The sequence below is a fragment of the Ensifer sp. LC163 genome, from assembly GCF_001695855.1.
Classification (GTDB): domain Bacteria; phylum Pseudomonadota; class Alphaproteobacteria; order Rhizobiales; family Rhizobiaceae; genus Ensifer.
Genome location: NZ_MBSS01000012.1, coordinates 616978 through 674009 on the forward strand (window position 1 = coordinate 616978; position 57032 = coordinate 674009).

Sequence of the window (57032 nt, forward strand, 5' to 3'; positions counted from 1 at the left end):
CGCAGCGCACACCCTTTCTGCCGCCCATCCCGAATGGTACGTTCTTGCCGGCAGAACCGTAGGCAAGGGGAAATAAAATGGCCGGGATCAACGACAATCGCCCCTTCATTCCCGTCGGCATCGCCATTCTGACGGTCTCCGATACGCGCACGCTGGCTGACGACAAGTCCGGCGACACGCTTCAGGCGCGGGTGCTTGGCGCCGGCCATCGTCTCGAAGCGCGCGCGATCGTGCCCGACGACAAGCAAAGGATCCGCGACCAGGTGGAGGCCTGGACGCTGAACGACACAATCGACGTGGTGATCACCACCGGCGGAACCGGCTTTACCGGCCGCGACGTCACGCCTGAGGCGCTCGAGCCGCTGTTCGAAAAGCGCATGGATGGCTTCTCCGAGGTTTTCCACCGGATCTCCTACGAGAAGATCGGCACGTCGACGATCCAGTCGCGTGCAACGGGTGGCGTCGCCAACGCCACCTTCATCTTCGTCCTGCCGGGTTCACCCGGGGCCTGCAAGGACGCATGGGACGGCATTCTCAAGCCGCAACTCGACTACCGGCACATGCCGTGCAACTTCGTCGAGATCATGCCGCGGCTCGACGAGCATCTGAAACGGGGCTGAGCGGGCCTGTCCCGACATGCATCCTGGAAATTGCCGCTGCCGACACGGCGCGGCGACCGCACAAATGTATGACGCACCCGGCCTGTTCCCTAGGGAACTGCGCAGCTCCTATCCGTCTGCTAGGGGTTCGCTGGTCAGCCCACATGAGGGATCGCAACGAGACCCGAGCAAGTCCCTCAAACGGAGCAAAGACGAGCTCATTGCCGATGTCCCCCGGCGAAGGGAACAAGAACATACGACGCGCGGCTCGCCCGGTCGCTCGGACAGGAATTTGCTAGCAAGGATATTTGGTAGCCGCTTGGAGGTGCCGTCCGCAGGACAGGCACCTTTTTTGTTGGCGCCAGCCGATAATCTACGCGCCCTGCCTGCTGTCGAGTGCAACCCAGGCCGGGACCAGCTCGGTCGCAAGCTTTCGTACAGCGCGGATATTCGTCATCTCGCTCAGCTGCATCTTCCCGCGCGCAACTGCCAAAGCGTCGCGCTTGCGCACGAGGAACCCGGCCTCCAGCGGCTTTACTCGCCGCCCAAGGCGATGCAACAACGGCTTGCGGTGGAGCCGTGACGGTGAGAAACGGGCTGGGCCCTTGTGAAGCGACACATATTCGACAAGCTCATCCACCCAACGTCCGATCGGCCGCGCGCCGGGCTCAAGCAGCATCAGCCATTCGCCACGCGCGGAGCGCACAATTTCGCCCAGATCCCAATCGACGCAGAAGCGGCAGCCAGCGGCATCGGCCACCCGCACCGACCCGTCCTTGGAGCCATGATCGAGGATGATGACATCGCTGACCAATCCCTCCACGGCGCCTGCCACGAGCACGGATAGCGTCTGCGCCAGTTCCGCTTCGTTGTCGCGTGTTTCCATGATGATCGTCAGCATAGCTGTTCCTACCGCATTGCAGCGTAAAATGCTACATCCGCTTGGCGCGGCCGCTCTCGCTCCTCTGTCCCATTTCCAGTTCGAGCCTGTCGCGATCATTTTAGTCCGCATGATTTTTTGTTCTTGAATTGTTCTTGTTTCCACGATAGGAAAATAATCAGAACAAAACGGGATCAAACAAGTGATCCCCCGGAGATTCCGATGAACGAGCTGTCTCAGATCAGGCAGGGTGCGCTTGCACCCGCCAACACGGCAGAGGTTGCCGAAGCATTGATGAGCGGAACCGGTCTCAGGATCGAGGTTGATCGTCGCCGCGGACGGGGTGCCGGACTGAACATGTCGGGCCGCTTCGAGCCGCAGGCGCGTGAGGCTTTCGACGATGGTTGGGAGAGTCTTGAAGACCTGCCGCCCTTCAAGACCGAGGTGCAGGTGGAGAAGCCGCGCTCGGTGATCAGCCGCAACGATTCTCCGGATATTTCCTTCGATCGCTCGATCAACCCTTATCGTGGCTGCGAACACGGATGCATCTATTGTTTCGCCCGTCCGACGCATGCCTATATGGGGCTTTCGGCCGGCCTCGATTTCGAGGCGAAGCTCTTTGCCAAGCCGGACGCTCCGCGCCTGCTGGAGCGCGAGCTTGCCCGCTCGGACTACAAGGTGAGGCCGATCGCCATCGGCACCAACACCGATCCCTATCAGCCGATCGAGAAGGAATGGCGGATCATGCGCCAGATCCTCGAAGTGCTGCAGGCCGCCAACCATCCGGTGATGATCGTGACGAAGTCGGCGATGGTGACGCGCGACATCGATCTGCTTGCGCCGATGGCCGAAAAGGGGCTCGCCCGTGTCGGCATTTCGGTAACGACGCTCGACCGAAAGCTCGCCCGCACGATGGAGCCACGGGCTTCGACCCCTTCCAAGCGACTGGAGGCGATACGCTCCCTCTCCGAGGCCGGCATTCCGGCCGGCGTCCTGGTGTCGCCGATCATCCCGGCATTGAACGATCATGAGATCGAAAGGGTGCTGGAAGCCTCCCGGGCGGCGGGAGCGCTGGAAGCCACCTACGTGCTGTTGCGTCTGCCGCTCGAGGTCAGCCCGCTCTTCCGCGACTGGCTGCTTCGGAACTATCCGGACCGCTATCGGCACGTGATGTCGCTCATCCGATCGATGCGTGGCGGCAAGGACTACGATGCCGAGTTCGGCAAACGAATGAAGGGCGCTGGTCCCTATGCCTGGCAGATCGGCCGTCGGTTCGAACTTGCGGCCAAACGCCTCGGCCTCAATCTCAATCGCCGACAGTTGCGGGATGACATCTTCGTTCCGCCGCTCGGGACCGGCGTGCAGCTTTCGCTGCTCTAGCGGCAACAGGTGCTGCGTATGTCGCAGGAGGTGCGGAGTTTCCGGCCGCTCAGGTGATGGAATGAAACGTTCAGCCGGGAGATCTCATGATCTCAATGGCTGGCCGGAAGATGCCGGCAGGTATCGGCCTTGGAACTTCTGCCTGGTTCCCTAAGTCGACATCGATTTGGGAAGCAGGTCATGCACCAAGCTCAGGTGAACAGCATCCATTGCGCGTCATATTTGCCGCGCAACGACAGAATTGAATTCCGGCGTCTCCTCCGTGCCTCAGGATGACGCTGGCATACCCCCCGGCTGCCGCCGCACTCAGATCGGGGGACTTGAAGAGAATCGGTCGATCATGCGAGTTTCGCCGCATGTCACATCGCAGATCGATCGATTCTCCCCTTTTCCCGGATATTCTCCTTAAGCCTGATTTCAGCTTTGAGCTGGCTGCCAGAAAGGACGGCGCATGGCCGGTCGCCGGCGCCGACGAAGCGGGACGCGGACCGCTTGCCGGACCCGTCGTTGCGGCCGCCGTCATTCTCGATCCGGACGCCATCCCTGAAGGCCTGAACGACAGCAAAAAATTGACCGCCGCGGCGCGTGAACGGCTGTTCGACGAAATCCTGGCAACCGCGACCGTTTCCATCGCCTCTTCCTCGGCTGCGACCATCGATATGATCGACATCCGCAAGGCGAGCCTCGAGGCAATGCGCCGGGCCGTCGACGGCCTGTCCCTGGCCGCCCGCTTCGTGCTGGTCGATGGCCGTGATGTGCCGCCCGGCCTTGGCTGCCACGCCAAGGCGGTGGTCAAGGGTGACGCCCGCTCGCTTTCGATCGCCGCCGCATCGATCGTCGCCAAGGTGACCCGAGACCGCATGATGGAACGTGCCGATATCGCTCACCCCGGCTACGGCTTTGCGGTCCATGCCGGCTACGCCACAGCGGTGCATCGCAAGGCGATCGACACCAAAGGCCCCTGCCCGCTGCACCGCATGAGCTTCCGTCCGCTGCGCAAGGACTGACGCCCCGCAAGCCTTGACGCTCGGCATTGTCGAAACCTGGCCGTCTGGACGGGCACGACCCGACGCCGATGGCGCGCTGCGCCGTGAGGTGCCTGCGACGGCTCAGCGTGTCACCGAGGCGCGGATCAATGAGCGCTGCCACGGCAGCCCTTGCGCCTGTGCGCGCGGTGTCGAGCGCCTACGGGCACGCATCAGGGTGCAATTTGGCAGCGGCCCCGGCCGATCCGTATGCACCCCGCGAGTGCTTTCCCCTCGATCGACCCCGAAACGGGATTGACTGAACTTACCGGAAGGCATCCCAGACAGGCGCTCGCACGCCTCACCCAAGGTTATCCCAAAACGCAAAAAGCCCCGCGCAAGGCGGGGCTTTCAAATCGTATCTTGCAGCGCGTGCTTAGTTCAGGCGCGACTTGACTTCGCCAAGTGCCCTCTTGAACAGCTCGCTCTGGGCGCCGGCGTCGGCCTTGGCAGCAACCACCTTTTCGGCAGCGCTGATCGCCAGATCGACGGCGGCTGAACGAACGGCGTTGATCGCGTCGCTCTCGGCCTGCTTGATCTTCTGTTCCGACAGCGCGGTCCGGCGGGCGACGAATTCTTCCGTCTTCTGCTTGGCTTCGGCGGTCAGCATTTCGGCTTCGCGCTGAGCGGCGGCAACGATACCGGCAGCTTCCGCTTCGGCATCCTTGCGCTTGCGCTGGTACTCGGCAACGAGGCTCTGGGCTTCTTCGCGCAGGCGCTTGGCTTCCGCCAGCTCGTTGCTGATCTTGTCGGCGCGTCCGTCGAGCGCCTTGCCGATCATGCCCGGAACCTTGAGATAGGCGATCAGGACGAAGAACAGGATCAAGCCGACGAGGGCATAGAAGGTCGCATCAAGATGCATGGTTCAGTGCTCCTCAGTTACCGGCCGATGCCTTGACGGCAGCGACGATCTCAGCCTTGGTGACGGTGCCACCAATCAGCTGCTTGACGACAGCGGTCGCAGTTTCCTCGGCGATCACGCCGACGTCAGCGAGTGCCTTGGTCTTGATGTCGGCGATGCGGTCTTCCGCAGCGGCGATCTTCTTGGAAAGATCGGCTTCGACAGCGTTGCGGTCGGCGACAGCCTTGGACTTGGCAGCTTCGCGCGCGCCGTCGGCGATCTGATGACCCTTGGCCTTGGCAGTTGCCAATTCCTGCTCATAGGATGCGATGGCGGCGTCAGCTTCGCCCTTCAGGCGCGACGCTTCGTCGAGATCCTGAGCGATCCGGTCGTGACGGGTTTCAAGAATTCCGCCGATGCGCGGAATGATGACCTTCGACATCAAGAGATAGAAGAGGCCGAACGTGATCGCGAGCCACAGCAGCTGCGATGCGAAATGGGTCGAATCAAAGGGCGGGAACACGCCGGAGCCAGCCTCGCCTTCGTGGGCCACACCCGTTTCGGTGTGCACCTCACCGGCCGCAGCGGCATCGTGTGCTTCGGCGCCTTCAGTGGTGGTTGACTGCTGGGCATAGGCCGCGGTCACAAACATGCTCACCTCCAGGTGCACTCAAGAATATGCGCGGCCGCGACCCTTTGACGGGTCGCGGCCGAAACTCCAGCCGTTATTAGACAGCGAAGAGGAGGAGCAGGGCTACGAGCAGCGAGAAGATGCCCAGAGCTTCCGTAACGGCGAAGCCGAATACGAGGCGGCCGAACTGGCCGTCAGCAGCCGACGGGTTGCGCAGCGCGCCAGAGAGGTAGCTGCCGAAGATGTTGCCGAGGCCGAGAGCCGTGCCGGCCATACCGAGGCAAGCCAGACCTGCGCCGATGTACTTTGCTGCTTCCGCTTCCATGATTGAACTCCTTCGAATGGTGTTGCGGCTTAGGATTGCGCTTCCGGCGGAGGACCGGCCGGAAGCAAGCGACTGTATTCCTTAGTGGCTTCCGGGATGGACAGCGTCGTTGAGGTACATGCAGGTCAGTACCGCGAAGACATAGGCCTGGAGGAAGCAGACGAGGAATTCAAGACCGGTGATAGCGACGGTCATGATGAGCGGCAGGATCGCGCCACCGATGCCGAGCGCACCGAGGGCGCTCAAGGAGGTGACGAAGCCCGCGAAAACCTTCAGCGTGATGTGGCCGGCCAGCATGTTGGCGAAGAGACGGACCGAAAGGCTGATGGGACGGGAAAGGAACGAGATGATTTCGATCGACACGACCAGCGGCAGCAATACGCCCGGCACGCCTTGTGGCACAAAAAGCTTCAGGAAGCCGAAGCCATGCTTGTAGAAACCATAGAACAGCACCGTACCGATGACGAACAGCGCCAAGGCGAAGGTGACGATGATCTGGCTGGTGATGGTGAAGAAGTAAGGGAACATGCCGAGCAGGTTCGCCGTCAGGATAAACATGAACAGCGAGAACACCATCGGGAAGAACTTCATGCCGCCGTTGCCGGCGCCTTCGCGCAGCATCGAAGCGATGAACTCATAGGACATTTCCGAAACCGACTGCAGGCGCGTCGGGATCAGCCCGCGCTGCGATGTGGTCAGGTAAAGGAAACCGGCAGCGGCACCCACGGTCGCAACCATGAACAGCGATGCATTGGTGAAGGAAAAGTCAATTCCGCCAATTTCGATCGGGACAATCTTGTTGACCAGGAACTGGTGGGTCGGATCGTTTGACACCGCGCTTCTCTTTCGTTCTGCCCGCCTTTAGAGCGGATACCGTGTTTTCCGGGCGACGCCTCAGGCGCCATCTCCGTCCGTCTTGTCATTCCCAGAACTACGCTTTTCCGGATCGAGTGTTGCCACCATCCCCGCCGAACGCAGTACATTCAACACACCGGCGCAAAAGCCAAGGAGCAAGAAAATGATCATGCCCCACGGCCCTGTACCCGCAAAGTGGTCCAAAAGATAGCCCAGAAACGCCCCAACAACGATGCCAGCGATGAACTCGCTGGAGAGCTTCATTGCCGCCGCATAGCCTTTGCGGCTTTCGGCGGCCCGGGCCTCGGCTGCGTCAGGCGAACTGGGCCTTTTGGCCTCAATCTTGTCGCCGAGCTGCTTGAGCCTCGTTTCCAGACTTTCCTCGGGTTTCTCCGTCACGTGGCTCTCCCTTGTTGTCCCACACGGTCACGACCGTGATTCGGTCACACAAAGGGCTGCTGTTCAAGCCACGTTTCAGCCCCATTTGAAGTCGCGCGCAACATAGTTTTAGGCATCCGCATAGTCAAGGCGTGCACAGCGCTTCGGCGTGGACAATATTTTTCAATGATTTCATTGGCTTGACCACATCCCGCGCCGACGATCGACGGACAAAGGCGGGAATCGGCAGATCGCAAGCCGGAATCTCCGACCCGCGATCGATGCTTGTGAGCCAGGGGGTCGGCAGCAGAAATGCGTCAGCTCCAGCCACCGCCATAGGTTCGATAGAAGATGTGCAGGCCGATCTTGCCGACACGCTTCATCGTCTTTGCCCAGGCCGGGTTTACATAGGTAGCGTGATAGTGCGTGGCTGAGCCGACTTCGGGCAACCAGATCTTGCCGGCGGTTACCGCCATGGCAACGTCCCTTGCTTCCTTCCAGTGCGAACGGGAATAGATCAAATCGCGGATCATGTCGCAGGCGAAGGAGAACTGGCAACGGTTGCGCCACGCCTTGTTCTGATAAACGACGCCGCAGATCGTCTTCGGATAGGTCGGATTGCGCACCCGATTGAGAATCACTTGCGCGACGGCCGCCTGCCCCTTCAAGGGTTCGCTGCGTGCCTCGAAATAGATGCCTTCGGCAAGGCAGGTCTGTTCTTCCTTGCTGAAGACGCCAGCCGGCAGCGGGGTCGCGGCCCAGGCGTGATCCTCCGGCGAAATGTCGGGGATGAAACGTCCAGCGTTCGTGTCCTCACGCAGGATCGAATCGAAGGGCGATTCACGCGCATAGTCCGGCTCGGGCCGGACATAGGCAGTCGCAAGGATGTCGGGCTTGTCGTTGGTGACGAGCTTGGCCAGCATCGGCGAGACGCCGGGATCCGTCTTCGGCGGCTTCTTCTTGTAGAAGGCCGTGGCGATCTCGATCTCCTTGCCTTTGATCTTCGGCTTGGCGAAGACCATCTTTTCGCCCCCCTCGAAACCCGGCTCCATCAGCGAGCTCGTGCGCTGCAGGATCGAGCCGGCGGTAAAATCCTTAGGCGGGGTGACGGGGGTCACGGCGACGATACGGCCCTTCTTGCCCCGGCGGTTGACACGATCCTCATCCGGCGTGCCGGCGTGTTTGCTTTCGGCGGTCAGGGCGACACGGCTGCCATCGGGAAGATTGACACCGGCACCGCCATCAAGCGCGCTCGTCGTGATCGGGTCGGCAAAGACCATCTCGACCTCGTGGATCGAACCGGCCGGCGACGGCGTCATGTACATCCGCCAGCGTTCGCCGCCGCGATTGATGCCGGACAGGAAGGTCGCCAGGTCCGAATAGGCCGCGACCGTGGGAAAACCGATATAGACCGCAAGGCCGATGATTGCCGGTGCCAGCCAGGCGGAGAAGTTAACACGAGATTCGCGACGCAGTTTCCGACTCTTACGCACCAACCCACTCCACGCAACGCTTGTCGAAGGCACGGCTCCGCCCTCGCCGGCGATGAGCCAGCGGACAGGTTCCGCGCGGGACGCTAGAAAAATGAAGCCGCCGGACGCCTGCCGACGATGCTTCGTTCGAGCCTTGAAAATGAAGCATTAACCTTGATGTTTGGTTAATGCGCCTTCACTGAAAGACAGGAAGGGCAGGCCTTTCGGCCCGCCAGCCGCCTTGGCAGCCTGCGTCGTCAGATGATGACGTGCGAGCCGAGTTCGACGACACGGTTCGTGGGCAGGCGGAAGTAATCGGAAGGATCGATCGCGGCATTGGCGAGCGCGATGAACAGGCGGTCCTGCCAATGCGGCATGCCGGATTGGGCGTCCGGCACCAGTTTACGCCGGCCGAGATAGAACGACGTCGACATGATATCGAACTTCAAGCCCGACTTGCGGAAGAGCCCCAGCGCCTGTGAGACGTTCTGCGTCTCCATGAAGCCGAAGCGCATTTCGAGCAGGGTGAAGCGTTCGGAGAGCGGCTGCACGCTGACACGTTCCGCCTTCGGCACCTTCGGCGTATTGGCGGTGCGGATCGTCAGGATGAAATTCTGCTGATGCAGCACGTGATTGTGCTTGATGTTGTGCAGCAGGGCGGCGGGCGTCGATTCTGGGTCGCTCGTCAGGAACACCGCCGTGCCTGGCACGGCAACCGGTGCATGTTCGCTCTTGCGCTCGATCGACTTGACGAAGCTCGCCAACGGAATGTCGATATGGCGCGTCTTGGCATGGAGGATCTCCGTGCCGCGCTTCCAGGTCCACATGATGACGATGAAGGTGACGGCGATCAGCACCGGCACATAGCCGCCGTCATGCATCTTCAGCATGTTGGCGCCGAGGAAGACGAATTCCAGCGCAAACAGCGGCAGCAGCGCGGCGCCGGCCCAAAGCGCCGACCAGTTCCAGCGCACGCGCAGAAACTCGAAGGAGAGAACGGTGGTAACGACCATCGCGCCGGTGACCGAGATGCCATAGGCGGTGGCGAGCGATTCCGACGAGCCGAAAACCAACACCAGTGCCATGACGCCGAACATCAGCAGCGTGTTGACGTTGGGCAGATAGATCTGGCCCGTGTGGGTTTCCGAGGTGTGGAAGATAGCCATGCGCGGCAGGAAGCCGAGATGGATCGCCTGCCGCGTCAAGGAGAATGCGCCGGTTATGACAGCCTGGCTGGCGATGATCGTGGCAAACGTCGCCAGGATGACGACCGGCAGCAGTGCCCATTTCGGGAACATCAGGAAGAACGGGTCCGACATCGCCTCGGGGTTCTTCAGGATGAACGCGCCCTGGCCGAGATAGTTGAGCGTCAGCGCGGGAAAGACGACGAGAAACCAGGCCCATTGGATCGGGCGACGGCCGAAATGGCCGAGGTCGGCGTAGAGTGCCTCCGCGCCGGTCACCGTCAGGAACACGGCGCCGAGCACGATGATGCCGACATAGCCCTCGTTGAACATGAAGCTGGCGGCATAATAGGGATTGAAGGCCTTGAAGATCGCCATGTCGTCGGAAATGTGGACGAGGCCGATGCCGCCCATCACCAGGAACCAGACCAGGGTGATCGGTCCGAAGAAGTTGGAGACCGCTGCCGTGCCCTTGGACTGCACCGCAAACATCAGGAGCAGAATGACCACGGCAATGGGAACGACATACTCCGACAGCGCCGGGGTCACGAGCTTCAGACCCTCGACGGCCGAAAGCACGGATAGCGCCGGCGTGATCATCGCATCGCCGATGAACAGCGCGGCACCGGCGATGCCCATGAAGAACAGGATCGCCGTGTGGCCATTTCCCGTCTTCATCAACAGCGCCAGCAGCGAGAGCGTACCACCCTCCCCCTGGTTGTCGGCGCGCAGCAGAAACAGCACGTACTTGAGCGTGACGATGATCGTCAGCGTCCAGAGCATCAGCGAGATCAGGCCGATGATCTCCACATCGGTCACGCCGTCGTGGGAGACCGGGCGCAGCGCTTCGCGAAACGCGTAGAGCGGGCTGGTGCCGATGTCGCCGTAGACGACGCCAATGGAGCCGAGGCCGAGGACGAGCAGCCGGCGCAGGTCTTTCGACTCGTGTGTGGAAGGGGCATGCGATTGGGTCATGCGTGTCCTACTGGCTGTTACAGCCAGCCTTTCCAGCGAAAGAAGAAAAAGGGTATCACGGCGGATATCACCATGGCGGCAAGCGCCCAGGGATAGCCGAACTGCCATTCGAGTTCCGGCATCACGCGAAAGTTCATGCCGTAGACGGAAGCGACCAGCGTCGGCGGCAATAACACCACCGCAGCGATCGAGAAAATCTTGATGATGGCATTCTGCTCGACATTGATGAGGCCGAGGGAGGCGTCGAGCAGGAAGGTGATGTTGCCCGAGATGAACGAGGCATGCTCCGATAACGTCTGGATGTCGCGCGAGATCGAGCGGCAAAGCTCGCGGCTGTCCTTGTCCGCCTGGACGTCTGGAACCGTGTAGACGAAGGTCAACAGGCGCGAAAGTGACGCGAGACTGTCGCGGGTCTTGGCAACCAGCCGGTGATGGCCGGCGACATCGCGCAGGCGCGCTTCCAAAAAATGCGGCGGCCGACGTTTGACGACAGCCCTGTCGCCAAAAACCTGCAGCGACAGATCGTCGATCTTGCCCACGGCCTGCTCGAGAATTTCGGCGGTGCGGTCGGCGATCGTTTCGAGCAGCCGGGTCAGCATCACGACGCCGTTCGGGCAGCCGCCCGGAATCCGGTGCATCGCCGCCTTGAAAAGCGCGAAGGCCCGCGGCTCGGCGTAACGAATGGTCACCACCCGCCCGCCATGCAGGATGAAGGCAACGTCGGTAAGATCGGGAATATCGGTTTCCGAGCGGTAGACCAGCGACGCCGTCATGAACACGGCATCGGCCTCGGTATAAAGCCGGCTTGATGGCTCGATGTCCTTCAGGTCTTCCCGTGTCGGGATGGAAATGCCCAGAAGCTTCTCCATCATCAGATCCTCGGCCTTGCTCGGCTCGACGAGGTCGACCCAGACGATGTCGGGACGCAGGGTAACGGGCTCATCCGCCACCGACAGGGTGACGGTCTCTCCGTTGGAGCAATAGCCCGTAATCATTCAGAGGCCCCTCCCACTGGTGCGGCCCCGGGCGGAGGTGCGAGCCGGAGCGAAAGTGAGCAACCGCATCGGCGCCACATTATTCCCACAATCGAAATCCATCGGATGAAGCGTTCCGCCAGTCAGGACAAAATCCTCAACTCGGTCATCGCGGGAGGACAAGATCTCCGGCGAGAGCGCGCTAAGTTGGGCACCTTCGCAAGTGCGGCACGGCATATGGCGCAACACAGACGCAAAATCAATGCCCCCTCGATACATGACACAGACGCCGTCCATCGTTCCGGCGCCACCCTACTGCATGTTTCTCCGAATCGAAATCGGGTCGCGGACAAAATTGTGCCGTCATTTACAGCGCCGCGCGTCTATTTAGACGCGCAAAGGTCGCTGTAACACTTTGAGTTGCTGCATAATTTCGTCCTTAAACCGATTCCGATTTAAGGAATTATGCTGTAGGGGCTGCGGCAGACGACCTCCGCGTCGGCTTGCCACCGCAGCGATGGCATCCGACGAAGCTGTGGATGAAGGTCTACTCGAAGACAATGCTCGGCATTGCACGGCTCTTGTCTTCGCGGGCTGCCGAAACCTCGGCCCAGACCCTGGTGGCGATGTCGCGATAGATGCGCGCGATCTCGCCGTCCGCATCGGAAACGACCAAAGGTGTGCCCGCGTCCGAGGTTTCCCGGATACCCATGGTCAACGGCACCTCGCCGAGGAAAGGTACGCCGATGCGTTCGGCCTCCTTGCGTGCCCCGCCGTGGCCGAAAATATCGTAGCGATTGCCGGTGTCCGGCGCAACGAAGTAGCTCATGTTCTCGATGATGCCGAGCACCGGCACCTCGACCTTGCGGAACATCGTCAGCCCCTTGCGGGCATCGACCAGAGCCAGATCCTGCGGCGTCGAGACGATGACCGCGCCGGCAAGCGGAACTTGCTGTGCCATCGTCAACTGCGCATCGCCGGTGCCCGGCGGCATGTCGACCACCAGCACGTCGAGATCGCCCCAGGCCACTTCGCGCAGCATCTGCAGCAATGCCGACTGGATCATCGGGCCGCGCCAGATCATCGCCACTTCCTCGTCGACGAGGAAGCCCATGGACATGACCTTGATGCCGTAGTTTTCCATCGGGCGGATCATCCGGCCTTCGATCTGCTGCGGCCGGCCGGAAATCTTCAGGAGGCGCGGCATCGACGGGCCATAGATGTCGGCGTCGAGCAGGCCGACCTTCAGGCCGTTGGCCTTCAGCGCCAACGCCAGGTTGACCGACGTGGTCGATTTGCCGACACCACCCTTGCCGGAGGCGACGGCGATGATTGCGCCGACGCCGGGAATGCCCGCCTTGGCGGGCGCGCCCCCGGCCGGACGCTGGCCGTGGGCATGGCCGGCATGGGCTCCGGCTGGTTGCGGGCGCTGCACCGGGGCAGCCGCAGGGGCGGCTTTGCGATCGGCCGTCAGGGCGACCATGGCTGCGCTGATACCGGGGATTTCCCGCACCACGCGCTCTGCCGCGGCGCGCATCGGCTCCAGTTCCTTGGCCCGGTCGGCCGGCACGGTGATCGAGAAATAGGCCTTGCCATCCGAGATGAACACATCCGACACGAGCCCGAGCTCGACGATGTTGCCTTCCATATCAGGACCGCGCACGGTTCGCAGCTTATCAAGAACCACGTCTCTGGTGACTTCCGGCATCGCGCCCTCTCATTCTTTGTTATCTCTTAGATAATCGAGGCCGGGCGCTTCGCCAATGCGACATAACGGAAAAAACAGAGCCGCCACTCACCCTGGTGTCCGTACATCCGGGATCACACGGGGTTGGGTGGCGGCCCTATTTGTCGCGACCTTCTTGGGCGCTGTCTTGTTTTTAGTCCCCTCTGGACATGTCTCTACCAATGCAGGATGCGTGCCAGATTCCAGGCAAGACGAAAAAGCGAACATTTTCAGCGAAATAGATCGAAAGTCTCTCACCCGGGGCACCGAGAGCATCTGCCCAGTTTATGGGCAATGGTCTCAAATCCGCACAGGATCGGTGCATTTTACGCCTGCGCCACCTAGCTGCATAATTCCTTAAATCGGATCCGATTTAAGGAGAAAATCATGCAGCAAGTTTAAAGCACGACAACGTCCTTTGCGCGTCATGTTTGACGCGCGGCACTTAGGGGGGAGACGGGTTCGAGCAGCTCCAACCTGGCGCTGCAGAGCGACGGCTAGCTGATGTAGCCCTTCTTCATCGCCTTGACGACGGCCTGCGTCCGGTTCACCGCGTCGAGCTTCTTGGTGACGTGGTTGAGGTAGTGGTTCACCGTGTGCTCGGAGAGGCCAAGAATGCCGGCAATCTCGGCGCTGGTCTTTCCCGCCGCCGTCCAGCTCAGGCACTGAATCTCGCGCTCTGAGAGCGACGCACTGCTGTTCTTCCATACCGAGCCGATCTCGGCCAACCGGTTGTAGACATGGATTGCGATCATCTGCAGTTCCATGGTCACGGTCATCGGCAGTTCTGCTTCCGGCCCCATCAGGATGACAGCGCCGCGGCCGCCTTCGGCGTCATGCACCGGGAAGTAGCTGGCCTGGAAGATGCCGTTCTCGCGCAGCATCGCGATGTATTCGCGGGCTGAATCGGGCTTGCCGCCTTCGCTTTCCCAGGCATCGAGCGTCACCTGGAACGGCGTCGTCGTTTCCCGCAGCCGCTTGACGCCGGTGCTGAAGCGCAGCATCGACAGGCTGTCATATTTGTTGAGCAGTTCGGCAGGCATATTGGAGATGACCGTGGTTGCGGCCAGGCGTTCGACATCGATGGAAGGGATCGAGCAGATGAGAAAGGTTTTGAAGCCAAACATCTGCGTGATCCGCCGCATATAGCGGATGATATCGAACTGAGTCTCCAGCTTGGCGATCTCGGACGCGAAATCACCGCCCCGGGGCAGATCTGCGTCAGTCGTCCCGGTGGTCATCGTATCCTGCATTCGCGCGTTCCATGGCATTCATCAATTATCAAATAGACTGACCTGCAGGCCATGCCAACAGATGATCGAGATTCCCTGCCCTACGCGCCCAAAAGCCTGTGTATTTCCCTACAAGCGAACCGCGCCATGCCGCAGCATCCAGCTTTGATGTGCAGAAAGTGCCAATTCTCAGTTGATCAAACCGGCGCGCATGGCCTTGGCGACCGTCTGCACGCGGTTGACCGAATCCAGCTTTCGCGTCGCTCGGTTGAGATAGTGGTTCACCGTATACTCCGATAGCGCCAGGATCCGCGCCATCTCGCTCGTGGTCTTGCCGGCAGCGGCCCAGCGCAGGCATTCGACCTCGCGGCGCGACAGGCTTCCCGAGCCGCGTCGCTCGCGCCCACGCACCTCGGCCAGCTTGCTGTACAGAATGCCGGCCCACAGATTGAGTTCCTGCATCTCGTCGTTCGACGCCACGGGGCGGTCGCCGCCAAAGGCAATGGCGGCCCGGTGGCCGCCGGCGTCGTGCACCGGCAGATAAATGCCGCGTGGCATGCCCGCCTGTTCGAAGACGCAGATCGCCGCGTCGCCCTTGCCGTCGGCGCGGCGGCGAGCCAACTGATGAGCGTCATAGGTGAAGGGTATGGTGCTGCGGCGCAGACGCTGGATGACAGGGCTGCCATTGATCAGGCCAGCGCTGTCGTAGCCCTTCAAGAATTCAACCGGATAGGTCGTCATGATGGCATTGGCCTCAAGGCTGCTGCAGCCGGTATCCGGAACGGCGAGCACCAGGAAACCGCGGAAGCCGTAAGCGTCCGCAACCTGCCCGATCACCCGTCTAATGTCGTCTTCGCAGCAGATCGGCCCCCTCACGGACCGTCCGTCAGGAAGCATCAACGACGCCATATTCGCGCTGAAATCGATCATCTTCCGCCCTTCTCCACATCCGGCTCCGGGGAGGAGCACGGCCGCTGACGCCGCATGAAGATCACGTCAAAATTACTATCAATGTCAAAATCAAACCGACTCGCGTACAACCGCAAAGCGATCCTGATATATTAACGTTATCGAGCTTGGAACGCCACGTCCAGTCGAAGTTCCTAATTTATCGTAAAGTGAACTCAAGGTCCACCGCGGCCCGGGCCGAGGCGAATCGCGGCCTCCTCCCCGATCGCCGCCGCCGCCGTCCGCACCGCCCCCGACCAGGCGATCAACTGCTCCATGCTCACCCGATAGGCCGGTCCGGTAACCGAGATTCCAGCCGTCAGATCGCTGCCCGAAACACGGATCGGCGCAGCCACGCACCGGATCTCTATCTCATGTTCTTCCCGATCGAAAGCGTGTCCGTCGCGGCGAATCTCTGCAATCTCCGCCAGCAGTGATTCGGCCGAGCGATGGGTATGCGGCGTGAACGCATGGAACGCCATCCCTGCCACGAGACGCTCCAGTTCCGGTTGCGGCAGCAACGACAGCGCCGCCTTGCCGATGCCGGTGCAATAGGCGGGCGAGGCCTTGCCGATCTGCGAACTCATGCGCACCGTCTGCCGGCTTTCGACCTTGTCGACATAGACGATCTCGGTTTCGCGCAGGATGCCGAGATGCACCGTTTCTCCGGTCAACTCGTGCAGGCTGCGAAGATGTGGTTCGGCAACGTCGCGGAAGCGATTGCCGGACCATGAGCGATAGGCAAGCGTCAGCAGGCGGAGACCCGGCTCGTAGCAGAGATCGCGCCGCTGCACGAGCAGCCCCTCCTCGACGAGGTGGCTGAGCAGCCGATGCAAAGTGCCGCGTGGCTGCCCCGACCTTGCAAGGATGTCGGTGAAACGTTGCGGCCCGTCCGCCATGACCACCGCCTCAAGGACGGCCATGGCCTTGCCCAGCGTGCCTGTGCCCGCCGCCTCGCCATCCGCTATCACTGTCGGTTCTTCGCTCATGTCGCCCGCTTCATTTCGGCCCCATACAGGTCCAAGGTTCGCCATCCGATCTTGACAAAATAACCGTCTTCGCCCGATAATTCCATATAATAAAATCAAGTTCCACATACCGGAACAAAGAAATTTGCAAGCGTGCCGAAGCGGCGCGAATGGGGAGTGCCGGACCGATGCCCTTGCCTGCGGCCCAGTTTCATGACCTGAGGGATCGCCGTGTGCTTGTAACCGGCGGCGGCGCCGGCATCGGTGCAGCACTCGTCGAAGGCTTCGTTCGTCAGGGGGCGCAGGTCGCCTTCGTCGACATCGACGAGGCCACGAGCTTGGAGCTTGCCGACAGGCTCGTAGCCGGGACCGGGCAAAGGCCGCTGTTCATTCATGCCGATCTGCGCGATATCGACGCAGTGAGGACAGCCGCCGAAACGGCCGCGGCAACACTCGGCGCGATCCACGTGCTCGTCAACAATGCCGCCCGCGACGACCGGCAGCAGCTCGAAAGCGTCACCGAAGAGAGCTGGGACGAAAGCCAGGCGGTCAATCTCAGGCACCTGTTCTTCATGAGCCAGGCGGTGGCGCCGCACATGAGGCGGGCCGGCGGCGGATCGATCGTCAATTTCTCGTCGATCGCCTTCCTGCTCAACATGGCGGAAATCCCGGCCTATGCGACGGCCAAGGCGGGTATCATCGGATTGACCAAGTCGCTCGCCGGCAAGCTCGGCCCCGACAATATCCGCGTCAACGCAATCCTGCCCGGCATGATCGTTACAGAGCGCCAAAAGAAACTCTGGCTCGACGAAACGGCGATCGCGGCGATGCTGGAGAAGCAGTGCCTGAAGCGGAGCCTGACCGCTGAGGACCTGGTGGGACCATGCCTCTACCTGGCTTCGAACTGTTCCATGGGCATGACAGCCCAAACGATGATCATTGACGGAGGCGCACTTTGATGACCGCAGCCTATTATGCCGCAGTCGACTGGGGAACCACGAGCTTTCGGCTCTGGATCATTGCCGAGGACGGCACGGTGCTTGCCGAGCGGCGCAGCGGCGAAGGCATGACGACGGCCGCCAAAACAGGCTTTTCAACCGTCCTGGAGGCGCATCTGGCGGCAACGGCCGCGCCGACGCACCTGCCGGTGATCATCTGCGGCATGGCGGGCGCCAAACAGGGCTGGCTGGAGGCCGGGTATCTCGATACGCCCGCCGCCCTCTCGACCATTGCCATGGGCGCCGTCGCGGTGCCCGACGTCGGGCGCGACATCCGTATTCTTCCGGGTCTCGCCCAGCGCGATCCGCAGCACCCCGACGTGATGCGCGGCGAGGAAACCCAATTGCTCGGCGCCGCCGGAAGCCTCGGCGACGGCCGGCACCTCGTCTGCATGCCTGGAACCCACAGCAAATGGGTGCGCCTTGATGGCGGCAAGGTCACCGGCTTCTCCACCTTCATGACCGGTGAATTGTTCGACGTGATCTCCCGGCACTCCATCCTCAGCCACTCGGTCGCGGATGCGCAGGTCTTTTCCGGCGACCATCCGTCGTTCCTCGCCGCGGTCACCGCTGCGTGCGCCAACCCCGCGCTCGCCACCAACCTGCCGTTCGGCGTGCGCGCCGGCCAACTCCTCCACGGTGCCAGCGCCACCGACGCCAAGGCGACGCTTTCGGGCACGCTGATCGGGCTTGAGATCGCCGGGGCATTGGCGGCCGCCGGCACAGTCGACAGCGTCTGCCTCGTAGCCTCCGGCTCCCTCGGCGCGCTCTACCGCGCCGCGCTCGCAAGCCTCAACCTTAGCCCGCGGGTCGTCGACGCCGACGAGGCCGTGCGCGCCGGCCTTTCGACTGCCGCTCAGGCAATCTGGCCCCTCTGACCGAAAGACTATTGCTATGACCCGTATCCCCTTCCCGCCGATGAAATACCCGCTGGTCGCCATCCTGCGCGGCCTCAAGCCCGAGGAAACCGAAGGCGTCGTCGGCACGCTGATCGAAGCGGGCTTTACCGCGATCGAGATCCCGCTCAATTCGCCCGACCCGTTCCGATCGATCGAAACCGCCGTGAAGATGGCACCGAAAGGCTGCCTGATCGGCGCCGGCACCGTCCTGACGACGGCACAGGTCGAACAGCTTGCCGATGTCGGCGGCCGACTGATGGTCAGCCCGAATGTCGAGCCGGCGGTGATCCGGCTGGCGGCGGAAAAGGGCATGGTGACCATGCCCGGCGTCTTCACCCCGACGGAAGCACTTGCAGCCGCCGCGGCAGGCGCAACCGGCCTCAAGTTCTTCCCGGCAAGCGTGCTCGGCCCGTCTGGCATCGCTGCGATCCGCACCGTGCTGCCGACCGATGTCGAAGTGGCGGCTGTCGGCGGCGTGTCGGAGGAGAACTTCGCCGACTATGCCAAGATCGGTATCAGAAGCTTCGGGCTCGGCTCAAGCCTCTACAAGCCGGGCATGAGTGCCTCCGACGTCGGCAAGCGCGCCGTCGCGACAGTCAAGGCCTACGACGCCGTCTACGGAGCGCGATGATGAGCGATACCATTCCCTTTTCCGGCAGCATCCTTTGCGAATCGACCTCGATCCTCGGGGAAGGCCCGACTTACGACCCCGGCAGCGGCACCGCCTGGTGGTTCAACATCAAGGGCCAGCAGCTGCACGAGCTGCATCTCGAAACCGGCCGCAAGGCCGTGCACGAGCTTCCGTTCCTGGGCAGCGTGCTTGCCGTCATCGATCCGTTGCGGCAACTGATCGCTTCCGACCAGGGGCTTTTCCTCAGGGATACGCAGACAGGCGCCTTCAGCCTCGTGACGACGCTGGAAGACAAGCCAGGCAATCGCTCGAACGACGGCCGCGTTCATGCTTCCGGTTCGCTGTGGATCGGCACCATGGGCCGCAGCGCCGAGAAGGAAGCGGGCGCGATCTATCACGTCGCCGGCACAAGGGTGACCAAGCTCTATGACCGGATCACCATTCCCAACAGTATCTGCTTTTCGCCGGATGGGACCGTTGCCTATTTCGTCGACACCGACATCAACCACCTGATGCGCGTCGACGTCGATGCCGAAACCGGCCTGCCGAAGGGCGAACCCAGCCTGCTCGTCGACGGCAGCGGCGAGGCCGGCGGCATTGACGGCTCGGTCTGCGATGCCGACGGTCTGATCTGGAATGCCCGCTGGGGCAGCGGCACGGTCGACGTCTATCGGCCCGACGGCGTGCGGATCGCGCGCTATGCGATGCCGACGACGCAGCCGAGCTGCACGGCCTTCATCGGACCGAGGGCCGACCGCATGCTGGTGACGTCGGCTTGGCAGGACCTGGACGAAGCGGCGCGCGCAGCCGATCCGCATGCCGGCAAGACCTTCGATCTCGGCGTCAGCGTCAAGGGCCGGTTCGAACCGTCGTTCCATCTCTGATCGGAAGCTCTTGGCGAAACGCCAATAAAAAGTCATACAATTCTTCCACGCGATCAATCGCATGGTGAGGAGGAAGTTCGCATGAGCGACAAGAAGAAAGAACTGCGCAGCCGTCACTGGTACGGCGGCACCCATAAGGATGGTTTCATCCATCGCTCCTGGATGAAGAACCAGGGATTTCCGGACCATGTTTTCGACGGGCGTCCGATCATCGGCATCTGCAACACCTGGTCGGAACTGACCCCGTGCAACAGCCACCTGCGCATTCTGGCAGAGGGCGTGAAGCGCGGTGTCTGGGAGGCCGGCGGCTTTCCGCTCGAGTTTCCGGTTTCCTCGCTCGGCGAAACGCAGATGCGACCGACGGCCATGCTGTTTCGCAACCTGCTCGCGATGGACGTGGAGGAGGCGATCCGCGCCTATGGCATCGACGGCGTCGTGCTGCTCGGCGGTTGCGACAAGACGACACCCGGCCAGTTGATGGGTGCAGCGTCGGTGGACCTGCCGACGATCGTCGTTTCCTCCGGACCGATGCTGAACGGCAAGTGGAAGGGCAAGGACATCGGCTCGGGCACCGACGTCTGGAAGTTTTCCGAAGCCGTGCGCGCCGGCGAGATGAGCGTTCAGGAGTTCATGGCGGCCGAGAGCGGCATGTCGCGCTCGCCGGGCGTCTGCATGACCATGGGCACGGCCACCACCATGGCTTCGATCGTCGAGGCGATGGGCCTGTCGCTTCCGACCAACGCCGCCCTTCCCGCCGTCGACGCGCGCCGCATGGCGCTGGCGCACATGACGGGCAAGCGCATCGTCGAAATGGTGCATGAGGACCTGCGCCTGTCGAAGATCCTGACCAAGAAGAACTTCGAGAACGGCATCATCGCCAACGCTGCGGTCGGCGGATCGACCAATGCGGTCGTGCATATGCTGGCGATCGCCGGTCGTGCCGGCGTCGATCTCTGTCTCGAGGACTTCGACCGCGTCGGCGGTCAGGTGCCCTGCATCGTCAACTGCATGCCATCCGGCAAATACCTGATCGAGGATCTCGCCTATGCCGGCGGCCTGCCAGCCGTGATGAACCGCATCCAGCATCTGCTGCATGCGGATGCGCCAACAGTCTTCGGCATGCCGATCAGCCGATACTGGGAAGACGCCGAAGTCTACAACGACGACGTCATCCGTCCGCTCGACAACCCGCTGCGGGCGGCAGCCGGCATTCGCGTGCTCAAGGGCAACCTGGCGCCGAACGGCGCGGTCATCAAGCCGTCGGCCGCCAGCGAACATCTGCTGGCGCATGAGGGCCCGGCCTATGTCTTCGAGACGATCGAAGATCTGAAGGCCAAGATCGACGATCCGGATCTGCCGGTGACAGAGGACACGATTCTCGTGCTCAAGGGCTGTGGCCCCAAGGGTTATCCCGGCATGGCGGAGGTCGGCAACATGCCGATCCCGCGCCGGCTGGTCGAAAAGGGCGTGCGCGACATGGTGCGCGTTTCGGACGCCCGCATGTCGGGCACGGCCTTCGGAACCGTCGTGCTGCATGTCAGCCCGGAATCGAACGCCGGCGGACCGCTGGCGATCGTGAGAACCGGCGACCGAATTCGGCTCGACGCAATGAAGGGCGAGCTCAACCTGATGATCAGCGAGGAAGAGTTTGCAGCCCGCATGGCTGCCTGGCAGCCGCCGGAGCAGAAGTGGACGCGCGGCTACTACAAGCTCTACCAGGACACGGTGCTGCAGGCCGACAAGGGCGCCGACTTGGACTTCCTCGTCGGCGGAAGCGGCAGCGAGGTTCTGCGCGAAAGCCACTGAAGACAGCCGTTGCTACGGCTGAGCTGTCCGACGTTCCTACTGCATAATTCCTTAAATCGGAATCGATCTAAGGACAAAATTATGCAGCAACTCAAAGTGTTACAGCGACCTTTGCGCGTCTAAATAGACGCGCGGCGCTGTAAAGGAACCCCGCCACTTCGGCGGGGTTTTCTTCTATCCTGCCATCGATCGGCGACCGATCCGCAACTCGTTAGAGCGTTTCCGGTCTGGATCGAGCTGCAGAAACACTCTCTAATTTTGCTTCTACGCATTTCCTGACGGAAAGCCGCTTCGCACTTTTCCGGGAAAAGCTCTTGCCGGCGCCGTCGAACGCAGACGCGACCAGGTCTCATAGCCATAGATGGCGAGGCCAACGGCAATGAAGAGTTCCTTATATTCGGTCGGATCCCAGATGCGCACGAGTTCGTGTGCCTGCAGCACGAACAGTTCCTGGATCGCGACGATCAGGATGGCGGCGCCGGTCAGCACGCTGAACTCCCGCCACAGCCCGCTCCGCAGCGCGAGATCGGCAATCACCAAGAGGATGATCACGGTCATCATCACCATCATCTGGGTCGGCAGCATGCTCCAATTGTCGCTGTTGAACGCCGCCATCGGTGCGCTTGCCGAAAGCACCAGAACGCTGGGCGCGAAGGCTTCGAGCCGTCCGAGCGCAAAGCCCTTGCGAAGGTAAAGCCAGATAAAGGGCGCGAGCGTCAACAGCAGGAAGCTGCCGGTATAATAAAGCAGCTCTGAAAAGCCTGTGGAGATGTTGTGCAGGTTCAATTCCTGCTGCTTGTTGAGGCCAAGCAATGCGTCCGGCGTGGAAATGCTGAACACGCGTTGCATCCAGGATATCTCTTCCATGCCGACGATGAAAAGGACAAGACTAAAGAACCCTGCAGCGCAGGCCGCGAGCCATGCGATGCGACCGGCTCCATCGTACGCGCAGCGAAACTGACCGATCGCCGCCAATGCGAAAAAGACACTTGAGGCAAAGATCAACAGGGCGGAAAGCCATTCGAAGATATTGTCCTCGCGGGCCAGGGCGCTGAAGGTCGCGGGATCGACGGTAAAAAGCAGGCCGGCCGCTGCCGAAAGGACCAACATGGCGAGGGAGATCCAGAGTTCGCGGCGCGAAGCCAGCCGTAGGACAGGCGTGCCCAACCAGGACGCATCACGCGTGAACCCCTGGATGGCCGCAAGCGACAGGCTGAGCGCCACCCATGCATGCCAAAGGTTGTAGGGCTCGACCTGTGGCATTCGCTCCGAAAAGTAGCGCACGCCGAACAGGCTGCGCTCAATCCCGACAAGGCAGACCATCACCAAAACGGAAAGCAGGGAAACGGAGAGAAATCGTCGTGGCAGAAACATGGGGGAACCGTCCAGATCAACAGGATGGATTATCCATGATAAGATCCCTGTCCTGCCTTCAGTAAGTATCGGCAAGAACACTCAAGATTTTGTGAATGTAATGAAGCAATCAATAAATCGCTAAAATACAAAGATGGGGCGATGGCGGGCGGACATCTGGCAAAAAATGCGCCACGGCCGTCGGCGATGTTGATCGACGACCATCGGAAACCGGCGCATGACTTCCCGATTCCCGGCGCGATCATTTCAAAATTTTCTGGAACCGTTTCTGTCGTCGGGCGTTGCTTTGATATCACCGGTGCGGTGGAAACCTGGCGACAATCAGGACCGCGCCTTGATCGACAACGTCAAGGAAAGGCAGTTTGACATGACCAAGAAACTTGTATCTTCCGTTGCGGCCGGTGCGCTTATCGCGAGTGTTGCGTTCGCGCCGATGACCTTCGCTCAGGACGCCACCCAGCCTAAGCCGGCCGAGCCGCAGACGATGGAAATCCAGCCGGTTCCGGGTGCCGAAGCACCTGCCGACATGGCCAAGTCTGACGGGACTTACCTGACCGAGCAGGCCAGCGACCAGATCGCGACCAGCACCTATGTCGGCCAGACCGTCTACAATGCCGGCGACGAAAAGGTCGGCGAAATTAACGACCTGATCATCAAGAAGGACGGCGGCGTCGAAGCCGCGGTGATCGGTGTCGGCGGCTTCCTGGGCCTCGGCGAGAAGAACGTGGCGGTCCCGTTCGATCGCATTCAGATCTCCGAGCAGCCCAATACGGATGCCTTGAAGCTTACGACGACAGAAACCGCTGAAACCTTGAAGGCGGCTCCGGAGTTCAAGACCAAGGCGCAGCAGGTCGCCGAACAGAACGCCAACCAGCCGGTTGACACATCGACGACCTCCTCGACCACCGGAACGGTACCGGCAACCACGATGCAGCCGGCGCCGGCTGAGGGTACCCAGCAGTAAGCTGGATCGATAGACGGCCAGGACTGGACCGATAGACGGCCAGGACTGGACCGATAGACGGCCAGGACTGGACCGATAGACGGCCAGGAGATGGAGCGGCGGCGTTTGCACTGCCGCTCTTTTATTCAGACCAGCACGCCGTAGCGCAGCGCATCATAGATGCCGGCATGGATGTTGCGGCTGGCGACGGCATCGCCGATGCGGAACATGTCGAAGCTCCCGCCCGGATTGCGAGGCTTAATCGGGTTTTCGCCCCGAAGCAGCGCCTTGTAGTCGACGGCGCCCAGATTGCGGGAAACCGGCTTCAGCTCGCGATAGAGATCGTCCATCGGCACGGTGCCGTGTTCGACCACCACCTGAGCCACGCGCCGTTCGCTTGATGCCGTATCGGAAAAATCGGAACCAAGCGTCACCACAAGGCCATTGCCCTCCCGTCGAACCGATCTCAGGCGGGTATTGATCGTCACCCGGACATTGTGGTCGGCAAACGTCTTGGCGTAGTGCACATGGTTCATGCCGCCGACTTCGGGCGCGAACATGCGTTCGGGCGAAACGATTTCCAACTCGACGCCAGCATGCGCAATCAATTCGGCCGCAGTCATGCCGCTATGGGCGCCGTTGTCGTCATAAAGCAGCACCGGTCCCTCCGGCTTGACCGTACCGGCAATGATATCCCAGCTCGACACGACCAGATCGCCCCCCGCCTCCAGAACAGGGTTTTGCGCGATGCCGCCTGTGGCGACGACGACAAGATCGGGGGAGCGCTCCAGAACATCGTCGGCACCGGCAAAGACGTTGTAGTGGATCGGCACGCCGAGCCTTTCCAGCTCCGACAGCCGCCAGTCGACGATGCCGATCAGTTCCTTACGCCGCGGATTGCGCTGGGCAAGCAGGATCTGTCCGCCCGCTTGGCCGGTTGCCTCCAGGATTTCGACGGAATGGCCGCGCTCGGCAAGCACGCGCGCCGCCTCGAGGCCGGCCGGGCCGGCACCGACGACGACGGCCTTTCGCTTCGGCCCGCCGCTTTTGGAGATGACGTGCGGCACGATCGCCTCGCGCCCGGTCGCCGCATTGTGAATGCAGAGCGCACCTCCGCCCTCGTAGATGCGGTCGAGACAGTAGGTGGCGCCGACGCAGGGGCGTATCTGAGCCTCCCGGCCCTCTTCGATTTTCCTGACGATATGCGGGTCAGCGATATGGGCGCGGGTCATGCCGACCATGTCGAGCTTGCCCTCGGCGATTGCGTGGCGTGCCGTTGCGACATCGGCGATGCGGGCCGCATGGAAAACCGGAAATTTCGTGGCCTCCCGCACTTCACCGGCAAAATCGAGATGCGGCGACGCGGCCATGCCCTGGATCGGGATGACCTTGGTCAGCGGCGCATCATGATCGATGTGCCCGCGGATGATGTTGAGGAAATCGACCTTGCCGGAGTTTGCCAGGCGGCGGGCGATCTCGATGCCCTCCTGCTTCGACAGCCCCTTGTCCCAATCCTCGTCTGCCACCATGCGCATGCCGACGATGAAGTCCGGCCCGACGGATTTGCGGATCGCATCGAGCACCATGTCGGTAAAGCGCAGGCGGTTGTCGAGCGAACCGCCGAAGTCATCGTCGCGATGGTTTGTCGCCGGCGACCAGAAGCCGTCCATCAGATGGCCGTAGGCCTCAAGCTCGATGCCATCAAGGCCTGCGGCCTGCATGCGGGCGGCGGCTGACGCATAGTCGCCGACAATGCGTTCAATGTCCCAATCCTCGATCTCCTTCGGAAAGGAGCGGTGTGCCGCTTCGCGCACCGGCGAGGCGGAGAGAACCGGCAGCCAGTCGCCCTTGTTCCAGCCGGTGCGACGGCCGAGATGGGTGAGTTGGATCATCACCGCGGTATCGTGCTCGTGACAGTCGTCGGCGATCTTCTTCAGCCAGGGCACGATCTCGTCGGAATAGGCGTGGAGATTGCCGAAGGCGGGTGGCGAATCCTCCGAGACGATGGCAGATCCCGCCGTCATCGTCAGCGCCATGCCGCCCTTGGCCTTCTCAAGGTGATAGAGGCGGTAGCGATCCTTCGGCATGCCATCTTCGGAATAGGCCGGCTCGTGCGAAGTCGACATGATCCGGTTCTTGAGCGTCAGATGTTTGAGGCGATAGGGCTGGAGCAGCGGGTCTTTCGGCAGCGTCATTTCTGTTCCCTTGAGCACCGCTTGTCCGCTGAAGTGGACCGGGGCACTCCATCATTCTTGTTCTGCACATCCCCAGTGAGGGGGTGGCGTCGGCTCAGTACCAGGCGTCCGCCATGCCGTTCTTGCGGCGAGAGACATAGTCGATCAAAGCATCGTCGATCGCCACGTCCAGCGGCGGCGCTTCGTATTCGGCCAGCGTCTTCTTCCAGCTCCGGTTGGCCCGCACCGCCATATCGGTTCCGCCCTCTTCCGCCCATTTCTCGAAAGGCTCGTTGTCGGACAGGGCCGAATCCCAAAAGGCGGTCTGGTAGTTGCGCATGGTGTGGTCGCAGCCGAGGAAATGGCTGCCCGGCCCGACCTGCAGGAAGGCGTCCATGGCCAGCGTGTTGTCGTCGACGACGACGCCGGCGAGATAGGAATGCAACGCGCCGCAGAAATCCGTATCCATGACGAATTTTTCGTAGGACATCGCCAGCAACCCATCGACGAAGCCGGCCGAGTGCAAAATGAAATTAGCGCCGCAATGCACCGCCGACAGCATCGACATGACGCCTTCCTGCATCGCTTGCGCATCCGGCAGTTTCGCGTTGGAAAAATTGCCGGCACAGCGCAGCGGCAGACCGAGCCGGCGCGCGAGTTGCCCGACGACCATGCTGCCGATCGCCGGCTCCGGCGTGCCGAAGGTCGGCGAGCCCGAGCGCAACGACATGGACGACAGGAAGTTGCCGAAGATAACCGGCGCGCCCTTGCGCTCGAGCTGGGTCAAAGCGCATCCGGCCAGCGTTTCGGCATAGGACTGGGCGATGGCGCCGGCATTGGTGACCGGCCCCATGGCACCGCCGAGGATGAAGGGCACGATGACCGCCGCCTGATTTGCCCGTGCATAGGCCCGCAACGACTTCGTCATGGTGCCGTCCCAGACGAGCGGCGAGTTGACGTTGACGTTGCCGAGGATGACGCAATTGGCATCGACGAAATCGCGGCCGAAGAGGATGCGCGCCATCTCGATCGAATCTTCGGCGCGATCCTCCGCGGTGATCGAACCCATGAAGGCCCGGTCGGAATATTTGATGTGGCTGTAGACCATATCGAGGTGGCGTTTGTTCACCGGCACATCGACCGGCTCGCAGATCGTTCCGCCAGAATGGTGCAGCCAGGGGCTCGACTGCGCCAGCTTGATCAGATTGCGGAAGTCCTCGATCGTGCCGTAACGCCGGCCGTTGTCGAGATCGGTGACGAAGGGCGAGCCGTAGGCCGGCGAGAACACGACATTGTTGCCGCCGATTTCGATGCTGCGGGCGGGATTGCGAGCATGCTGGGTAAACTGGCGCGGCGCCGAGCGCACGAGCTCCTTCAGCATTCCAGGTTCGAACGTCACCCGGACCCCATCCAGCTTGGCGCCGGCGCGTTTCCAGTGATCGAGAGATGCCGGATCGTCGCGAAATTCGATGCCGACTTCGGCAAGGATGCGATCGGCGACCTTCTCGATGCGGGTCAGGCTTTCCTCACCCAGGATATCGTAGGTGGGGATGTTGCGAGTGATGTAGGGGACGCCAAGGCTCTTGGCGCTGACGCCGCCGCGCTGCGGCCTTGAGCCTCTTGTCCGTCTGGGCGCTTCGCCCGCTGTCACAGTCGTCATTTCCATCGACGTCCTCCCATCATTCAAGGTGATGGTATTGGTGAAAAATCACGTTGTAACGCTGGAAAAAATTGAGCCATGCGATAAGCATAAGTTATGGAAAACCTGCGTCGCCTGCTCCCGTCTGCAGCCAGCCTCATCGTGTTCGAGGCGGCCGGCCGCCATCAGAATTTTACCCGCGCCGCCAGCGAGCTCGGCATGACGCAGGCCGCCGTCTCCTACGCCATTCGCGGATTGGAAGAACAATTGGGCGTGCCGCTCTTCCACCGCGTGCATCGCGCCGTCGAACTAACGGAGGCGGGCGAGAAATTCCACGCCGACGTTTCCGTCGGGCTCTCGCGAATTCAGAAGTCGGCGGAAGACATCCGCTCCAAGGGGCGCGAGACCAATGTGACGCTTGCGGCATCGACCGCTTTTGCCTCGATGTGGATGCTGCCGCGCCTCAACCGGATGCGCGAGGATCTGCCGGAGATCGATCTCAGGATCCAGACGAGCGTGCGCGATCTCGACCTCGACGAGGAGCCGATCCCGCTTGGCATCCGCGGCGGCGATCCGAGCCATTGGCCGCGTTACCATGCCGCCCTTCTTGCCGAGGAGGTCGTCAATGCGGTGGCGACACCTGCCTATATCGAGCAGCATGGGCTGCCGAGCACGCCGGCCGACCTGCTGCGCCACAACCTCATTCATCTGGAGGAACCGGTCCGGCGCGCCTGCGACTGGACCGAATGGTTTTCCAGCGCCGGCCTCCCCTACCCACCTCAGGCGCGGCGCCTTGCCATCAACGACTATGTCCTGGTGATCCAGGCGGTGCTTGCTGGCGAAGGCGTGGCGCTCGGCTGGGAGCACCTGACCGATCCGCAGGTTCGCTCCGGCGCCCTGGTCCCCGTCGGCGGCCATGTGCTGAAGACCGGGCTGGCGTTTTACGTCGTCTGGCCGCGCTCGCGCGAGCTGAACAACCAGGCGCGCCGGGTGAGGGATTGGTTGCTGGCGGAAGGCACGAGAAACCGGGCGGAGGGCGCCAAGGACTGACGCCTGGCCTAGGGCAACACCTAGAGCTGAGCTGCGACGTCGCGATAGCGGTCCGAGAGGTAGCGCATTGTCGCGACAGCATCAGCCGGCTTGCCGTAGAAGTAGCCCTGGCCCATGCCGCAGCCGAGCGCCTTCAGCTTCAACGCCTCGGAAAAATCCTCGATGCCTTCGGCGACGACCTCAAGCTCCAGACCTTCGCACATCGAGACGATGGCCTTGATGATATGTTCAGAGGCCCGGTCGGCCGAAATCCGCGACACGAAGGCCCGATCGATCTTGACCTTGTCGAAGGAGAAGTCGCGAAGGCGTCCAAGGCTCGACTGGCCCGTGCCGAAATCGTCGAGGGAGACGCGAACGCCCGCCGCCCGCAACTCGGTCACGATCTTCTGGGCGGTCTCGGCATCGGCCATCACGGCCGTCTCGGTGATCTCCAGTTCCAGCCGCCGCGGATCGAGGCCGATCTGGTTGATAATCGTCAACAGCCGGTGGCTGGTGGCCGGATCCATCAACTGCGCCGACGACAGGTTGAACGACAGGAAGAGCTCCTTCGGCCAGGAAAGTGCCGCGTGCGCCGCCTTGCGCAGCAGCGTCTCGGCCAGCGATTCGATGAAACCGCGCTCCTCCGCCAAAGGCACGAAGACGGCCGGCGAGACATAACCGAGATCGGCATCGCACCACCGCGCCAAGGCCTCGAAGCCGACGACCGCGTCGTTACGCAGATCGACGATCGGCTGGAAATGCACATCCACCTCGTTGGCGATGATCGCATTGCGCAGCGCCTGTTCGAGCTGCGTCGCGCGCTTCATCTCCTGCGCAATTTCCTGGGAATAGACGGTGATCTGGCCGCGACCGCGGCGCTTGGAACGATAGAGCGCCGTGTCGGCGCTTTTCAGCAGATCTTCGAACACTTCGCCGGCGAAGGGATAGACGGCAAAACCGAAAGAAGCCGAAAGACGGACGTTGCGGTCGCCGAGATCGAAGGGCGCCGACAGCACCTCTTTCAGCATCAGGCCGACTTTCTCCGCGCCCTTGCGCTCGAAGACGAGCGGCAGGACGAAGGCGAACTCGTCGTTCTCGGAGCGGATGATCGTTGCGCCCTCTGGCGCGCAGGCTTGCAGCCGATGGGCGACCTGGCAGAGGATCTCGTCGCCGGCGCGTGGGCCGAAAAGATCGTTGATCGGCTTGAAGCCATCGATATTGGCAAGGCCAATGGTAAAGGGAGCGGGATCGCTGGCGCGCTCTTCGGCCAGATCGCAAACGGTCTTGCGGAGCTGGCGCGCATTGCCGAGCCCGGTCAACGGATCGATCGAGCCGTCCACGACCAGAGGCTCCCTGCCGATGCGGTGATAGGGAGTTTCCCCCGACATCATCGGCCAAGTCCCCGGATCTGAAGTGAGCCCGGCCGTCCACGCCCGGTAGCCGACAAGGTAGGCCGGCCCGCGGAGCGGCGGCGCGCTTCCGGCAAGGTTCCGACGTTGACGGCTGAGGGGTTGCGATGCATTCCTGCGGGGCTCTACACTTTTTGGCAATACGCTGCAGACGATCGCAATCGGCGGTTAACAATCCGATATCGCCTCGCTCCAAGATCTGCCATCGACATCCCCAATTCTAGCGAGTTGACACGATTTTCGATCAACCTGTCGTTCGCATCGCCTTTGCCGGCATGAATTTTCGCAGCACGGCCTCGATCATGTCGGGGCTGACCGGCTTCATGATGTGATCATCCATACCCGATGCCTTGCACTGTTGCAGGTCGATGTCGAGGGCCTGGGCGGTCACGGCGATGATCGGTGTTCTCACGCCTTTCACTTTTTCCGCGGTTCGAATGGCAACTGCCGCCTCGAAGCCGTTCATGACAGGCATGGACACGTCCATGAGCACCAGCGCCGGCTGAAGTTCATGCCAGAGTTCGACGGCTTCGCGGCCATTGGCGGCAATGCGGTGCGAGACACCGAGCCCTTCGAGGATCTGGGTAAAGACGAACTGGTTGATCTGGTTGTCCTCGGCAACGAGGACATCGACCTGTGAAACCGGAACGGCTGAAGCAGCTTCGTCCTCGAAGGAGAGCGACCAGTCCGATTGCAGGAGTGGCGAGGCTTGCGGGCGCTCGGCGCAAACACGGAATACCTCCGCAAGCACCGCCGCAGCATCCTGATCGGCTTCGACGGTAACGACGGGGCAGTTGCGCCAGGCCGTCGCGATATGCTCACCATCCGGAAAGGCGCCGTCGAGGAGCAGAACGTCGAGCTTCAGGCCGGCGCTGTCGGACGCCCTACCGAAGGCGGTCAATTCGTCGACGTTGCGCACTGCGCAGGCCTCGAGGCCCGAGCCGCGCAGGCGCGTCACCAGCCGTTCTTCCGTCAGCCGATCGGCAGTCGCAAGCAGAACGCGCAGGCCACGCGCTGGAAGCGTCTCGATCATCGATCCCGCTCCGACCAGTTGCTGCACGTTCAGCGCGCGAAACGGATCATAGAAATTCTGGGCCGGCGCAAAAATGCTGTAGTCGTTGATCTGGAGACCGCCGGAGGGGGCAGACCCATCCTCGGAGCCATTGTACCAGCCGGCGATATCAGTCACGTCGTTCATGCAACTGACGACGAAATGGCGGCCGGGCATGCCGACGCGATATTTGCGGGTGAGAACCCAGAGATCGCTGCCATCGGCGCGCACGATATGTTCCGCTTCCGAATGCGGCTTGCCGGTTTCAAGCACGCGCCGATCGGACTGCTCGAAACGTTCGGCAAGATCGCTTTCAACCAGATCCCAGGCCGAACGTCCGAGGATCGCCTCCTGGGAAAGGTCGTGGATGAGGCAGAACGCCTTGTTGACGGCGATATAGTTGAGGTTGCGATCCTTGACGCAGATCGGATTGGGCTGAGCGTCGAGGATTTCCTCGGTCAACTCGACCCGCTCGAGATCCGTCTGCAGCTGCTCGTCGCGCTTCCTCTGGTCGGAAACGTCAGTGATCGACAGGATGCCGATACCGCTGGAGAGGCGGCGCTTGCGCATCGACACCCATCGGGTTCGGCCGGAACGCTCGACATTCTCGTAGCGCTCGCGCCAGTGCAGCGCCATATGCTCGGCAATCCAGTCCTCGCGGTTCGTCCGCCGGCGGCTGTTTTCGGGAACGGTGCCGGGGCGAACGCCGGTGTCGTAGACGGCGCCGAGAAAATCGCGCAGGCGGGTTCCCGGCAGCAGCATCTCGGCAGGTACGGGGAAATATTGCAGCATGGTGCGACTGGCAAAGAGGATGGTGTCGTCCCGGCCGCAGACGAGCATCGCAAAGCCGAGCGCATCGCAGCTCGACTCGAGAATGATCCTGTTGATGTCCGCGCCGTTCGGCGCCCCATCGTTCATTGCACTGTCCTCACTCGCCTACTGCATGTTTCCTTAGATCGTCTCCCGATTTAAGGAAACATGCAGCCATTCAAAGTGCCACAGCGACCTTGACGCGTCGAATAAGACGCGCGGCGCTGTTGCGGCGGTTTCATTTCGGGACATGCTGGGATGGCCTTGGAAGGCGTCTCTTCGAGCGGGGTGACACGACGTCCAGCAACGCCGCAGTGCTCCAAAGACAAAACCCGTGATCATTCAGGTTGTTGTGGAAAATCGCAGCAGAATGTTAAGGGGCAATTAAATCCTCGTCTCATTTTTTGGTGCACCAATGGGCTGCACAACCAGAATTTGGTGATCGGAGATGCCAGACGGGGACAGACCCGTATTTCCGCTTCCGTTCCGTCGCCGAATCCGGGAAAATAGAGCATGGCCATCAAGCAGCTCTCCGAGACCCTCATCAATCAGATCGCCGCCGGCGAAGTCATCGAACGTCCCGCCAGTGCCGCCAAGGAACTGATCGAGAACGCGCTCGACGCCGGCGCGACCAGGATCGAAATCGCCACCGCCGGCGGCGGCAAGACGCTGCTGCGCGTAACCGACAACGGCGCCGGCATGCAGCCGACCGACCTGGAGCTGGCGGTCAAGCGCCACTGCACGTCAAAACTCGACGACAACCTGTTCGACATCCGCACGCTCGGTTTTCGCGGCGAGGCCCTGCCCTCGATCGGATCGGTTTCCCGGCTTTCGATCACCACCCGGACGGCTGGTGCCACCGAGGGCGCCGTCATCACCATTGCCGGCGGCAGGACGGATTCCGTTCGCCCTTCGCCCGCCAATACCGGTACGGTCGTCGAGGTCCGCGACCTGTTCTTTGCGACCCCTGCCCGGCTCAAGTTCATGAAGTCGGAAAAGGCCGAGGCATCGGCAATTTCGGATGTGGTGCGCCGTATGGCGATTGCCTTTCCGAAGGTGCGTTTCGTACTGTCCGGATCGGATCGAACGACGTTGGAGTTTCCGGCGACGGGCGACGACCGGCTCGCCCGCATGGCGCAGGTGCTTGGCAAGGAGTTTCGCGACAACGCCATAGAGATCGATGCCGAGCGCGAGGACATCCAGCTGACCGGCTTTGCCGGGGTGCCGACCTACAACCGCGGCAACTCGCTGCAGCAATATGTCTTCGTCAACGGTCGTCCGGTCCAGGACAAGCAACTGTTGTCCGCCATTCGCGCGGCCTATTCCGAAACGATCCCGCATGGCCGCTATCCCGTGGCGGTGCTGTCGATCACGCTCGACCCGGCACTCGTCGACGTCAACGTGCATCCCGCGAAATCGGACGTTCGCTTCCGCGATCCGGGCCTCATTCGCGGGCTGATCATCGGTGCCATCCGTCAAGCTCTGGCGCGGGAGGGCGACCGGGCGTCGACGACGGGCGCGAGCGGGATGATGCAGGCGTTCCGCACCGAACCGTTCCGGCCGCGCCAGCCATGGAGCGCGGAAAGCTCGCCCTACCGGCCGACGCATTTCGAGACGATGGATCGCGGCCTGTCCGAGACGCCGCAGGCAAGCTTCGCCGCCTTCACCGCGCCCTCGGCCCGGACGGCAGCGCCTTTGCCCGAGCCTGAGCGGGCGATCGCAGACGCGCCGGCACCACAATCCTTTCCGCTCGGTGCCGTGCGCGCGCAACTTCACGAAAACTACATCGTCGCGCAGACGCAGGATGGCCTCGTCATCGTCGACCAGCATGCCGCCCATGAACGCCTCGTCTTCGAAACCATGCGAACGGCGCTGCATTCGAAGCCCGTCGCCGCCCAGGCTTTGCTGATCCCGGAAATCGTCGACCTTTCCGAAGACGATTGCGACCGGCTGATGACGCATGCGGACGAACTGGGTCGCCTCGGCCTTGGCATCGAGCGCTTCGGACCCGGCGCCATCGCGGTGCGGGAAACGCCGGCGATGCTGGGCGAAATGGATGCCGCGGGGCTGGTGCGCCAGCTCGCGGACGAAATTGCCGAATGGGACACGGCCAACGGGCTTGCCAGCCGGCTTGAATATCTCGCCGCAACGATGGCCTGCCATGGATCGGTTCGTTCCGGCCGCCGGATGCGCACCGAGGAAATGAACGCTCTTCTGCGCCAGATGGAAGCAACGCCGGGCTCCGGCCAGTGCAATCATGGCCGGCCGACCTACATCGAGCTGAAGCTCTCCGACATCGAGCGGCTGTTCGGCAGGAGCTGACACCGTGAACGGGTCTGCAACGGCGAAATGCGCTGGCATTTTACCGGGCGCCGGGCTAGATCAGAGAACCGACCAAGAAGACGAAACAGGCCTTGAAGATGATGAACCGGTTTGAAGGAAGCGCCTCGCGCGAAGCGAAGATCCGTTATCTCGACGGTGACTTTCAGATCGTTCTTGCCGGTTCGCATGTGATCTGCGCGATGACGGGCAAAACCATCCCGGTCGACGAACTGCGCTACTGGAGCGTTGCCCGCCAGGAGCCCTATGTCGACGCGGAAGCCTCTCTCGAAGCGGAGAAGCGCGCGGGCGCCCTGCCCAACCAGCGCCGCTAAAGCCTTTCCAGGGAAAGCGCGAAACGAAGTGATAGAGCGTGTCCAGGTCTCCGTTTAAGACGGAAACGCTCTGCCGCGCCGATCGAACGTTATTTCTGCTCCGCTTCCCGCAGCTTGCGGGCGCGTGCCGCCGACAGCGCGGCTGTCACGATCTTCGCGGGCGCCGACGGATCGTCGAAGTGCACGTCGATTTCAATCACCCGGCTTGCCCCAGCCAATTCCGCTGCCCTACCATGACCGGGCTCCAGGCGAACCATGTCCTTGGCCGTGGTCACGAGGACGCAGCCGAGTGCTGAGGCGCGGTCGAGGAGGTCCGATATCTCGTCCTCTGAAAAATGATGATGGTCGGGGAAGCTGCGCGTTTCCTCAATTACGGCTCCGGTCTCACGCACGGTGCGATAGAATTTTTCCGGATCGGCGATACCGGCCCAGGCCAGCACCTTGACTCCGTTCAGCGAGCCGTCGTCGAGGCGCACGACTTCCGCCTCGTAGATCTGCTTGCCCGCCCGTGCGGCACGGCGGATCAGGGCGTCGGCCTCTACCCCGTCACCGATCTTCAACAGCGCCGTTGCGTGGCGCAACTGATTTGAAAGCGGCGCACGCACGGGACCTGACGGCACGAGGTAACCGTTGCCGATACCACGACGGGAATCGATGACGAGTAGCGCGAAGTCGAAGGCGAGCCGCGCGCTCTGGAAACCATCGTCCATGATGATGATATCCGCACCTTCGGCCACCAATCGGCGAGCTCCGTCGACGCGGCGCCGACACACCACCGTCAGCGCCTCGCGCGCCAGCAACAACGGCTCGTCGCCGACGTCACGCGCCCTGTGGTGCTCCAGATCGACGATCGTCGTCACGTCGAGCGACCCACCATAGCCGCGGCTGAGGAACCCCGGCTTCAGACCCTTGGCCCTGACGGCGCGTGCAAGCGCGATCGCCGTCGGCGTCTTGCCGGCACCGCCGACCGTGAAGTTGCCGATGCAGATGATCGGGACCGACACGGACGCCCGGTGGCCGCGATCCATGCGCAGGCCGGCAATACGCCCATAGATCCAGGAAAACGGCCACAAAGCACGGGCACGCCAATCCGCCTTGGTCCACCAGAACGGCGGCGCTTCCGATACCATCTTTGTTTCCGCAGCCCCCGGCCGTCTTTGTCCTTCTCGGAAGGACGGTGCATATCTTGCCTGCCGCTGCCCGAAAAACCGTCGGCGGCATGCCTGCCGACAAAAAACGTCAGAACGCGGAAAAAGGCAAGCGGCACAAGACAATGCGGAGTTCCGTACACTTCCTTGGAAGCTTAGGCGGCGCTTTCGACCGCAAGGCCGGCCGCCTTCCAATCCGGAAATCCGCTCTCGAGCCGGCGGACGGCAAGGCCTTTATCCTGCAGTACCGTCACGGCATCGGCTGTCGGCGTTGGTTTTATCGATCCTCTGGTGATCAGAGGACCACGTTCGTAGCCCTTGAGAGTGGCCGCGAAAGAAATGCGGCTCAGCGAAAAACCTAGAGGACGGCTTCGAGTTCGGTGATATCGGCCAGGCAATGGTCGGAGGCATCGGCCAGCGACTGGCGCGAGCCGGTGCCCGTCAGGACAGCGACGGTCATGCCCACGCCGGCGCTGCGGCCCATATGCATGTCATGATTGTTGTCGCCGACGACCACGACCTGTTGCGGATCGAGCCCCGTGGCCGCGCAGAAGCCGAGCACCATGCCAGGCTGCGGCTTGACACCGTAGCCGCTGTCGTAGCCGGCGACATAATGCAGATAGCCGTCGAAGCCGAAGCGCCTGGCGGTTTCGCGGATAGAGCGCTCATTGTCGCTGGATGCCACACCGAGGCGATAACCCTTGGCATGCAGACCGGCAAAGAACGAACCGAGGTCGGTGACCGGCACCGCATATTCGGCCGAACGGGCAAACAACCCGTCAAACAGCGTCGTCAACGCCTCCACGGTAAACGGCGCGCCGGCAGCGACGAAGCCGGTTGCGATCTCGACCGTGTTTCCGGCGGCAAGCAGGCTGTCGGGCAGCACATGGCCGGTGTCCGGATCCATGCCGCCCGCCTTGAGCAGCATGCGGGCCAGGGCTTCGTCGCCCTTGGCCGCTATCTTCGCCAGCTCGTAGTTCACCGGCACCCAGCTCTTGGCATAGTCGAGAAGCGTTCCGTCCTTGTCGAACAGGATACCGGCGATGGCTGTCGGTGCGCTCATGGTGATCTTACGTCTCCCGATGCGGTCAGAGGTCGTTGCGCGGTTCAAGCCGCGCCTTGACGACGAGCGGATTGATATAGGGCTCGAGCCCCTTCATCGTCGCCGACAGCGCTCCGCGCATCTCTTGCACGGTTTCAAGGCCGGCATCGATCATCGAACGACGCATATCGTCGTTGGCGAGCAGATAGTTGACGCCCTTGGCCAGCATCTCGACGTCGCGGACGATCTTGGCGCTGCCGTTCTTGGCAAGCATCTGATAGGTCTCGCGAAAGTTCTGGACGTTGCCGCCCGAAAGAACGGCGCAGCCAAGCATTGCCGGCTCCAGCGGGTTCTGACCGCCTTCGGCAAACAGCGAGCGGCCGACGAAGGCAACCTCGGTCAGGCGCAGATAGAGCCCCATCTCGCCGATCGTGTCGCCAAGGAAGACATCGACGTCCGATGTCAGCGGATCGCGACGGGTGCGGCGCGCGACCTTCAGGCCCTTGGCCGTCAGCGCCGCCTCGATCGCGTCGCTGCGCTCGGGGTGGCGCGGGACGATGATGGTCAACAGGCCGGTGCGCTCCTTGAGGGCACGATGCACGACCCCGGCAGCACTTTCTTCGCCGTCGAAGGTCGAGATCGCCGCCCAGGTCTTGCGGGTGCCGATCTGCTGACGATACTCCTTCAGCGCCTGCGGGTCGTGCGGCGGCGCGTCGGTATCGACCTTCAGGTTGCCCGACACCATCACCGGCAGGGCGCCCAGCGTGCGAAAGCGCTCGGCGTCGACATCCGATTGGGCGATGACGAGCGCCAGGTTCTCAAACAGCGCGTCTGCAAGCGCCGGCCGCTTCTTCCAGCGCGCAAACGTACGGTCGGAAAGGCGGCCGTTGACCAGAACCTGGGGAATGTGGCGTCGCCCAAGCTCGAGGATGGTCATCGGCCAGATCTCGGATTCGGCGATGATGGCCAGATCCGGCTGCCAGTATTCGAGGAAGCGGTTGACCGCCGGCTTGAAATCGAGCGGCACATACTGGTGAATGACCGCCGAGCCGAGGCGCCCGGCCGCGACCCGCGCCGAGGTCGTCGTGCCGGTCGTCAAGACGACATTGATGCCGCGACGATGGATTTCCTTGATCAGCGGGATGACCGCATTGGTCTCGCCGACACTTGCGGCATGGAACCAGACGAGCGGACCTTGCGGGCGCGGCACGCTGGCATGGCCGTAGCGCTCGCGGCGGCGCGCCGGATCCTCCTTGCCCTTCGCAGCGCGCAGGGCAAGATAGGACCACACGAAGGGATAGATCGCCGAACCGATCCAGCGGTAGCTGGAGAGCGCCAGCCGGGCGCGAAAGCTGCTCATGGCCTCAGTCCCCCGCCCAATGGAACGATCGGGCGACGGTCAGATGCAGCGCGCGCGCGGGAGCGCGCCACGCATGCCGACGGCATCGGCATCAATCGTTTTCCGGATCAAGCAGGCGATGCATATGAACGATGAAATAACGCATATGCGCATTGTCGACGGTCATCTGTGCCTTCGACTTCCAGGCAATGTGCGCGCTTTCGTAGTCAGGATAAATGCCGACGATATCGAGTTTGTCCAGGTCACGGAAATGAACATCGGTGAGGGTGGTCAGTTCACCACCAAAGACCAAATGCAGACGTTGTTTCTTCTCGGAGTCGTGAGCCATTGGAGTTCCATTTTCTTATAGGGTATGGGCGTTGGTTTGCGGCATTCGGCTCGAAAGGTCAATGGCCCTCAAGGGTCCTCGACGCAGCGAGCAATCCCGGCAACGCCGCCGTCGACGCCGCGCAAAGAAGGCCATGAACGACATTGGGGCGATTGTAGGACAGGGCTTGAGATTCAAGCGTCTTGAGCCCCCCGCCTGCCCGTTCGAGAATGAGGTCGGCGGCGGCAAGATCCCAATCGTGAGAGTTCTTCTTGACCACCGTGCCGTCGATCCGCCCGTCCGCAACCATTGCCAGCCGGTAGGCGAGCGAAGGCACATGCGGGACCCGCACGATGCCGTTGCGGTAGGACGGCGCCAAGCTCGCGACGATGTCCTCGGCAACCGCCACATGCAGCGCCCCGCCGTCCTGGACGTCGCGCACGCGAATGCTTGCGCCGTTCTTCAGTGCCGGTCCGTCTGCGGTTGCCTGGAAGATCTCGTCCAACGCCGGCGCATAAAGGACGCCGGCGACGGGCGTACCGCGGTGAACGACGGCAACGCTCACGCACCAGAGATCCTTGCCCGCAATGAAGGCGCGGGTGCCGTCGATCGGATCGACGACGAAGACCGTTTCACAGGACAGGCGGCTGCGATCGTCGTCGGTCTCTTCCGAGAGCCAGCCATAGTTCGGCCGGGCGAGAAGCAGACGTTCCTTGAGAATGTCGTTGGCGGCGATATCGGCCGCACTCACCGGTGAGCGCCCCATATTCTTCCAGCGCACGTCGGGCTCGTTTCGGAAGTAACCCAGTGCCGTTTCGCCGGCGGCGATCGCGGCAGCGAGGATCAGATCCAGATCTTCTTTCCACCTCGCGATCGATGTTGCCTTGTCTGACATTCAAATCCTTACGCGCCGGCACATCGCCGAACGCTTTTGTCATGGACGTTTGCGGTTCAGAGACCGGCGAGCGTCATGCCTTCGATGGCGAGCGTCGGTGCGGCAACGCCGAACTTCCTGTCGATGTCGTCGGCCGGCGTGATCGCCATGAACATCTGCTTGAGGTTAGACGCGATCGTGACTTCGGACACGGCAAAGGACAACTCGCCGTTCTCGATCCAGAAACCGGAAGCGCCGCGGCTATATTCGCCAGTCACCATGTTGACGCCCTGGCCGATAAGCTCGGTCACGTAAAAGCCGGTTCCGACACTGCGGATCAGGTCTTCGCGTGAAATCGAACCCGGTTCGAGCGCCAGGTTGGTCGAGGCCGGATTGACCGTCGGACCGCCACGCACGCCGCGGCCGTTGGTCTCAAGGCCAAGTTCGCGCGCTGCCGAGGTCGACAGGAACCAATGGTTCAGCACGCCATCCTCGACCATCGTCAGCTTGGACCCGCTGACGCCTTCGCCGTCGAACGGACGCGAAGACGAGCCCCGGACGATCAACGGGTCGTCGGTTACCGACAGCCCCGCTTTCATGATCTGCTTGCCCATCATGTCGCGCAGAAAACTGGTCTTGCGGGCGACGGATGCACCGTTGATGGCGCCGGCGAGATGTCCGACGAAACCACGCGCCATGCGCGGATCAAAAACGACCGTGACGTTCCTGGCGGTCGGCACCTGGCGGGGGTTGATCCGCGCCACGGCACGCTCGCCCGCCACCCGGCCGATGTCATCGGCGGCGCGCAGATCGTCGAAATAGATGCGGCTGTCGTAATCGTAGTCGCGCTCCATCTTCGTGCCTTCGCCGGCGATCGCGCTTACCGAGCGGCCGAAGCGGGTCGCCATGTAGGAGCCGGAGAAGCCATGAGAGGTCACGAGCACGAGCCCGCCCATGCCAGCGGAAGCACCGGCTCCGCTGGAATTGGTGACGCCCGACACCGCCAGCGCCGCCTGTTCCGCCGCGAGCGCGGCTTCGCTGAGCGCCTCGGTAGATACTTCGCGATCGTCGAACAGTTCCAGATCCGGGTAGGATTTCGCCAATCGATCCGGATCGGCTAGCGAAGCGAAAGGGTCCTCCGGCGAGGCCTTGGCCATCGCCACCGCCCGCTCGGCCAGCACCTTCAGGTCGAAGCCGGGATTGGCCGAAACGCTGGCGACGCGGTTGCCGACGAAGACACGCAGCGAGAAGTCGTCGCTTTCGGACGCCTCGGTGGCTTCGACCTTGCCGAGGCGAACCGAGACGGAACGGGAACGCCCGCGAACGACAACGGCGTCAGCCGCATCGGCGCCCGCCTTGCGGGCAAGGTCCACCAGTTCGGCGGCGCGTTTTTCGAGGGAGGCGGAATCGATCGTTTCTGACATGATGTGGCCTTTCATTCCTGCCCCATTTATTGTGCACTGAAGCATGCATCAAGGGCATTGGCATGATTCCCGCCCATACACTGCCCGATACACTGCAATGATACTCCCGCCGAAACCTCCGTCCGCCCGGGCAGGACGAGGCAATATCGAAAGCCGCACGCATGACGACGACCCCGATCATCTACTCCCAGGCGCTGATGCTGCTCGGTGGCGCCGTGCTTGCTGCACCGTTGTTCAAGCGTCTCGGGCTCGGCACTATCCTCGGCTATCTCGCGGCTGGCATCCTGATCGGCCCGGTTGCCCAGAGGATCACCGAAGGCGAAGAGATCCTGCATGTCTCCGAGCTTGGCGTCGTCTTCCTGCTGTTCATCATCGGGCTGGAACTGAAGCCTTCGCGGCTCTGGCAGATGCGGCGCGATATCTTTGGCCTCGGCACGGCGCAAGTCCTGCTGACCGGCGTGATCCTCTCCTACGGGATCGCCTTGACCGGACTGCTCGATCATGCCGGCAGCATCGTTGCCGGCTTCGGCCTGGCGCTGTCTTCCACGGCCTTCGCCATGCAGATCCTCGACGAAGGCAACGACCGCAACACGCGCTTCGGTCAGCGCGCCTTCTCGATCCTGTTGCTGCAGGATCTGGCGATCGTTCCCCTGCTTGCCCTGATCCCGCTGCTGGCTGCGCAAATGCCGGAGGATACGACGACACCACTCGAAGACTTCGCAATCGCGATCACGGCGGTCGCTATTCTTGTGGCCGCCGGCCGCTATCTGCTCAATCCACTGTTCCAGATCATCGCCCGTACCGGCGCGCGCGACGTGATGATTGCTGCCGCTCTGCTGGTGGTCATGGGCGCGGCAACGCTGATGCAGCTGGCCGGCCTCTCCATGGCCATGGGCGCCTTTCTTGCCGGCGTACTCCTGGCCGAATCCTCCTACCGCCACGAGCTCGAGGCCGACATCGAGCCGTTTCGCGGTATTCTGCAGGCGCTGTTCTTCATGGCCGTTGGCCTGTCGCTGCAGCTCGGCGTCATCATCGACAAATATTTGGTGATCATCGTCGCCGTACCGCTGCTGATGCTGGTGAAAAGCTTCGTGCTCTACTGGCTTAGCCGGCTGGCGCGCTCCCATCACAACGACGCGGTGCGCATCAGCCTGCTGCTGCCGCAGGGCGGAGAGTTCGGTTTCGTGCTGTTCACGGCGGCGGCGGCAGCCGGCGTCTTCTCACAGGGCGACGCCTCGCTGCTCGTCGCTATCGTTACGCTCTCGATGGCGTTGACACCGATCGCCTCCATGCTCGCACCGCGGCTGATGCGCGAACAGGACGAGATGACCGACGAAATGGAAGAGGACTTCGAAGGTGCGGACGCCGACGTGCTGATGATCGGCTTTTCGCGCTTCGGTCAGATCGCCGCGCAAATCCTGCTTGCCGGCGGTCGCGACGTCACGATCATCGACCACTCGGCCGCCCGAGTTCGCCAGGCAGCGACCTTCGGCTTCCGCATCTACTTCGGCGACGGCAATCGGCTCGACGTGCTGCGCGCCGCCGGCATCGAGCGGGCAAAGCTCATCGCCGTCTGCACGCAGAAGAAGGAAACCACCGACAGGATCGTCGATCTGGTCCAGGCCGAGTATCCCGATGCCCGTATCTTCGCTCGCTCCTACGACCGACTGCATACGCTCGAACTGAGGGCAAAAGGCGTCGACTACGAACTGCGCGAAACCTTCGAGTCCGGCCTGCTGTTCGGCCGAAAGACACTGGAGGCACTTGGGGTCGGAGACGACGAGGCGATTGCCATCATGGACGATATCCGCAAGCGCGACGAGGCGCGCCTGGTGCTGCAGGAGGCGGAGGGCATCACCGCCGGCCGCGACATGCTGCATTCGCAGCCCGTGCGTCCCGAGCCGCTGGTCAAGCCCAAGCGCGATGTCGATCATTCCTCGGAAACGGGAGAAAGCATCCTGCCGGATTTGCCGGCCGACGCGCGGGAAAGTGCCTAACCGGGATCGGGACCGGTCGCGACCTCATCCGGAGACGCTGGCTGCCTTCATTCGCTCTTCCAGCGTCCGCTTGAATTGATCCTTGACGACGGCAGTCGCCGCCAACACTTCCTTTGCGCGCAGAAAATCCATGCCCCGGTAGCGACCGACGTCCGGCCGCAGCAGGATATCCGGCGCACCTTCCTTCAGTTTCATGGCGATGATCGACTGCATCATCAGCTGGCTGGCGCCAAACAGGCTGTCGATGCGGCTGGGGATCGTCTTGCCATCGCCGTCCGGGCCACCGACGACGTCGACGGCGACAACGATCTCGGCAAGGCCGCGCAGATGATCGAAGGGAATGGGATTGTAGATGCCGCCATCGATCATCACCCGTCCTGCGATCTTCACCGGCATGAAGACCGCCGGCAGAGCCGCCGTTGCGGCCAGCGCCTTTTGTAGATCGCCTGTCTCGCAGATATGTTCCGTCTGGCCATAATAGTCGGTGACGACAACCTTGAGCGGGATATCCAGTTCTGAAAACGTCGCGGGGATGGCTTCAGGCAGGAACGCCTTCAACACGCGTTCGATGTTGAACTGACCGAAACGAAAGCCGGTGTTCATCGCTTCCGACCAGCTTGCCGGCCGCAGCCGCCACAAACGATTGACGACCTCGCGACGGTGACCGATCGTTGCAAGCGTGTGCTCGCGGATTGCCTCACCGCTGAGGCCCGCCGCCATGCCGGCACCCATGATGGCGCCGATCGACGAACCAGCGATCACGACCGGGCGAATGCCCAACTCGTCGAGGGCCTCGATGACATGGATATGGGCAAGCCCGCGGGCACCGCCGCCGCCGAGCGCCAGCGCGACCGACGGTTCACTCGCACTTGGCGGCGACATATCCGCGGTGGAAACGTCCTGCTTCATCGACCTGCATCCCAGTTCAATCGGCAGTCTAGCTTTGCAAGCGAATCAAAAGTGTGACGTCAGACGCCACGGAAGCGGTAGAAATGCATGCGGGTATCGCCGAACACCCTGACGTCCAACCGTTCGAAAACGGCGGTTGGTGCCGGCTGAACGTCTGCACGCTCCTCCAGCACGACAAGGGCACCGGGAACCAGCCAGTTGCCGAGAGCCGCCGATTCCAGCGCCCTCTCCCCCAATCCCTTTGCATAGGGTGGATCGGCAAAAACCAGATGGAACGGTTCCATCGTGCCGACGGAACCGAGACTGGTGGCGTCCCGACGGAAGACCTTGGCACGTCCCTGAAGACCGAATGCCTCGATATTGTTTTGCAGGAGGCCCCGCCCCTCGACGCCCTGCTCGACGAAGAGTGCCTGGCGGCACCCCCGTGACAGGGCCTCGAGGCCCACGGCCCCGGTGCCGGCAAAGAGATCCAGCACGCGGGTGCCATCGAGAGCCTCCGGATAGGAGTGGCTCAGGATGTTGAACAGGCTTTCGCGCGTCCGATCGGTCGTCGGGCGGATATCATTCGACTTGGGCGTGGCCAGACTGCGGCCACGGAACTCTCCGCCGACGATGCGCACGGCCGCTTAGTTTCCTCTGCCGCGCGGCTTGCCGCCGGCCGGACGTCCACCGCCGCCAGGACGGCCGCCACCACCGGGCCTGCCGCCGCCGCCAGCTGGCTTTCCGCCACCGGGCTTGCCGCCACGCGGAGCGCCCGAGCGTTCACCAAAGGATTTGCCGCCAGACGGCTTGCCGCCGAAGGACTTGCCGCGGGGCTTGTCGCCGAACGGGCGATCACCACCTTCGCGGCGGGGCGGACGATCGCCCTCGGCGCGCGGGGTTCTCGGCTTGTCGGAATAGCTGCGTGGCCCCCCTTCGGCGCGGGCCGGGCGATCGCCACGCGGGCGGTCGCCACCTTCACGGCGCGCGGGCCTGTCGCCTTCGGCGCGCGGAAACCGCGGCTTGTCGGAGTAACTGCGCGGGCCGCCTTCTGAGCGGGCAGGCCGATCGCCGCCTTCGCGGCGCGCAGGACGGTCACCATGATCGCGCGACCTGCGGTCGCCGGCATCGCCCGACTTGCGCCGGCCGAAGCCGCCATCGCGACCTTCATCCTTGCCGCGACGTGCGGGTTCGCTGGCGCTGATCCATTCGCCCTCTTCGTCCCGACGCTTGACCGGTGCGGCGGACGCCGGACGGTCGGCGCGGTCGAAGTCCCTGGATGCGCCGCCCTTGCGGTCCGGATCGAACTTGCCGGATGACTTCGTCGCAAAACCATCCTTCGTGCGGCCGTAGCGCTTGGTCTTCGGAGCGCTTTCGGGGCGCTCGCGACGGGCGGGCTTCGCCGTGGCATCGCCTTCAGCGGATTTCGACTTCTTCTCGGCCAGCGGACGGGCGCCCGGCGCCATCCAGACATTGGCCGTACGGGCGCGCTGCGCCGGCGTGCGCTTCGGCCGATCCTCGAACTTGGCGTCGCCGCGGTCTTCGCGGGGGCCGCCCTTGCCACGGGGGCCCTCCTTGCCGCGACCACTGTCGCGGCGATCGTCACGACGGGTGTCGAGGCGGGAAAGCGCGCGTTCGCGCTTGTCTTCCGGCTTTTCCCAGCGGCCGGCGCGTTCGGGCTTGCGCGTATCGGAGCCTTCGGCCTCCGACGCTTCGCTTGCAACGGTTGCCGACTGATCGTTGTAGAGCGGCGCGTCGAAATTCGCCTTGGCGTCTTCGATCAGACGTGGTCCGAGCTGGTCGCGCAGCGTCCGGCCCCGGATTTCCTGCACGTGGCCTTCCGGCAATTCGCCGAGCTGGAACGGGCCGTAGGAAATACGGATGAGGCGGTTGACGTCGAGGCCGAGCGCGCCGAGCACGTTCTTGATCTCGCGGTTCTTGCCTTCGCGCAGGCCCATCGTGATCCAGACGTTCGAACCCTGCACACGGTCGAGCGTCGCTTCGATGCCGCCGTAGAGCACGCCGTCAACGGCGATGCCTTCCTTCAGCTTGTCCAATTCGTCCTGGTCGATTTCGCCATGGGCACGCACGCGGTAACGGCGCAGCCAGCCGGTCGACGGCAGTTCGAGCACGCGGGCAAGGCCGCCATCATTGGTCAGCAGCAGCAGGCCTTCAGTGTTGATGTCGAGGCGGCCGATCGAAAGAACGCGTGGCAGCTCGCCCGGCAGGTTGTCAAAAACCGTCGGGCGGCCTTCCGGGTCGGCATTGGTGGTCACCAGTCCGGCCGGCTTGTGGTAGAGCCACAGGCGTGTGCGCTCGATGCCACGGATCGGGTTTCCGTCGACTTCGATGTCGTCGGCGAGCGTCGCGTTGACAACCGGCGTATCGAGGATGACACCGTTGAGCTTGACCCGGCCTTCCATGATCATGCGCTCGATATCGCGGCGTGAAGCCACACCGGCGCGCGCCAGGATCTTGGAGATGCGCTGCGGTTCGTCGGCGCTTGCGGCGGCGGGTTTCGGGCCTGCCTTGGGCGGCCGCGAAGCACGGGCCTCAGGCGCTGCCGCCTTCTTGCCAGCGAAATGAGGTTTCTTGTCCCGGCCGGCGGGCTTGCCGCCAGGCCGCGTGGGCTTGTCTTTGGATGTCATTTGTGTTGCCTGCCTTTTGCGGCTGTCCTATCAGGTCGGAGCCCGTGGGTTAAGAGAAATTATTGTTTGAGCGATGACTGATACGACACGCTTCATGGATGCGGCCCTCGAAGAGGCCAAAAAAGCGGGCCAACGCGGCGAAGTGCCGATCGGCGCCGTCATCGTTTTCGATGGCGAAATCATCGCGCGCGCCGGAAACCGTACCCGCGAACTCAACGATATCACCGCTCATGCCGAGGTCGTGGCGATCCGCGAAGCTTCCATGGTGCTCAACGACGAAAGGCTGACGGGCGCCGATCTCTATGTCACCCTGGAGCCATGCACCATGTGCGCGGCGGCAATCTCCTTTGCCCGCATCCGTCGCCTCTATTACGGCGCCGAAGACCCCAAGGGCGGCGCGGTCGACAGCGGCGTGCGCTTTTACGGCTCGCCGACATGCCACCACGTGCCCGATGTCTATTCCGGGCTTGCCGAGCGTGAAGCCGCGGACATTCTCAGGGATTTCTTTGCCGATAAGCGGTGAGACGCCGATTATGCCGTGGCTTCAGCCGGCGGCAAAGGTCTCCAGTGCAGCGCCCGCAAGCCGGTAGCGCGTCCACTCCGACATCGGCTCGGCGCCGACTGCCTCGTAAACGCGGATTGCCGGCTCGTTCCAGTCGAGCACGCTCCACTCGAAGCGGCCACAGCCTTCCTCGACGGCGATCTTGGCGAGATGCTTCAACAACATCTTGCCGGCGCCGGAGCCGCGGCAATCCGGAGTGACATAGAGGTCTTCGAGATAGAGCCCCTTGCGCGCCTGCCAGGTGGAGTAGTTGTAGAACCACATGGCGAAACCGGCCGGCTTTCCGTCCATCTCGCAGATGACCGCGCGGGTGAGCGCGTTCGGGCCAAAAAGCGAGGCCTGCAACTGCTCGACGGTCGCCTCGACTTCGTCGGGGGCCTTCTCGTAGATGGCAAGTTCAGTGATGAAGCGCAGGATGGTTTCCGCGTCTTCCGGTCGCGCGTCGCGAATGCTGATCGTCATGATTTAGAAGGGCCAGTACCACTTAGTGCCGGAATTCTTGACCTGCGCCTCCTTCTTGCGGCGGCGCTCCTTGACCTTCTCCGGTTCGCCCAGGTCAGCCTCGGCGCCGTCCGGCAGGCGGCGGTATTCGAGCGGCGGATCGCTCAGGAAGCGGCGCTTGTCGGCGTAGGCGCCCATCTCGATCTTGCGCGCTTCGCGATAGGCTTCCTGCTGCTCCTTGGCCGAAAGACGGCGACCATTGGCGCTGGCCTTTGCGAGCGGCGAGACATAGTTCGGGTTGTTCTTGTTGGCGTCGGCTTCTTCGCGCAGGCGGTTGCGTGCTTCTTCCGGGGACTCGACCCATTCCGGATTCGCTTCGCGGCTGGCGAGTGACTTCTGCGGCTCCACGAGGGCGGTCTGCTGGCCGGACGGTGGCAGCACCAGGCCGGGGCGCGGCTGATACTTGACCTGGTTGCCCTGCTTCGGAGCAATGCTCACAGCGCCCCCGAGGTCGTCCATCAACTGTTCGCCGGCCGTCTTGTCGGTGCCGTAGGTCGGGCCGCCGATGCAGCCCGAAAGCACCAGGCCGCTCGTCATAATGGCGGCAACGCTAGCAAACAGTCGCAACTCTCGCGTCATTTCCATGAGATTCCTTCTAGCCGGCCACCGTCACGTGCGCGGCCACTCAGCGCCCATGGCGGAGAAATCCGCCAAATTTCGGGCAGGTTTTACCGGATGAATGCGGTAAGCGCAATTCATCCGGTAAATGATCCCTTAAGCCTTGAAGCCAAGTTCCCGCAGTGCGGCGGCATCACGGGCAGACACCTCAGGGTAGAGAGCGTCCGAACCGACGTCGGTCGTGATCCGCCAGGAGCGGGCGCACTTGCGGCCAACGGCGCCCTTCGGCACGACGCTGACCTTGGCGACCTCAGGCAGACGGAAGGCGTCGGCCGGGCCTTCGCCCGCCTCGACAGTGATCGACGAGGTGATGCAGATCTCGGCGAAGTCTTCGCCTTCGAGCGCCTTCAACAGCTCCGGATCGGCGATGGAGACGACGGGCGCCGCCTCCAGCGACGAACCGATGCGCTTCTCGCGACGTTCGATTTCAAGCGCGCCGGTCACGACCGTGCGCACCGCGCGGATCTTTTCCCACTTCGCCTCAAGCGCGTCGTTCTTCCATTCCGTCGGGATCGCCGGGAACTGCTCGAGATGGACCGAGACCGCGTCAGGCTTGCGCGACAACCAGGCCTCTTCGCAGGTGAAGGGCAGCATCGGCGCAAGCCACAGCGCCAGGCAATCAAACAGCTTGCGGATCACGGCAAGCGCCGACCGGCGACGAAGGCTCGACGGTGCGTCGCAGTAGAGCGCATCCTTGCGCACGTCGAAATAGAAGGCGGAGAGTTCGACGTTCGAGAAATCGATCAGCGCGCGCGCGATCCTCTTGAAGTCGAACGCGTCATAGCCTTCGCGAACGACCTGATCGAGTTCGGCCAGGCGATGCAGCATCAGCTTTTCCAGCTCGGGCAAATCGGCGTAGGCGATCTCCTCGCCCTTGTCGTGCGCCAGCGTGCCCAGCATCCAGCGGACGGTGTTGCGCAGCTTGCGATAGGCGTCGATGTTGGTCTGGATGATCGTCTTGCCGAGGCGCTGGTCTTCCCAATAGTCCGTTGTCATGACCCAGAGGCGCAGGATGTCGGCGCCGGCATCCTTCATCACCTCCTGCGGCGTGACGGTGTTGCCCTTCGACTTCGACATCTTCTCGCCCTTCTCATCCATGGTGAAGCCATGGGTGACAACGGCGTTGTAGGGCGCACGACCGCGCGTCGCGCAGGATTCGAGCAGCGACGAGTGGAACCAGCCGCGATGCTGGTCGGAGCCTTCGAGGTAGACGTCGGCCGGCCATTTCAGGTCCGGACGGTCTTCGAGCGTGAAGGTATGGGTCGAGCCTGAGTCAAACCAGACGTCGAGAATGTCCATGACCTGATGCCACTCCTCGTGGTCGTGGTCGTTGCCGAGGAAGCGGTCCTTGGCACCGTCGGCAAACCAGGCATCGGCGCCTTCCTGCTCGAAGGCTTCGAGAATGCGGGCATTGACGGCTTCGTCGACGAGGATCTCGCCCTGGTCGTCGGCAAAGATCGCGATCGGCACGCCCCAGGCGCGCTGGCGCGAGAGCACCCAGTCCGGGCGTCCCTCGATCATCGCACGCAGGCGGTTCTGGCCGGCACCCGGCACGAAGCGGGTGTCGTCGATCGCCGACAGTGCGCGCGAGCGCAGCGTCGTGCCGTCGCCGAAGCCCTTGTCCATGTAGACGAACCATTGCGGCGTGTTGCGGAAGATCACCGGCTTCTTGGAACGCCAGGAGTGCGGATAGGAGTGCTTCAGGCGGCCGCGGGCAAACAGCGCATGCCGGCCGATGAGCGCCTTGATGACGCGATCGTTGGCGTCGCCCTTCTTGCCCTTGTCGTCGAGCACGCGGCCGGCACCACCTTCGGCGTCCGGGCCGAAGCCGTGGGCATCGGCGGTGAAGTAGCCGGCGTCGTCGACGGTAAACGGGATCGCCGACGAGATGCCGCGGGCTTCGAGCGCGCGGGCATTGTCCATCCAGGCGTCAAAGTCCTCGCGGCCGTGGCTGGGCGCCGTATGCACGAAGCCGGTGCCGGCGTCGTCGGTCACGTGGTCACCATCGAGCAGCGGCACCTTGAAGGCGTAGCCGCCACCGAGGCCATGCAGCGGGTGGGCGCAGGTGACGGCCGCCAATTCAGCGCCTTCGATATCGCGAACGAAATTGAAGCTGAGCTTGGCCTTGGCCGCGGACTCGTCAGCCAGACGCTTGGCGAAGATCAGCTTCTCGCCTGGCTGCGGGCCGAAGTCATTCTCGGCGGTCGCAACCTCATAGAGGCCGTAGGCATACCGCGAGGAGAAGGCGATCGCGCGGTTGCCGGGGATGGTCCAGGGCGTGGTCGTCCAGATCACGACGAAGGTGCCGGCAAGGTCGTCCGGACCTTCGGTGACCGGGAACTTCACCCAGATCATGTCGCTCTCGACATCGGCATATTCGACTTCGGCTTCGGCCAGCGCCGTGCGCTCGACGACCGACCACATCACCGGCTTGGAGCCGCGATAGAGCTGGCCCATCTTGGCGATCTTCATCAGTTCGCCGGCGATGCGGGCTTCGGCGTGGAAGTTCATCGTCGTGTAGGGGTTGTCGAAGTCGCCCTCGATGCCGAGGCGCTTGAACTCTTCCGCCTGGATCTGGATCCAGCCGGCGGCGAAGTCGCGGCATTCCTTGCGGAACTCGTTGACCGGAACCTCGTCCTTGTTCTGGCCCTTCTCGCGATACTTCTCCTCGATCTTCCACTCGATCGGCAGACCGTGGCAGTCCCAGCCGGGCACATAGTTGGCGTCGAAACCGCGCATCTGGAACGAGCGGTTGATGACGTCCTTGAGGATCTTGTTCAGCGCGTGGCCGATATGGATGTTGCCGTTGGCATAGGGAGGACCGTCATGCAGCACGAACTTTTCGCGGCCGGCGGCCGAGGCGCGCAGCTTCTTGTAGAGGCCCATCTTCTGCCAGCGAGCAACCGTTTCCGGCTCCTTCTGCGGCAGGCCGGCGCGCATCGGAAACTCCGTCTGCGGCAGGTAGAGGGTGGAGGAATAGTCGATCTTCTCAGCGGTATCTGTCATGGTCTTTGCAATCATCTTTTCCGCGCGGATCGTCGCGCATGCGAAAGGGTGGTATCTGGCGCATGACCCGCAAATCGGGATCGATCTTCGGAAAGGATCATGCGCAGCTTCAAAGTGTTAGAGCGACCTTGGCGCGCTCAGGAGACGCGCGGCGCTCTAGAGATGACTGGGGCGTTGGAAACGCCGAAATCCCGGACCTTCCGGCGGCCTAGTGCGCGCGGAAAGCCGGGCCAATAATTCGCTGATCGATGGTCAATCGACGGTGCCGGGTCATGGTGGCCGGTTGTTTAAGGCGTTTTCGGCCTTTTGAAAAGGTCCGCCGCTTCGACGCGACGGATTTCTTTAGGCAAAGTTGATCCGGCGATCGATGTCGCTCAGGGGCCTGACACCGGAGAGCAGCGCCCTCGCCTCATCTTCGTCCTTGCGGATTTGCGCCACCAGCGGGTCGAGCCCGTCGAACTTCAGCTCGTCGCGCAGGTGGCCGAAGAACGAAACCGAACAGACCTCACCGTAAAGATCGCCGGAAAAATCGAAGACAAACGTTTCGAGCAGGGCCTCGCCGTCACTGTCGACTGTCGGGCGCCGGCCGAAGCTGGCAACGCCATCAAAGAGCGAGCCGTCCGCCCGGCGGAAGCGCACGGCATAAATGCCGGTTCTAAGTTCGACCTCGGCGGGCAGGCGCATATTGGCCGTGGGATAGCCGAGGGAACGTCCGAGCTTCTTGCCGTCGATCACTTCGGCCTCGACCGTGTAGCGATAGCCGAGCAGACCGGCTGCGTGTGAAACGTCGCCCTGCCCGAGTAGCGACCGGATGAAGCTCGACGAGATCACCGAAGCGTTCTCGTCGCGGAAGGCGTCGACCAGAGTGACGCCGAAACCGTTTTCACCACCCGCCGCCATCAGGAAGGCGGGACCGCCTTCGCGCCCCTTGCCGAAATGGAAATCGAAGCCGGTGACGACATGCGAGGCATGCAGCCATTCCAACAGCACCCGATGGATGAAATCGGACGCGGAAAGTTCGGAGAAGGTGCGATCGAACGGATACTCGATAACGGCGCCAAACCCCATGCCTTCGAGGATACGGGCCTTCAGCGGCGCGGGCGTCAGCCGGAACACCGGTGTATCCGGCCGAAAGACTGTGCGAGGGTGCGGCTCGAAAGTCAGCACCAGCGCGGGCACGCCGCGCGCCTTGGCTTCTTCCAGCGCTCGTTCCAGCACCGATTGGTGGCCGCGGTGCACACCGTCGAAATTGCCGATCGCGACAACGCCGCCGCGCAGGCGCTCGGGCAGCGGGTCACGGGTCTCGTTGCGATGAAAAACCGTCATCTCAATCTTCCCGTCAGGCGAGCCTGGGCATCCACCACTTTGGCGAGGCGCCCTCCTTTTTCAGGAAGGCTGCAAGCTTCACCTCGTCGGTCCTGCTTTCGTTCATGTATTCCTGGGCGTGAATGCCGGCACTGATGTAAAGCAGATCGAAGCCGGCATCCTGGGCGCCCTTGACGTCGGTCGGCATGCCGTCGCCGATGGCGATGACACGCGACAGATCGAACGCACCGCGCACCGCCTTGGCTTCGCCGAGCGCCGCCCGATAGATGGCGATATAGGGCTTGCCGGCGATGCGGGCTTCGCCGCCGAGCTCTTCGTAGAGCTTGGCAATGGCGCCGGCGCAGGGGATCAGCCGGTGGCCGCGTTCGACCACCAGGTCAGGATTGGCGCAGATGAACGGGATCTTGCGCTTGGCAAGACCGGTCAGTGTCGCGCGGTAGTGTTCCGGCGTTTCGGTTTCATCATCGTAGAAGCCGGCGCAGACGACGGTCTTGGCATCTTCCGACGACACGATCTCGGTACCAAGGCCCTCGAGCAAGGGCAGGTCGCGCTCAGCACCGATGAAGAAGATCTTCTTGTCGGCAGCAGCGATCAACGCGCGGGTCACATCGCCCGACGTGACGATGCGATCATAGGCTTCATCGGGAACGCCCAGCCCGCGGATCTGCACCTTGACGCTCGGGCTCGGCCGGGGCGAGTTGGTGATGAGAACAACCGTCAATCCTGCGGCACGCGCTTCCGCCAGGGCCTCACAGGCAGACGCAAACGCCTGAACGCCGTTGTGGAGAACACCCCAGACGTCACAGAGCACGACGTCATAGCGCCCTGCGATTTCCCGAAAACTGTTGATCCTTGCGGCCATGCGGGCTTCCTGCAAACTCGGTTTCCGGCTTGCATCGCAAGGAAGGGGCGAGAATACAAGCCTCGGCCCCAGAAAAACGCCGCCATTCCCAAGGATTCGACGGCCGGCTGCCCCTTCCGCCCCGAAGGGACAGCCGGACCTCGACAAGGCACTGCTTGCGCGGCGGAAACCTCGTCGGGCAACAGGACGAAACAAACCTTCAAGACCAAGCTTCGCCCAAATTCCGACTGCTTCGGGCCGCAAGGATGCACGTGCCCACCCCGGCCCGGCAGCCGTTCGTCTCCAGTCATGCCCCGCCGATAACCATATCGCCTGAAATTTTTTGAACGGCCAATCCTTGACTCGCCCAGGACCCAGCCTTATCTCGGCCTCGCTAGCACTCGACAAAAGGGAGTGCTAACACCCATCCATCGGGTCGATGAGCGATCCGTAATGTCATTTGATCGAGGGATTAGACTAATGGCAAGCACCAATTTCCGCCCGCTGCACGACCGCGTTGTCGTCCGCCGCGTCGAGTCTGAGGAAAAGACCAAGGGCGGCATCATCATTCCGGACACCGCTAAGGAAAAGCCGCAGGAAGGCGAAATCGTCGCTGTTGGCTCGGGCGCCCGTGACGAAAGCGGCAAGGTTGTTGCTCTCGATGTCAAGGCTGGCGACCGCGTTCTGTTCGGCAAGTGGTCGGGCACCGAAGTCAAGATCAACGGCGAAGACCTTCTCATCATGAAGGAAGCCGACATCATGGGCATCATCGGCTGATCAGCCGTCGTCCACACCTTTCCATGACAACCAATGGGCAATGAGCCCAGGAGTTTTCTCAAATGGCTGCAAAAGAAATCAAGTTCGGCCGCACCGCGCGCGAAAAGATGCTGCGTGGCGTCGACATCCTCGCTGACGCGGTAAAGGTCACGCTCGGCCCGAAGGGTCGTAACGTCATCATCGACAAGTCCTTCGGCGCTCCGCGCATCACCAAGGACGGCGTATCGGTCGCCAAGGAAATCGAACTCGAAGACAAGTTCGAAAACATGGGCGCCCAGATGGTCCGCGAAGTTGCTTCGAAGACCAACGACATCGCTGGCGACGGCACCACGACTGCAACGGTTCTCGCCCAGGCTATCGTTCGCGAAGGCGCCAAGGCCGTTGCTGCCGGCATGAACCCGATGGACCTGAAGCGCGGTATCGACCTCGCTGTCACCGAAGTCGTCAAGGATCTCCAGGCCAAGGCCAAGAAGATCAACACCTCGGAAGAAGTCGCACAGGTCGGCACGATCTCGGCCAACGGCGAGCGTCAGATCGGCCTCGACATCGCAGAAGCGATGCAGAAGGTCGGCAACGAAGGCGTCATCACGGTTGAAGAAGCCAAGACCGCCGAAACCGAACTCGAAGTCGTCGAAGGCATGCAGTTCGACCGTGGCTACCTCAGCCCCTACTTCGTCACCAACCCGGAAAAGATGGTCGCTGACCTCGACGACGTCTTCGTTCTCCTCCACGAGAAGAAGCTGTCGAACCTCCAGGCCATGCTCCCGGTTCTCGAAGCCGTCGTTCAGACCGGCAAGCCGCTCCTCATCATCGCTGAAGACGTCGAAGGCGAAGCTCTTGCTACGCTCGTCGTCAACAAGCTGCGTGGCGGCCTGAAGATCGCGGCCGTCAAGGCTCCGGGCTTCGGCGATCGCCGCAAGGCCATGCTCGAAGACATCGCCATCCTGACCGGTGGTACCGTGATCTCCGAAGACCTCGGCATCAAGCTCGAAAACGTCACGCTCGACATGCTCGGCCGTGCGAAGAAGGTTTCGATCTCCAAGGAAAACACGACGATCGTCGACGGCGCCGGCCAGAAGAGCGACATCGAAGGCCGCGTTGCGCAGATCAAGGCCCAGATCGAAGAAACCACTTCCGACTACGACCGCGAAAAGCTGCAGGAACGTCTTGCCAAGCTCGCCGGCGGCGTTGCCGTGATCCGCGTTGGCGGTTCGACAGAAGTCGAAGTGAAGGAAAAGAAGGACCGCATCGACGACGCTCTCAACGCGACGCGCGCTGCTGTTCAGGAAGGCATCGTACCGGGCGGCGGCGTTGCCCTGCTGCGTTCTTCCGTCAAGATCACCGTCAAGGGTGTGAACGACGACCAGGAAGCCGGCATCAACATCGTTCGTCGCGCCCTGCAGGCTCCGGCCCGCCAGATCGCTGAGAACGCTGGTGACGAAGCTTCGATCGTTGTCGGCAAGATCCTCGACAAGGACCAGGACAACTTCGGCTACAACGCCCAGACCGGCGAATATGGCGACATGATCTCCATGGGCATCATCGACCCGGTCAAGGTCGTTCGCACCGCCCTTCAGGACGCAGCTTCGGTTGCTGGCCTTCTCGTCACGACGGAAGCCATGATCGCCGAACTGCCGAAGAAGGACGCTCCGGCAATGCCAGGCGGCATGGGCGGCATGGGCGGCATGGACATGATGTGATAGGGCGACAGCCCAATCGCAGCATCGTCCATAAAGCTTCGCCCATGCACTAAGAGCGGTTCAGCGCGCCAAGCGCGCTGAACGGGCGGCATGGACATGATGTGATAGGGCGTCAGCCTTATCGCGGACCTGTTCAAGCAGATCCACGATGATCCATCCGGATCGGAAAGGGCGACCCTCGGGTCGCCCTTTCTTGTTTTTGCAGCAGTGCACCGGTTGCATCTCACGTGCACGTCAAAGCTGTCTGCCGGAAAAATTACCCGGCAGCTGCAGCGGCTCTAAAAAAGCGTTGAAGTCGAAAAAAAACGAACTATAACACCGCCCCAAGTGGACAGAGATTCACGAGAGACTGGATGACAGGCCTAAAGGGAGCGAAAAATCGCTCAAACTTTTCATATTAACTGTGTGTCCAAGCGCTCTTTGAGAACGTCACGCAAAGCATATAAGTATTTAATCGCAAATTAAGCCGGCCTTTCCTGCGAAATCATTTCGCTTGGCGAGCTACGTCACAGTTTTGTGACCTTTCCGTACAGAAAGACGCAAACGACTTATCGTGCGTGTTCTTCCTCCTATGGGTCGATGGCTGGCGAGGGTTGTATATTGGGGATATGCCTGCCTGGTCGGACGACGACATTCGCCAGGGGCCGTGCTGGGGTAGACCGTGTTTAAGATCACGAGAACAAATTCAGTTCCCCTCGGTGTCCCCGGGCAGATGCATGCCGGCCTTCCGCATCAGGAATTCCTGGAGCAGTTCTGCGTCTCCGAGGGCTGGTCTGGCGACCTGTCGACGGGCCTGTTCCGGTTGGGCGAGAAGGCTTCGGCGATTCACGGCCTCAACGAGAGCGAATGCGGTCTGCTCAACTTCGTGCGCTGCTACGACCCTGCCGACCGCAACCACGTGCTCGAGCTTTTCGAGCAGGCGGCAACCAGTTGCTCGTCCTTCTGCTTCTCGACGACGATAAGCCTGGAATCGGGCCACAAGCAGCCGGTGTTCTGCATCGGCGAATCCTCGGGCCTCGAAGAGCGCTATTCAGGCACGATCCACGGCATCTTCTTCTTCCCGCGCTTCCTTGTCGAAGGCGCCGGAAAGATGCTGCTGCGCCAGTAGGCGCAGCCTCGACCTGAACTGATTTTTTTACTCCGCCAGAGACGTGTCGCAGGGGCGTAAAGGCGCGGCGACCCTCAGGCTGCCGCCACCTTCACCTTGCCGGTAACGAGGGTCGAGATCGGTGCCGGCCTGCCGAGCAGGTAACCCTGTGCCTCGTCACATCCTTCCGCCTGCAGGATATCGAGCTGCTTCTGCGTCTCGACGCCTTCGG

At 62.4% G+C, this 57032-nt stretch carries 52 protein-coding genes (2 of these 52 only partly in view); 19 read left to right on the forward strand and 33 right to left on the reverse strand.

Going from position 1 to position 57032, the window contains the following annotated elements; all coding sequences use genetic code 11:
• Together BC360_RS12895 and moaB are read left to right on the forward strand one after the other, a co-directional pair.
• Positions 1 to 76, forward strand: partial view of a 4-(cytidine 5'-diphospho)-2-C-methyl-D-erythritol kinase gene (locus BC360_RS12895; protein ID WP_065795430.1) — the 3' end only. It extends 836 nt beyond the left edge of the window; only the last 76 of its 912 coding nucleotides appear in the window; its start codon lies beyond the left edge, outside the window; it ends in the stop codon at positions 74 to 76.
• 1 nt (position 77) lies between these two features.
• A complete protein-coding gene (moaB, locus tag BC360_RS12900; RefSeq protein WP_065795431.1) occupies positions 78 to 620 on the forward strand; it encodes a molybdenum cofactor biosynthesis protein B in 543 nt (180 codons plus the stop codon).
• Between the two features lie 352 nt (positions 621 to 972).
• Here the strand turns inward: moaB and BC360_RS12905 are convergent, their stop codons facing one another.
• Complete coding sequence (locus BC360_RS12905; RefSeq protein ID WP_065795432.1) at positions 973 to 1500, reverse strand: glycosyl transferase; 528 nt, start codon at positions 1498 to 1500, stop codon at positions 973 to 975.
• Positions 1501 to 1701: 201 nt separating this feature from the next.
• On the opposite strand from BC360_RS12905, the gene BC360_RS12910 reads away from it, so the two are divergent.
• Complete coding sequence (locus tag BC360_RS12910) at positions 1702 to 2859, forward strand: PA0069 family radical SAM protein (RefSeq protein ID WP_065782765.1); 1158 nt, start codon at positions 1702 to 1704, stop codon at positions 2857 to 2859.
• A 356-nt stretch (positions 2860 to 3215) separates the two neighbouring features.
• Positions 3216 to 3866, forward strand: coding sequence for a ribonuclease HII (locus BC360_RS12915; protein ID WP_065782767.1), 651 nt, complete (start codon positions 3216 to 3218; stop codon positions 3864 to 3866).
• A gap of 394 nt (positions 3867 to 4260) precedes the next feature.
• Here BC360_RS12915 and BC360_RS12920 read toward each other — a convergent pair whose 3' ends face one another.
• From BC360_RS12920 to BC360_RS12980, 12 genes are all read right to left on the reverse strand, one after another.
• Positions 4261 to 4746 (reverse strand): F0F1 ATP synthase subunit B, encoded by a 486-nt coding sequence (locus BC360_RS12920; RefSeq protein ID WP_065795433.1) that lies wholly within the window; start codon positions 4744 to 4746, stop codon positions 4261 to 4263.
• A 13-nt stretch (positions 4747 to 4759) separates the two neighbouring features.
• A complete protein-coding gene (locus BC360_RS12925; RefSeq protein ID WP_065782772.1) occupies positions 4760 to 5377 on the reverse strand; it encodes a F0F1 ATP synthase subunit B in 618 nt (205 codons plus the stop codon).
• Positions 5378 to 5453: 76 nt separating this feature from the next.
• Positions 5454 to 5681, reverse strand: a complete 228-nt coding sequence (locus tag BC360_RS12930; RefSeq protein ID WP_025426100.1) for a F0F1 ATP synthase subunit C — start codon at positions 5679 to 5681, stop codon at positions 5454 to 5456.
• Between the two features lie 81 nt (positions 5682 to 5762).
• A complete protein-coding gene (locus BC360_RS12935; RefSeq protein WP_065795434.1) occupies positions 5763 to 6515 on the reverse strand; it encodes a F0F1 ATP synthase subunit A in 753 nt (250 codons plus the stop codon).
• Positions 6516 to 6575: 60 nt separating this feature from the next.
• Entirely contained in the window at positions 6576 to 6935 is a 360-nt protein-coding gene (locus tag BC360_RS12940; RefSeq protein WP_065795435.1) for an AtpZ/AtpI family protein, read from the reverse strand.
• 296 nt (positions 6936 to 7231) lie between these two features.
• Positions 7232 to 8407 carry a cell wall hydrolase gene (locus BC360_RS12945; RefSeq protein ID WP_065795596.1) on the reverse strand — a complete coding sequence of 392 codons (1176 nt, stop codon included), beginning with the start codon at positions 8405 to 8407 and terminating at the stop codon, positions 7232 to 7234.
• A 236-nt stretch (positions 8408 to 8643) separates the two neighbouring features.
• A complete protein-coding gene (locus BC360_RS12950; RefSeq protein WP_065795436.1) occupies positions 8644 to 10545 on the reverse strand; it encodes a potassium transporter Kup in 1902 nt (633 codons plus the stop codon).
• A 17-nt stretch (positions 10546 to 10562) separates the two neighbouring features.
• Positions 10563 to 11540 (reverse strand): magnesium transporter CorA family protein, encoded by a 978-nt coding sequence (locus BC360_RS12955; protein ID WP_065782782.1) that lies wholly within the window; start codon positions 11538 to 11540, stop codon positions 10563 to 10565.
• Between the two features lie 526 nt (positions 11541 to 12066).
• Positions 12067 to 13227 (reverse strand): Mrp/NBP35 family ATP-binding protein, encoded by a 1161-nt coding sequence (locus BC360_RS12965; RefSeq protein WP_065782789.1) that lies wholly within the window; start codon positions 13225 to 13227, stop codon positions 12067 to 12069.
• 515 nt (positions 13228 to 13742) lie between these two features.
• Positions 13743 to 14498, reverse strand: a complete 756-nt coding sequence (locus BC360_RS12970) for an autoinducer binding domain-containing protein (protein ID WP_083222533.1) — start codon at positions 14496 to 14498, stop codon at positions 13743 to 13745.
• Positions 14499 to 14666: 168 nt separating this feature from the next.
• Entirely contained in the window at positions 14667 to 15407 is a 741-nt protein-coding gene (locus BC360_RS12975; protein WP_065782792.1) for a helix-turn-helix transcriptional regulator, read from the reverse strand.
• Positions 15408 to 15601: 194 nt separating this feature from the next.
• Positions 15602 to 16414: an IclR family transcriptional regulator gene (locus tag BC360_RS12980; protein WP_065782794.1), complete on the reverse strand. Its 813-nt coding sequence runs from the start codon at positions 16412 to 16414 to the stop codon at positions 15602 to 15604.
• A 167-nt stretch (positions 16415 to 16581) separates the two neighbouring features.
• On the opposite strand from BC360_RS12980, the gene BC360_RS12985 reads away from it, so the two are divergent.
• The 5 genes from BC360_RS12985 to BC360_RS13005 all read left to right on the forward strand — a co-directional run bounded on the left by BC360_RS12985 (position 16582) and on the right by BC360_RS13005 (position 21611).
• Positions 16582 to 17352 carry an SDR family NAD(P)-dependent oxidoreductase gene (locus BC360_RS12985; RefSeq protein WP_065795437.1) on the forward strand — a complete coding sequence of 257 codons (771 nt, stop codon included), beginning with the start codon at positions 16582 to 16584 and terminating at the stop codon, positions 17350 to 17352.
• Positions 17349 to 18269, forward strand: coding sequence for a 2-dehydro-3-deoxygalactonokinase (locus BC360_RS12990; RefSeq protein WP_244512718.1), 921 nt, complete (start codon positions 17349 to 17351; stop codon positions 18267 to 18269). The genes BC360_RS12985 and BC360_RS12990 overlap by 4 nt, the downstream gene beginning before the upstream one ends.
• 16 nt (positions 18270 to 18285) lie before the next feature.
• Positions 18286 to 18921 (forward strand): 2-dehydro-3-deoxy-6-phosphogalactonate aldolase, encoded by a 636-nt coding sequence (locus BC360_RS12995; RefSeq protein WP_065795439.1) that lies wholly within the window; start codon positions 18286 to 18288, stop codon positions 18919 to 18921.
• A complete protein-coding gene (locus BC360_RS13000; RefSeq protein WP_065795440.1) occupies positions 18921 to 19805 on the forward strand; it encodes an SMP-30/gluconolactonase/LRE family protein in 885 nt (294 codons plus the stop codon). Before BC360_RS12995 ends, BC360_RS13000 begins: the two co-directional genes overlap by 1 nt.
• An 81-nt stretch (positions 19806 to 19886) precedes the next feature.
• A complete protein-coding gene (locus BC360_RS13005) occupies positions 19887 to 21611 on the forward strand; it encodes an IlvD/Edd family dehydratase (RefSeq protein ID WP_065795441.1) in 1725 nt (574 codons plus the stop codon).
• A 264-nt stretch (positions 21612 to 21875) separates the two neighbouring features.
• Here BC360_RS13005 and BC360_RS13010 read toward each other — a convergent pair whose 3' ends face one another.
• Entirely contained in the window at positions 21876 to 22985 is a 1110-nt protein-coding gene (locus BC360_RS13010) for a hypothetical protein (RefSeq protein WP_065782805.1), read from the reverse strand.
• Between the two features lie 186 nt (positions 22986 to 23171).
• On the opposite strand from BC360_RS13010, the gene BC360_RS31525 reads away from it, so the two are divergent.
• On the forward strand, positions 23172 to 23351 hold the full coding sequence (locus BC360_RS31525) for a hypothetical protein (RefSeq protein WP_208858175.1): 180 nt from the start codon (positions 23172 to 23174) through the stop codon (positions 23349 to 23351).
• 1 nt (position 23352) lies between these two features.
• Positions 23353 to 23949: a PRC-barrel domain-containing protein gene (locus BC360_RS13015; protein ID WP_065795597.1), complete on the forward strand. Its 597-nt coding sequence runs from the start codon at positions 23353 to 23355 to the stop codon at positions 23947 to 23949.
• Positions 23950 to 24074: 125 nt separating this feature from the next.
• On the opposite strand, the gene BC360_RS13020 is transcribed toward BC360_RS13015, so the two are convergent.
• Together BC360_RS13020 and BC360_RS13025 are read right to left on the reverse strand one after the other, a co-directional pair.
• The gene (locus BC360_RS13020; RefSeq protein WP_065795442.1) at positions 24075 to 26123 is read right to left on the reverse strand and encodes an NADH:flavin oxidoreductase; all 2049 of its coding nucleotides are present in this window, start codon (positions 26121 to 26123) and stop codon (positions 24075 to 24077) included.
• A gap of 94 nt (positions 26124 to 26217) precedes the next feature.
• Positions 26218 to 27768, reverse strand: coding sequence for a trimethylamine methyltransferase family protein (locus BC360_RS13025; RefSeq protein ID WP_065795443.1), 1551 nt, complete (start codon positions 27766 to 27768; stop codon positions 26218 to 26220).
• A gap of 90 nt (positions 27769 to 27858) precedes the next feature.
• Between BC360_RS13025 and BC360_RS13030 the strand changes: the two genes are divergently transcribed.
• Positions 27859 to 28791, forward strand: coding sequence for a LysR substrate-binding domain-containing protein (locus BC360_RS13030; RefSeq protein WP_065795444.1), 933 nt, complete (start codon positions 27859 to 27861; stop codon positions 28789 to 28791).
• Positions 28792 to 28811: 20 nt separating this feature from the next.
• Here the strand turns inward: BC360_RS13030 and BC360_RS13035 are convergent, their stop codons facing one another.
• Both BC360_RS13035 and BC360_RS13040 read right to left on the reverse strand, forming a co-directional pair.
• Entirely contained in the window at positions 28812 to 30158 is a 1347-nt protein-coding gene (locus tag BC360_RS13035) for a putative bifunctional diguanylate cyclase/phosphodiesterase (RefSeq protein ID WP_244512728.1), read from the reverse strand.
• Between the two features lie 265 nt (positions 30159 to 30423).
• On the reverse strand, positions 30424 to 32148 hold the full coding sequence (locus tag BC360_RS13040; protein ID WP_065795445.1) for a response regulator: 1725 nt from the start codon (positions 32146 to 32148) through the stop codon (positions 30424 to 30426).
• A 405-nt stretch (positions 32149 to 32553) separates the two neighbouring features.
• Between BC360_RS13040 and mutL the strand changes: the two genes are divergently transcribed.
• Both mutL and BC360_RS13050 read left to right on the forward strand, forming a co-directional pair.
• Positions 32554 to 34362: a DNA mismatch repair endonuclease MutL gene (mutL, locus tag BC360_RS13045; protein WP_065795446.1), complete on the forward strand. Its 1809-nt coding sequence runs from the start codon at positions 32554 to 32556 to the stop codon at positions 34360 to 34362.
• 98 nt (positions 34363 to 34460) lie between these two features.
• Positions 34461 to 34694 carry a DUF2093 domain-containing protein gene (locus tag BC360_RS13050; RefSeq protein ID WP_053250845.1) on the forward strand — a complete coding sequence of 78 codons (234 nt, stop codon included), beginning with the start codon at positions 34461 to 34463 and terminating at the stop codon, positions 34692 to 34694.
• 89 nt (positions 34695 to 34783) lie between these two features.
• Here BC360_RS13050 and lpxK read toward each other — a convergent pair whose 3' ends face one another.
• From lpxK to BC360_RS13085, 6 genes are all read right to left on the reverse strand, one after another.
• Positions 34784 to 35824, reverse strand: a complete 1041-nt coding sequence (gene lpxK / locus BC360_RS13055; RefSeq protein WP_065782812.1) for a tetraacyldisaccharide 4'-kinase — start codon at positions 35822 to 35824, stop codon at positions 34784 to 34786.
• A gap of 376 nt (positions 35825 to 36200) precedes the next feature.
• Complete coding sequence (locus BC360_RS13065; protein WP_065795448.1) at positions 36201 to 36905, reverse strand: HAD family hydrolase; 705 nt, start codon at positions 36903 to 36905, stop codon at positions 36201 to 36203.
• A gap of 25 nt (positions 36906 to 36930) precedes the next feature.
• On the reverse strand, positions 36931 to 38244 hold the full coding sequence (gene waaA / locus BC360_RS13070) for a lipid IV(A) 3-deoxy-D-manno-octulosonic acid transferase (RefSeq protein ID WP_065782820.1): 1314 nt from the start codon (positions 38242 to 38244) through the stop codon (positions 36931 to 36933).
• Positions 38245 to 38335: 91 nt separating this feature from the next.
• Positions 38336 to 38572 carry a DUF4170 domain-containing protein gene (locus BC360_RS13075; RefSeq protein WP_053250851.1) on the reverse strand — a complete coding sequence of 79 codons (237 nt, stop codon included), beginning with the start codon at positions 38570 to 38572 and terminating at the stop codon, positions 38336 to 38338.
• A gap of 58 nt (positions 38573 to 38630) precedes the next feature.
• Positions 38631 to 39446: a 3'(2'),5'-bisphosphate nucleotidase CysQ gene (locus BC360_RS13080; RefSeq protein WP_065795449.1), complete on the reverse strand. Its 816-nt coding sequence runs from the start codon at positions 39444 to 39446 to the stop codon at positions 38631 to 38633.
• A 56-nt stretch (positions 39447 to 39502) separates the two neighbouring features.
• Positions 39503 to 40849, reverse strand: coding sequence for a TldD/PmbA family protein (locus BC360_RS13085; RefSeq protein ID WP_065795450.1), 1347 nt, complete (start codon positions 40847 to 40849; stop codon positions 39503 to 39505).
• 161 nt (positions 40850 to 41010) lie between these two features.
• On the opposite strand from BC360_RS13085, the gene BC360_RS13090 reads away from it, so the two are divergent.
• Complete coding sequence (locus BC360_RS13090; protein ID WP_065782826.1) at positions 41011 to 42846, forward strand: monovalent cation:proton antiporter-2 (CPA2) family protein; 1836 nt, start codon at positions 41011 to 41013, stop codon at positions 42844 to 42846.
• A 24-nt stretch (positions 42847 to 42870) separates the two neighbouring features.
• On the opposite strand, the gene BC360_RS13095 is transcribed toward BC360_RS13090, so the two are convergent.
• From BC360_RS13095 to BC360_RS13105, 3 genes are read right to left on the reverse strand one after another with little or no spacing between them, the layout of a single operon-like run.
• Positions 42871 to 43755 (reverse strand): patatin-like phospholipase family protein, encoded by an 885-nt coding sequence (locus BC360_RS13095; RefSeq protein ID WP_065795451.1) that lies wholly within the window; start codon positions 43753 to 43755, stop codon positions 42871 to 42873.
• A 59-nt stretch (positions 43756 to 43814) separates the two neighbouring features.
• Positions 43815 to 44375, reverse strand: coding sequence for a 16S rRNA (guanine(966)-N(2))-methyltransferase RsmD (gene rsmD / locus BC360_RS13100; protein ID WP_065782829.1), 561 nt, complete (start codon positions 44373 to 44375; stop codon positions 43815 to 43817).
• A 6-nt stretch (positions 44376 to 44381) separates the two neighbouring features.
• Positions 44382 to 46382: a pseudouridine synthase gene (locus BC360_RS13105; RefSeq protein ID WP_065795452.1), complete on the reverse strand. Its 2001-nt coding sequence runs from the start codon at positions 46380 to 46382 to the stop codon at positions 44382 to 44384.
• 73 nt (positions 46383 to 46455) lie between these two features.
• On the opposite strand from BC360_RS13105, the gene BC360_RS13110 reads away from it, so the two are divergent.
• Entirely contained in the window at positions 46456 to 46905 is a 450-nt protein-coding gene (locus tag BC360_RS13110; RefSeq protein WP_053250858.1) for a nucleoside deaminase, read from the forward strand.
• Between the two features lie 21 nt (positions 46906 to 46926).
• Here BC360_RS13110 and BC360_RS13115 read toward each other — a convergent pair whose 3' ends face one another.
• From BC360_RS13115 to BC360_RS13135, 5 genes are all read right to left on the reverse strand, one after another.
• Complete coding sequence (locus BC360_RS13115; protein WP_065795453.1) at positions 46927 to 47406, reverse strand: GNAT family N-acetyltransferase; 480 nt, start codon at positions 47404 to 47406, stop codon at positions 46927 to 46929.
• 3 nt (positions 47407 to 47409) lie between these two features.
• Positions 47410 to 48030, reverse strand: a complete 621-nt coding sequence (locus BC360_RS13120; protein ID WP_065795454.1) for a hypothetical protein — start codon at positions 48028 to 48030, stop codon at positions 47410 to 47412.
• 129 nt (positions 48031 to 48159) lie between these two features.
• Positions 48160 to 51069 carry an isoleucine--tRNA ligase gene (gene ileS / locus BC360_RS13125; RefSeq protein ID WP_065795599.1) on the reverse strand — a complete coding sequence of 970 codons (2910 nt, stop codon included), beginning with the start codon at positions 51067 to 51069 and terminating at the stop codon, positions 48160 to 48162.
• A gap of 342 nt (positions 51070 to 51411) precedes the next feature.
• Positions 51412 to 52395, reverse strand: coding sequence for a bifunctional riboflavin kinase/FAD synthetase (locus tag BC360_RS13130; RefSeq protein ID WP_065795455.1), 984 nt, complete (start codon positions 52393 to 52395; stop codon positions 51412 to 51414).
• Between the two features lie 13 nt (positions 52396 to 52408).
• On the reverse strand, positions 52409 to 53257 hold the full coding sequence (locus BC360_RS13135; protein WP_065795600.1) for a TIGR01459 family HAD-type hydrolase: 849 nt from the start codon (positions 53255 to 53257) through the stop codon (positions 52409 to 52411).
• Between the two features lie 459 nt (positions 53258 to 53716).
• Here BC360_RS13135 and groES point away from each other — a divergent pair, with 459 nt between their 5' ends.
• The 3 genes from groES (at position 53717) to BC360_RS13150 (ending at position 56821) form a co-directional block, all read left to right on the forward strand.
• Positions 53717 to 54013, forward strand: coding sequence for a co-chaperone GroES (groES, locus tag BC360_RS13140; RefSeq protein WP_004675403.1), 297 nt, complete (start codon positions 53717 to 53719; stop codon positions 54011 to 54013).
• A 62-nt stretch (positions 54014 to 54075) separates the two neighbouring features.
• Complete coding sequence (gene groL, locus BC360_RS13145) at positions 54076 to 55713, forward strand: chaperonin GroEL (protein WP_065782838.1); 1638 nt, start codon at positions 54076 to 54078, stop codon at positions 55711 to 55713.
• A gap of 661 nt (positions 55714 to 56374) precedes the next feature.
• Positions 56375 to 56821 carry a hypothetical protein gene (locus BC360_RS13150; RefSeq protein WP_053250863.1) on the forward strand — a complete coding sequence of 149 codons (447 nt, stop codon included), beginning with the start codon at positions 56375 to 56377 and terminating at the stop codon, positions 56819 to 56821.
• Positions 56822 to 56895: 74 nt separating this feature from the next.
• On the opposite strand, the gene BC360_RS13155 is transcribed toward BC360_RS13150, so the two are convergent.
• Positions 56896 to 57032, reverse strand: partial view of an EAL domain-containing protein gene (locus BC360_RS13155; protein WP_065795601.1) — the 3' end only. Its footprint extends 2662 nt past the window's final position; only the last 137 of its 2799 coding nucleotides appear in the window; its start codon lies beyond the right edge, outside the window; it ends in the stop codon at positions 56896 to 56898.

Bases quoted from the DNA above. Each gene is read 5' to 3' on its own strand.
- BC360_RS13110 (WP_053250858.1), top strand. From the start codon at position 46,456: ATGACTGATACGACACGCTTCATGGATGCGGCCCTCGAAGAGGCCAAA.
- BC360_RS12995 (WP_065795439.1), top strand. From the start codon at position 18,286: ATGACCCGTATCCCCTTCCCGCCGATGAAATACCCGCTGGTCGCCATC.
- BC360_RS13020 (WP_065795442.1), bottom strand. From the start codon at position 26,123: ATGACGCTGCCGAAAGACCCGCTGCTCCAGCCCTATCGCCTCAAACAT.
- BC360_RS12980 (WP_065782794.1), bottom strand. From the start codon at position 16,414: ATGAGCGAAGAACCGACAGTGATAGCGGATGGCGAGGCGGCGGGCACA.
- BC360_RS12970 (WP_083222533.1), bottom strand. From the start codon at position 14,498: ATGCAGGATACGATGACCACCGGGACGACTGACGCAGATCTGCCCCGG.
- groL (WP_065782838.1), top strand. From the start codon at position 54,076: ATGGCTGCAAAAGAAATCAAGTTCGGCCGCACCGCGCGCGAAAAGATG.
- BC360_RS13105 (WP_065795452.1), bottom strand. From the start codon at position 46,382: ATGACATCCAAAGACAAGCCCACGCGGCCTGGCGGCAAGCCCGCCGGC.
- BC360_RS13005 (WP_065795441.1), top strand. From the start codon at position 19,887: ATGAGCGACAAGAAGAAAGAACTGCGCAGCCGTCACTGGTACGGCGGC.
- BC360_RS13035 (WP_244512728.1), bottom strand. From the start codon at position 30,158: ATGTCGGGGGAAACTCCCTATCACCGCATCGGCAGGGAGCCTCTGGTC.
- BC360_RS31525 (WP_208858175.1), top strand. From the start codon at position 23,172: ATGTTGATCGACGACCATCGGAAACCGGCGCATGACTTCCCGATTCCC.
- BC360_RS13120 (WP_065795454.1), bottom strand. From the start codon at position 48,030: ATGGAAATGACGCGAGAGTTGCGACTGTTTGCTAGCGTTGCCGCCATT.
- BC360_RS13085 (WP_065795450.1), bottom strand. From the start codon at position 40,849: ATGTCAGAAACGATCGATTCCGCCTCCCTCGAAAAACGCGCCGCCGAA.
- BC360_RS13000 (WP_065795440.1), top strand. From the start codon at position 18,921: ATGAGCGATACCATTCCCTTTTCCGGCAGCATCCTTTGCGAATCGACC.
- BC360_RS13095 (WP_065795451.1), bottom strand. From the start codon at position 43,755: ATGAAGCAGGACGTTTCCACCGCGGATATGTCGCCGCCAAGTGCGAGT.
- BC360_RS13090 (WP_065782826.1), top strand. From the start codon at position 41,011: ATGACGACGACCCCGATCATCTACTCCCAGGCGCTGATGCTGCTCGGT.
- moaB (WP_065795431.1), top strand. From the start codon at position 78: ATGGCCGGGATCAACGACAATCGCCCCTTCATTCCCGTCGGCATCGCC.
- BC360_RS13050 (WP_053250845.1), top strand. From the start codon at position 34,461: ATGATGAACCGGTTTGAAGGAAGCGCCTCGCGCGAAGCGAAGATCCGT.
- groES (WP_004675403.1), top strand. From the start codon at position 53,717: ATGGCAAGCACCAATTTCCGCCCGCTGCACGACCGCGTTGTCGTCCGC.
- BC360_RS12975 (WP_065782792.1), bottom strand. From the start codon at position 15,407: ATGATCGATTTCAGCGCGAATATGGCGTCGTTGATGCTTCCTGACGGA.
- BC360_RS12910 (WP_065782765.1), top strand. From the start codon at position 1,702: ATGAACGAGCTGTCTCAGATCAGGCAGGGTGCGCTTGCACCCGCCAAC.
- ileS (WP_065795599.1), bottom strand. From the start codon at position 51,069: ATGACAGATACCGCTGAGAAGATCGACTATTCCTCCACCCTCTACCTG.
- BC360_RS13040 (WP_065795445.1), bottom strand. From the start codon at position 32,148: ATGAACGATGGGGCGCCGAACGGCGCGGACATCAACAGGATCATTCTC.
- BC360_RS13135 (WP_065795600.1), bottom strand. From the start codon at position 53,257: ATGGCCGCAAGGATCAACAGTTTTCGGGAAATCGCAGGGCGCTATGAC.
- waaA (WP_065782820.1), bottom strand. From the start codon at position 38,244: ATGAGCAGCTTTCGCGCCCGGCTGGCGCTCTCCAGCTACCGCTGGATC.
- BC360_RS13130 (WP_065795455.1), bottom strand. From the start codon at position 52,395: ATGACGGTTTTTCATCGCAACGAGACCCGTGACCCGCTGCCCGAGCGC.
- BC360_RS13010 (WP_065782805.1), bottom strand. From the start codon at position 22,985: ATGTTTCTGCCACGACGATTTCTCTCCGTTTCCCTGCTTTCCGTTTTG.
- BC360_RS13015 (WP_065795597.1), top strand. From the start codon at position 23,353: ATGACCAAGAAACTTGTATCTTCCGTTGCGGCCGGTGCGCTTATCGCG.
- BC360_RS12915 (WP_065782767.1), top strand. From the start codon at position 3,216: ATGTCACATCGCAGATCGATCGATTCTCCCCTTTTCCCGGATATTCTC.
- BC360_RS12985 (WP_065795437.1), top strand. From the start codon at position 16,582: ATGCCCTTGCCTGCGGCCCAGTTTCATGACCTGAGGGATCGCCGTGTG.
- BC360_RS12955 (WP_065782782.1), bottom strand. From the start codon at position 11,540: ATGATTACGGGCTATTGCTCCAACGGAGAGACCGTCACCCTGTCGGTG.
- BC360_RS12950 (WP_065795436.1), bottom strand. From the start codon at position 10,545: ATGACCCAATCGCATGCCCCTTCCACACACGAGTCGAAAGACCTGCGC.
- mutL (WP_065795446.1), top strand. From the start codon at position 32,554: ATGGCCATCAAGCAGCTCTCCGAGACCCTCATCAATCAGATCGCCGCC.
- lpxK (WP_065782812.1), bottom strand. From the start codon at position 35,824: ATGGTATCGGAAGCGCCGCCGTTCTGGTGGACCAAGGCGGATTGGCGT.
- BC360_RS12930 (WP_025426100.1), bottom strand. From the start codon at position 5,681: ATGGAAGCGGAAGCAGCAAAGTACATCGGCGCAGGTCTGGCTTGCCTC.
- BC360_RS12925 (WP_065782772.1), bottom strand. From the start codon at position 5,377: ATGTTTGTGACCGCGGCCTATGCCCAGCAGTCAACCACCACTGAAGGC.
- BC360_RS13030 (WP_065795444.1), top strand. From the start codon at position 27,859: ATGGAAAACCTGCGTCGCCTGCTCCCGTCTGCAGCCAGCCTCATCGTG.
- BC360_RS12965 (WP_065782789.1), bottom strand. From the start codon at position 13,227: ATGCCGGAAGTCACCAGAGACGTGGTTCTTGATAAGCTGCGAACCGTG.
- BC360_RS13115 (WP_065795453.1), bottom strand. From the start codon at position 47,406: ATGACGATCAGCATTCGCGACGCGCGACCGGAAGACGCGGAAACCATC.
- BC360_RS13065 (WP_065795448.1), bottom strand. From the start codon at position 36,905: ATGAGCGCACCGACAGCCATCGCCGGTATCCTGTTCGACAAGGACGGA.
- BC360_RS13080 (WP_065795449.1), bottom strand. From the start codon at position 39,446: ATGTCAGACAAGGCAACATCGATCGCGAGGTGGAAAGAAGATCTGGAT.
- BC360_RS13025 (WP_065795443.1), bottom strand. From the start codon at position 27,768: ATGGAAATGACGACTGTGACAGCGGGCGAAGCGCCCAGACGGACAAGA.
- BC360_RS12905 (WP_065795432.1), bottom strand. From the start codon at position 1,500: ATGCTGACGATCATCATGGAAACACGCGACAACGAAGCGGAACTGGCG.
- BC360_RS12920 (WP_065795433.1), bottom strand. From the start codon at position 4,746: ATGCATCTTGATGCGACCTTCTATGCCCTCGTCGGCTTGATCCTGTTC.
- BC360_RS13075 (WP_053250851.1), bottom strand. From the start codon at position 38,572: ATGGCTCACGACTCCGAGAAGAAACAACGTCTGCATTTGGTCTTTGGT.